At 71.6% G+C, this 56,329-nt stretch carries 53 protein-coding genes and 1 tRNA gene (1 of these 54 cut by a window edge); 32 read left to right on the forward strand and 22 right to left on the reverse strand.

The window, feature by feature from the left end; genetic code table 11:
- Positions 1–512 precede the first annotated feature (512 nt).
- Together ACGF4C_RS33895 and ACGF4C_RS33900 are read left to right on the forward strand one after the other, a co-directional pair.
- Positions 513–1,667: a DUF2330 domain-containing protein gene (locus ACGF4C_RS33895; protein ID WP_393571612.1), complete on the forward strand. Its 1,155-nt coding sequence runs from the start codon at positions 513–515 to the stop codon at positions 1,665–1,667.
- Positions 1,668–1,734: 67 nt separating this feature from the next.
- A complete protein-coding gene (locus tag ACGF4C_RS33900) occupies positions 1,735–2,064 on the forward strand; it encodes an antibiotic biosynthesis monooxygenase (protein ID WP_030415283.1) in 330 nt (109 codons plus the stop codon).
- Between the two features lie 146 nt (positions 2,065–2,210).
- On the opposite strand, the gene ACGF4C_RS33905 is transcribed toward ACGF4C_RS33900, so the two are convergent.
- The gene (locus ACGF4C_RS33905; protein WP_393571614.1) at positions 2,211–2,570 is read right to left on the reverse strand and encodes a DUF4190 domain-containing protein; all 360 of its coding nucleotides are present in this window, start codon (positions 2,568–2,570) and stop codon (positions 2,211–2,213) included.
- Positions 2,571–2,778: 208 nt separating this feature from the next.
- Here ACGF4C_RS33905 and ACGF4C_RS33910 point away from each other — a divergent pair, with 208 nt between their 5' ends.
- Positions 2,779–3,435: a GNAT family N-acetyltransferase gene (locus ACGF4C_RS33910; protein ID WP_393571616.1), complete on the forward strand. Its 657-nt coding sequence runs from the start codon at positions 2,779–2,781 to the stop codon at positions 3,433–3,435.
- Between the two features lie 4 nt (positions 3,436–3,439).
- Here ACGF4C_RS33910 and ACGF4C_RS33915 read toward each other — a convergent pair whose 3' ends face one another.
- Entirely contained in the window at positions 3,440–5,524 is a 2,085-nt protein-coding gene (locus ACGF4C_RS33915) for a DHA2 family efflux MFS transporter permease subunit (RefSeq protein WP_393571618.1), read from the reverse strand.
- A 248-nt stretch (positions 5,525–5,772) separates the two neighbouring features.
- Here ACGF4C_RS33915 and ACGF4C_RS33920 point away from each other — a divergent pair, with 248 nt between their 5' ends.
- Complete coding sequence (locus ACGF4C_RS33920) at positions 5,773–6,837, forward strand: peptidoglycan-binding protein (protein WP_393571620.1); 1,065 nt, start codon at positions 5,773–5,775, stop codon at positions 6,835–6,837.
- Positions 6,838–7,024: 187 nt separating this feature from the next.
- On the forward strand, positions 7,025–7,687 hold the full coding sequence (locus tag ACGF4C_RS33925) for an HAD-IA family hydrolase (RefSeq protein ID WP_393571622.1): 663 nt from the start codon (positions 7,025–7,027) through the stop codon (positions 7,685–7,687).
- 67 nt (positions 7,688–7,754) lie between these two features.
- Here the strand turns inward: ACGF4C_RS33925 and ACGF4C_RS33930 are convergent, their stop codons facing one another.
- Together ACGF4C_RS33930 and ACGF4C_RS33935 are read right to left on the reverse strand one after the other, a co-directional pair.
- The gene (locus tag ACGF4C_RS33930; protein ID WP_393571624.1) at positions 7,755–8,336 is read right to left on the reverse strand and encodes a TMEM165/GDT1 family protein; all 582 of its coding nucleotides are present in this window, start codon (positions 8,334–8,336) and stop codon (positions 7,755–7,757) included.
- 193 nt (positions 8,337–8,529) lie between these two features.
- A complete protein-coding gene (locus tag ACGF4C_RS33935) occupies positions 8,530–9,288 on the reverse strand; it encodes an ABC transporter permease (RefSeq protein ID WP_393571626.1) in 759 nt (252 codons plus the stop codon).
- A 284-nt stretch (positions 9,289–9,572) separates the two neighbouring features.
- Between ACGF4C_RS33935 and ACGF4C_RS33940 the strand changes: the two genes are divergently transcribed.
- The 6 genes from ACGF4C_RS33940 (at position 9,573) to ACGF4C_RS33965 (ending at position 16,027) form a co-directional block, all read left to right on the forward strand.
- Positions 9,573–10,217, forward strand: coding sequence for an HNH endonuclease family protein (locus ACGF4C_RS33940; protein WP_393571714.1), 645 nt, complete (start codon positions 9,573–9,575; stop codon positions 10,215–10,217).
- 261 nt (positions 10,218–10,478) lie between these two features.
- Positions 10,479–12,506, forward strand: coding sequence for an FAD/NAD(P)-binding protein (locus tag ACGF4C_RS33945; RefSeq protein WP_393571628.1), 2,028 nt, complete (start codon positions 10,479–10,481; stop codon positions 12,504–12,506).
- 79 nt (positions 12,507–12,585) lie between these two features.
- On the forward strand, positions 12,586–13,050 hold the full coding sequence (locus tag ACGF4C_RS33950) for a DoxX family protein (RefSeq protein WP_393571630.1): 465 nt from the start codon (positions 12,586–12,588) through the stop codon (positions 13,048–13,050).
- A gap of 244 nt (positions 13,051–13,294) precedes the next feature.
- The gene (locus ACGF4C_RS33955) at positions 13,295–13,969 is read left to right on the forward strand and encodes a DedA family protein (RefSeq protein WP_393571632.1); all 675 of its coding nucleotides are present in this window, start codon (positions 13,295–13,297) and stop codon (positions 13,967–13,969) included.
- Positions 13,970–14,112: 143 nt separating this feature from the next.
- A complete protein-coding gene (locus ACGF4C_RS33960; protein ID WP_393571634.1) occupies positions 14,113–14,706 on the forward strand; it encodes a GNAT family N-acetyltransferase in 594 nt (197 codons plus the stop codon).
- A gap of 163 nt (positions 14,707–14,869) precedes the next feature.
- Positions 14,870–16,027, forward strand: coding sequence for a methyltransferase (locus ACGF4C_RS33965; RefSeq protein ID WP_393571636.1), 1,158 nt, complete (start codon positions 14,870–14,872; stop codon positions 16,025–16,027).
- A 97-nt stretch (positions 16,028–16,124) separates the two neighbouring features.
- Here the strand turns inward: ACGF4C_RS33965 and ACGF4C_RS33970 are convergent, their stop codons facing one another.
- Positions 16,125–16,679, reverse strand: a complete 555-nt coding sequence (locus ACGF4C_RS33970) for a TetR/AcrR family transcriptional regulator (protein WP_393571638.1) — start codon at positions 16,677–16,679, stop codon at positions 16,125–16,127.
- A gap of 168 nt (positions 16,680–16,847) precedes the next feature.
- Between ACGF4C_RS33970 and ACGF4C_RS33975 the strand changes: the two genes are divergently transcribed.
- Both ACGF4C_RS33975 and ACGF4C_RS33980 read left to right on the forward strand, forming a co-directional pair.
- Positions 16,848–17,375 (forward strand): cupin domain-containing protein, encoded by a 528-nt coding sequence (locus tag ACGF4C_RS33975; RefSeq protein ID WP_393571640.1) that lies wholly within the window; start codon positions 16,848–16,850, stop codon positions 17,373–17,375.
- A gap of 58 nt (positions 17,376–17,433) precedes the next feature.
- Entirely contained in the window at positions 17,434–18,090 is a 657-nt protein-coding gene (locus ACGF4C_RS33980) for a nucleoside/nucleotide kinase family protein (protein WP_393571642.1), read from the forward strand.
- Here ACGF4C_RS33980 and ACGF4C_RS33985 read toward each other — a convergent pair.
- On the reverse strand, positions 18,053–18,490 hold the full coding sequence (locus tag ACGF4C_RS33985; RefSeq protein ID WP_393571644.1) for a hypothetical protein: 438 nt from the start codon (positions 18,488–18,490) through the stop codon (positions 18,053–18,055). The two genes, ACGF4C_RS33980 and ACGF4C_RS33985, sit on opposite strands and share 38 nt — an antisense overlap.
- Positions 18,491–18,613: 123 nt before the next feature.
- On the opposite strand from ACGF4C_RS33985, the gene ACGF4C_RS33990 reads away from it, so the two are divergent.
- Positions 18,614–19,288 carry a MarR family winged helix-turn-helix transcriptional regulator gene (locus ACGF4C_RS33990; RefSeq protein WP_393571646.1) on the forward strand — a complete coding sequence of 225 codons (675 nt, stop codon included), beginning with the start codon at positions 18,614–18,616 and terminating at the stop codon, positions 19,286–19,288.
- Position 19,289: 1 nt separating this feature from the next.
- Positions 19,290–20,153 (forward strand): alpha/beta fold hydrolase, encoded by an 864-nt coding sequence (locus ACGF4C_RS33995; RefSeq protein ID WP_393571648.1) that lies wholly within the window; start codon positions 19,290–19,292, stop codon positions 20,151–20,153.
- Between the two features lie 63 nt (positions 20,154–20,216).
- Here ACGF4C_RS33995 and ACGF4C_RS34000 read toward each other — a convergent pair whose 3' ends face one another.
- Both ACGF4C_RS34000 and ACGF4C_RS34005 read right to left on the reverse strand, forming a co-directional pair.
- A complete protein-coding gene (locus ACGF4C_RS34000; protein WP_393571650.1) occupies positions 20,217–20,717 on the reverse strand; it encodes a VOC family protein in 501 nt (166 codons plus the stop codon).
- A 181-nt stretch (positions 20,718–20,898) separates the two neighbouring features.
- A tRNA-Val gene (locus ACGF4C_RS34005) sits at positions 20,899–20,973 on the reverse strand.
- A 142-nt stretch (positions 20,974–21,115) separates the two neighbouring features.
- Here ACGF4C_RS34005 and ACGF4C_RS34010 point away from each other — a divergent pair.
- From ACGF4C_RS34010 to ACGF4C_RS34040, 7 genes are all read left to right on the forward strand, one after another.
- Positions 21,116–22,516 carry a hypothetical protein gene (locus ACGF4C_RS34010; protein ID WP_393571652.1) on the forward strand — a complete coding sequence of 467 codons (1,401 nt, stop codon included), beginning with the start codon at positions 21,116–21,118 and terminating at the stop codon, positions 22,514–22,516.
- Between the two features lie 405 nt (positions 22,517–22,921).
- Positions 22,922–23,704 carry a DUF4383 domain-containing protein gene (locus tag ACGF4C_RS34015; RefSeq protein ID WP_393571654.1) on the forward strand — a complete coding sequence of 261 codons (783 nt, stop codon included), beginning with the start codon at positions 22,922–22,924 and terminating at the stop codon, positions 23,702–23,704.
- A gap of 350 nt (positions 23,705–24,054) precedes the next feature.
- Positions 24,055–24,759 (forward strand): FadR/GntR family transcriptional regulator, encoded by a 705-nt coding sequence (locus ACGF4C_RS34020; RefSeq protein WP_393571656.1) that lies wholly within the window; start codon positions 24,055–24,057, stop codon positions 24,757–24,759.
- 260 nt (positions 24,760–25,019) lie between these two features.
- The gene (dgoD, locus tag ACGF4C_RS34025; RefSeq protein ID WP_393571658.1) at positions 25,020–26,165 is read left to right on the forward strand and encodes a galactonate dehydratase; all 1,146 of its coding nucleotides are present in this window, start codon (positions 25,020–25,022) and stop codon (positions 26,163–26,165) included.
- 197 nt (positions 26,166–26,362) lie between these two features.
- On the forward strand, positions 26,363–26,983 hold the full coding sequence (locus tag ACGF4C_RS34030) for a bifunctional 4-hydroxy-2-oxoglutarate aldolase/2-dehydro-3-deoxy-phosphogluconate aldolase (protein WP_393571660.1): 621 nt from the start codon (positions 26,363–26,365) through the stop codon (positions 26,981–26,983).
- An 86-nt stretch (positions 26,984–27,069) separates the two neighbouring features.
- The gene (locus ACGF4C_RS34035; protein WP_393571716.1) at positions 27,070–28,173 is read left to right on the forward strand and encodes a sugar kinase; all 1,104 of its coding nucleotides are present in this window, start codon (positions 27,070–27,072) and stop codon (positions 28,171–28,173) included.
- Positions 28,174–28,198: 25 nt separating this feature from the next.
- Positions 28,199–28,417: a zinc ribbon domain-containing protein gene (locus ACGF4C_RS34040; protein WP_030415254.1), complete on the forward strand. Its 219-nt coding sequence runs from the start codon at positions 28,199–28,201 to the stop codon at positions 28,415–28,417.
- 149 nt (positions 28,418–28,566) lie between these two features.
- Here ACGF4C_RS34040 and ACGF4C_RS34045 read toward each other — a convergent pair whose 3' ends face one another.
- The 4 genes from ACGF4C_RS34045 to ACGF4C_RS34060 all read right to left on the reverse strand — a co-directional run bounded on the left by ACGF4C_RS34045 (position 28,567) and on the right by ACGF4C_RS34060 (position 33,806).
- Complete coding sequence (locus tag ACGF4C_RS34045; RefSeq protein ID WP_393571718.1) at positions 28,567–29,190, reverse strand: O-methyltransferase; 624 nt, start codon at positions 29,188–29,190, stop codon at positions 28,567–28,569.
- 106 nt (positions 29,191–29,296) lie between these two features.
- A complete protein-coding gene (locus tag ACGF4C_RS34050) occupies positions 29,297–30,127 on the reverse strand; it encodes an HAD family hydrolase (RefSeq protein WP_393571663.1) in 831 nt (276 codons plus the stop codon).
- Entirely contained in the window at positions 30,124–32,607 is a 2,484-nt protein-coding gene (locus ACGF4C_RS34055; RefSeq protein WP_393571665.1) for a phosphoribosyltransferase, read from the reverse strand. The genes ACGF4C_RS34050 and ACGF4C_RS34055 overlap by 4 nt, the downstream gene beginning before the upstream one ends.
- Before the next feature lie 26 nt (positions 32,608–32,633).
- Positions 32,634–33,806 carry an HpcH/HpaI aldolase/citrate lyase family protein gene (locus ACGF4C_RS34060; RefSeq protein ID WP_393571667.1) on the reverse strand — a complete coding sequence of 391 codons (1,173 nt, stop codon included), beginning with the start codon at positions 33,804–33,806 and terminating at the stop codon, positions 32,634–32,636.
- 218 nt (positions 33,807–34,024) lie between these two features.
- On the opposite strand from ACGF4C_RS34060, the gene ACGF4C_RS34065 reads away from it, so the two are divergent.
- The gene (locus tag ACGF4C_RS34065; RefSeq protein WP_393571669.1) at positions 34,025–35,137 is read left to right on the forward strand and encodes a TerD family protein; all 1,113 of its coding nucleotides are present in this window, start codon (positions 34,025–34,027) and stop codon (positions 35,135–35,137) included.
- Between the two features lie 32 nt (positions 35,138–35,169).
- On the opposite strand, the gene ACGF4C_RS34070 is transcribed toward ACGF4C_RS34065, so the two are convergent.
- The 6 genes from ACGF4C_RS34070 to ACGF4C_RS34095 all read right to left on the reverse strand — a co-directional run bounded on the left by ACGF4C_RS34070 (position 35,170) and on the right by ACGF4C_RS34095 (position 39,743).
- Entirely contained in the window at positions 35,170–35,913 is a 744-nt protein-coding gene (locus ACGF4C_RS34070) for a Tellurium resistance (RefSeq protein ID WP_393571671.1), read from the reverse strand.
- Between the two features lie 97 nt (positions 35,914–36,010).
- Positions 36,011–37,150 carry a DUF475 domain-containing protein gene (locus ACGF4C_RS34075; RefSeq protein WP_393571673.1) on the reverse strand — a complete coding sequence of 380 codons (1,140 nt, stop codon included), beginning with the start codon at positions 37,148–37,150 and terminating at the stop codon, positions 36,011–36,013.
- Between the two features lie 52 nt (positions 37,151–37,202).
- On the reverse strand, positions 37,203–37,778 hold the full coding sequence (locus ACGF4C_RS34080; protein ID WP_201808044.1) for a TerD family protein: 576 nt from the start codon (positions 37,776–37,778) through the stop codon (positions 37,203–37,205).
- 182 nt (positions 37,779–37,960) lie between these two features.
- A complete protein-coding gene (locus tag ACGF4C_RS34085; protein WP_393571675.1) occupies positions 37,961–38,536 on the reverse strand; it encodes a TerD family protein in 576 nt (191 codons plus the stop codon).
- 169 nt (positions 38,537–38,705) lie between these two features.
- Complete coding sequence (locus ACGF4C_RS34090) at positions 38,706–39,164, reverse strand: peroxiredoxin (protein WP_030414570.1); 459 nt, start codon at positions 39,162–39,164, stop codon at positions 38,706–38,708.
- 147 nt (positions 39,165–39,311) lie between these two features.
- Complete coding sequence (locus tag ACGF4C_RS34095) at positions 39,312–39,743, reverse strand: DUF3052 domain-containing protein (RefSeq protein ID WP_030414571.1); 432 nt, start codon at positions 39,741–39,743, stop codon at positions 39,312–39,314.
- 519 nt (positions 39,744–40,262) lie between these two features.
- On the opposite strand from ACGF4C_RS34095, the gene aceE reads away from it, so the two are divergent.
- The gene (gene aceE / locus ACGF4C_RS34100) at positions 40,263–42,995 is read left to right on the forward strand and encodes a pyruvate dehydrogenase (acetyl-transferring), homodimeric type (RefSeq protein ID WP_393571678.1); all 2,733 of its coding nucleotides are present in this window, start codon (positions 40,263–40,265) and stop codon (positions 42,993–42,995) included.
- Positions 42,996–43,123: 128 nt separating this feature from the next.
- On the opposite strand, the gene ACGF4C_RS34105 is transcribed toward aceE, so the two are convergent.
- Positions 43,124–43,552 carry a peptidase inhibitor family I36 protein gene (locus ACGF4C_RS34105; protein ID WP_393571681.1) on the reverse strand — a complete coding sequence of 143 codons (429 nt, stop codon included), beginning with the start codon at positions 43,550–43,552 and terminating at the stop codon, positions 43,124–43,126.
- Between the two features lie 552 nt (positions 43,553–44,104).
- Positions 44,105–45,706 carry an MFS transporter gene (locus ACGF4C_RS34110; protein ID WP_393571683.1) on the reverse strand — a complete coding sequence of 534 codons (1,602 nt, stop codon included), beginning with the start codon at positions 45,704–45,706 and terminating at the stop codon, positions 44,105–44,107.
- 115 nt (positions 45,707–45,821) lie between these two features.
- On the opposite strand from ACGF4C_RS34110, the gene ACGF4C_RS34115 reads away from it, so the two are divergent.
- From ACGF4C_RS34115 to ACGF4C_RS34145, 7 genes are all read left to right on the forward strand, one after another.
- Positions 45,822–46,481, forward strand: coding sequence for a TetR/AcrR family transcriptional regulator (locus ACGF4C_RS34115; protein ID WP_393571685.1), 660 nt, complete (start codon positions 45,822–45,824; stop codon positions 46,479–46,481).
- 198 nt (positions 46,482–46,679) lie between these two features.
- Positions 46,680–47,894 carry an alpha/beta hydrolase gene (locus ACGF4C_RS34120; protein ID WP_393571687.1) on the forward strand — a complete coding sequence of 405 codons (1,215 nt, stop codon included), beginning with the start codon at positions 46,680–46,682 and terminating at the stop codon, positions 47,892–47,894.
- A gap of 213 nt (positions 47,895–48,107) precedes the next feature.
- Positions 48,108–48,989, forward strand: a complete 882-nt coding sequence (locus ACGF4C_RS34125; RefSeq protein ID WP_393571689.1) for a DUF4429 domain-containing protein — start codon at positions 48,108–48,110, stop codon at positions 48,987–48,989.
- 197 nt (positions 48,990–49,186) lie between these two features.
- Positions 49,187–50,650 carry a sensor histidine kinase gene (locus ACGF4C_RS34130; RefSeq protein ID WP_393571691.1) on the forward strand — a complete coding sequence of 488 codons (1,464 nt, stop codon included), beginning with the start codon at positions 49,187–49,189 and terminating at the stop codon, positions 50,648–50,650.
- Complete coding sequence (locus tag ACGF4C_RS34135) at positions 50,647–51,333, forward strand: response regulator transcription factor (protein ID WP_030414579.1); 687 nt, start codon at positions 50,647–50,649, stop codon at positions 51,331–51,333. The genes ACGF4C_RS34130 and ACGF4C_RS34135 overlap by 4 nt, the downstream gene beginning before the upstream one ends.
- Positions 51,334–51,881: 548 nt before the next feature.
- A complete protein-coding gene (locus ACGF4C_RS34140) occupies positions 51,882–53,051 on the forward strand; it encodes an alpha/beta hydrolase (protein WP_393571694.1) in 1,170 nt (389 codons plus the stop codon).
- Between the two features lie 182 nt (positions 53,052–53,233).
- On the forward strand, positions 53,234–54,454 hold the full coding sequence (locus ACGF4C_RS34145; protein WP_393571696.1) for an acyltransferase: 1,221 nt from the start codon (positions 53,234–53,236) through the stop codon (positions 54,452–54,454).
- Positions 54,455–54,600: 146 nt separating this feature from the next.
- Here the strand turns inward: ACGF4C_RS34145 and ACGF4C_RS34150 are convergent, their stop codons facing one another.
- On the reverse strand, positions 54,601–55,626 hold the full coding sequence (locus ACGF4C_RS34150; protein WP_393571698.1) for an aldo/keto reductase: 1,026 nt from the start codon (positions 55,624–55,626) through the stop codon (positions 54,601–54,603).
- 6 nt (positions 55,627–55,632) lie between these two features.
- Positions 55,633–56,124, reverse strand: coding sequence for a MerR family transcriptional regulator (locus tag ACGF4C_RS34155; protein WP_393571700.1), 492 nt, complete (start codon positions 56,122–56,124; stop codon positions 55,633–55,635).
- 168 nt (positions 56,125–56,292) lie between these two features.
- On the opposite strand from ACGF4C_RS34155, the gene ACGF4C_RS34160 reads away from it, so the two are divergent.
- Positions 56,293–56,329: the 5' end (the start) of a serine hydrolase domain-containing protein gene (locus tag ACGF4C_RS34160; protein WP_393571703.1), read on the forward strand. It continues 785 nt past the right edge of the window; 37 of the gene's 822 nt are visible here — the first part of the coding sequence; its start codon is at positions 56,293–56,295; the stop codon falls past the right edge of the window.

The following is a 56,329-nucleotide window of genomic DNA, read 5'->3' on the forward strand; positions in this document are numbered from 1 at the left end:
CTTCACGACCACAACCAGGTCGTGAAGGCCGACGTCACGCTCGGGCCCGAATTAACCAACAGCGTCGGAAACCTCCGGCCGGGCCCTCGCTGCGTCCTCGGGCCGGGGGCGGCCGAGGCACGGCGCGGGGCCCAGGACTGGGTGCGGCAAGGGCGGGAACCCGCCACCCCCACCCCCCCCGCCCCCCCCCCCCCCCCCCCCCCGCCGCCCCCCCCCCCCCCCCCGCGGGGTCCCCCCCCCACGTCACGCTCGGGCCCGAATTAACCAACAGCGTCGGAAACCTCCGGCCGGGCCCTCGCTGCGTCCTCGGGCCGGGGGCGGCCGAGGCACGGCGCGGGGCCCAGGACTGGGTGCGGCAAGGGCGGGAACCGGCCACCCCCTCCCCGCCGTCTGTGTCGACGCTGCCGACTGCGGCTGCCGGGGGAAGCAAGCAGCCTGCCGGGTGCGGCGAGCAGCCTGCCGGGCGAGAAGCCCAGGTCAGACATGGTGCAGGAAATGGGGCGGGGAACGACATGGCTCTGGCGACGGTCCGGCCACGAGTGCGACGGGCGGCGGCACGGGCCGGTGGACGGCGGCGGGCACACCGGCAGGCGCTACTGGTGGTCCTGATGCTGCTGGCCGTCCAGCTGGTGTCGCTGGCCCGCCCGGCGTACGCCTGTGGGTGCGGCGCGATGGTGCACGACCCGAAGACCACCATGGCCGTGGGCCGGGAGACCTCGGTCGTGCGCTGGGACGGCAGGACCGAGCAGATCGTGATGAGCCTGCAGGTGAACGGCACCGCCCCCGACGCCGCGTGGATCATGCCCGTACCGCACCGGGCCACGGTGAAACTGGGCGATCCGGCGCTCTTCGACCGCCTCGCCACGCTGACCGAACCGGCCGTCGCGCAGCGCCACTACTTCTGGCCGCACGGAGGCGACTGGCCCTTCGGGCACAACGGGGACGCCGCCGAGGCCCCGCCGCCGTCGGCGGGCAGCCCCGGCGTCGGGGTCGTCGGCCGCGAGCGGCTGGGCCCGTTCGACGTCGCCCGGCTCACCGCCACCGACCCCGGCGCACTGCGCAACTGGCTGAAAACACATGGTTTCCACCTCCCCGCCCCCCTGGCGAGCGCCCTCCGCCCCTACGTCTCCCAACACTGGGAGTACGTCGCGATCCGCCTGGCCCCTGCCGAACGGGACCGCACGCTCTCCGGCACCCTCGATCCGCTGCGGCTGACCTTCGCCAGCGCCCGGCTCGTCTACCCGATGCGGCTCTCCGCCCTGGCCACGACCCCGCAATCCCTGGGCCTCTACGTCCTCGCAGCGCACCGGATGGAGCCGCGCGGCACGATCGGCGGCTCCCGCCCCGAGGTCTTCTTCGCAGGCCGCGTCCGCCCCGAGGGATCCCTCAAGGACCTCGCCGGCAGCCACCCGGCCTTCCTCACCGCGATCGACCAGAGCTTCCCGCAACCGCACCGCATCACCGGCGACCACGAACTGCGCCGCACCGCCCACGACACCCCCTTCCGGCGGGTCCGGTACGAGTACGCGCTGCTGACGGTGGCCGGCGTCCCGGCCTGGATCGTGACGGTCGCCGGGACCCTGCTGCTCCTCCAGGCAGCAGCGGCAGCCCTGGCCCTGTCGGTCGCCGCCCGCAGGCGCCGCCGCATGCCCGCCGCCACCGGGTGAGCGCACCGAGCAGCCGCCCGGCCGCCCCTTACGCCGCCTTGTCCGCCCCGTACGGCACGATGGGGCCATGAGCATCGTGAAGATCAACGTCCTGACCGTCCCCACCGAACAGCGCGAGGTCCTGGAAAAGCGCTTCGCCTCCCGCGCGGGCACGGTGGACTCCTCGGACGGCTTCGAGTGGTTCGAGCTGCTGCGCCCGGTGGAGGGCACCGACAACTACCTGGTGTACACGCGGTGGCGTGACGAGGAGTCATTCCAGGCGTGGATGGAAGGGCCCATGAAGGCAGCGCACCAGGGCGGCGACCAGGCCGGCGGCGAGCGGCCGAAGCCCGCCGCCAGCGGATCCACCCTGTGGTCGTTCGAGGTCGTTCAGCAGGCAGCTCCTAAGAAGGCGTGACCGAACCGACCGCCGGAGTGGGGCGGCAACCGGTGAAGTGACGCGAACGACGCGCATGAAGTGACGCGAACGACCAGGACCTCTTGGCAGCACTGCGGTGTCGAAAGCCCGCTGCGCCAAGAGGTCCTGTCATGCATGTCCCGTCGTCACGATCCGGTTGCCGCGCCGATGATGAGGAGGACCAAGAAGATCGCGTAGCCGACGCAGCCGATGATGCCGGTCACCAGCCCCGCTATGGCCAGACCGTCGCCCTTTTGCCCGGTGCGCTGTATCTCGCCGCGCGCTCTGGTGCCCAGGACGATGGCAAGCGGCCCCGTGACGATGCCTATGAAAGGGATGACCAGCGACGCGATTCCGGTAACCATGGAAGCCACGGCTTTACCGCTCGTCGGCTGTGGTTGTGGTGGGTATTGCGGATACGGAGCAAACTGCCCCGGCGGGTACTGCTGCGGGTACTGCTGCTGGGTAGGTCGGTTCCGAGGATCCTGGGGCTGCTCGGTGCTCATGGCGCTCTTTCCTACTTCCGTGAGGCCTTTTCCGCCCTTCCCCCCTGCCGAAAACAGATAGGTATGCGCTCTTACGACCGTCTCTCGGGGATACCGGTCGTGCAACTTGATCGCGTGACCGGTTTTCGCAACCGGTCGTCCCACCCTCAACCGGTCCGGTCCGCAATTCCGTTGCGGCCGACCCGGTCCCGGCCGCAACAATGACGCCATGAGCGACGCCGCCACCCTCCGGCCCCCCACCCCCACCCCCACTCCCACTCCGGCTTCCACTTCCACTCCCTGGACCATCTCCACCGAGCCGGTCGATTCGCCGGACGCGCGGGCGCTGCTGCGGGAGTACTACGCCGAAGTGGCGGACCGGTACTTCACGCTGCACGAGGACCGTCTCTCGACACCGCAGGAGATCGACGAGGGGGTGGCGGAGTATCCCGTGGCAGATCTCGCGCCGCCGCACGGCGTGCTGTTGGTGGCCCGCCGCGGCGGTGAGACGGCGGGCTGCGCCGGCGTACGGCTGCTGGACGCGTGCACGGCCGAGCTCAAGCAGATGTTCGTGCGGCCCGCCGCGCGCGGCCTGGGGGGCGGCGGCGGGCTGCTCATGGCCGCCGAGGCGGCCGCGGCCCGGCTGGGTGCAAGGCGGATCCGGCTGGACACCCGCCTGGACCTGACGGAGGCCATCGCGCTCTACCGGCGGCACGGTTTCGTCGAGATCGCTCCGTACCACGACGACATCTACGCGGAGATCTTCTTCGAGAAGCACCTCGGCAGCGGCGATGGCAGCCACAGCGGCCACGACGGCCCCAGCAACGGCACAAGCGCCAGCAGCGACAGCAACGGCGCCCCGTCCGGGGGCCGTCACTCCGCCTAGCGGCTCACCGCGCGAGGCCCGGTGGCCGGGGCGGCCGGGGGGAGGCGGCGGGGCGCGGCACCGGCTGCCGGACCTGGCCGACGTACGGCTCCTCCGCGTCCGAGCCGCACAGCTCCGCCGTCAATTCCCTTACCAGCTCGGTGAGGTCGGTGGGCCGGTCCTTGGTCCACCAGTCCCCCAGCATCTCGGCCAGCGACTCCTGGCGGGCCGCCGACAGCCGCTCCGTGACCTCCCGCCCCCGGTCGGTCAGCAGCATCAACAGCCCGTCGCGGGTGGCCAGTCCGCGCTCCTCGACCTGGCGGACGCTCTCGGCGAGCACGCCGAGCGGGACGGTGGTGCGTTCGGCGAGCAGTCCCGGTTCGACCGATCCGTAGCGGTGGATGCGCAGGAGCAGCCAGCTGGCGGCCGGTTTGAGGTCGAGGCCGGCCCGCTCGGTGATCTTCTCGTAGATGTGCTTGCGCCCCTCCATGCTGCCGAGTTTGGACAGCGCACGGGCGCACTCGTCGCGGGACGACCGCTCGACGGGGTTGGACGACAGCACCTCGGTGGTGTCGGGGGCGGTCACGCTGCTGCGCAGCGGCTCCTCCTTGAGGAACCAGGCCAGCACGAACGCCACGAAGACGACCGGCACGGCGTAGAGGAAGACGTCGGTGATCGAGTTCGCGTAGGCGTGCAGCACGCCGGCCGCCTGCCGGGCCGGCAGCCGGGCGACGGTACGTGGGTCCTGGGCGATCTTCGCCGGGTCGACGCCGGGCGGCAGTTGCTGTCCGGCCAGTGCGGCCGCGATCCGCGGTCCGAGCTTGTTGGCGAAGACCGTGCCGAAGAGGGAGACGCCGAACGAGGCGCCGATGGAACGGAAGAACGTCGCGCCGGACGTGGCAACGCCGAGGTCCTGATAGGCGACGGCGTTCTGCACGATGAGCACCAGCACCTGCATGACCAGGCCGAGTCCGAAGCCGAAGACGAAGAAGTAGCCGCTCATCTCGGCGACGCCGCTGGACGGGTCGAGCCGGTGCAGGAGCAGCAGTCCGAGCATCACCACCGCGGTGCCGGCGATCGGGAAGACCTTGTAGTGGCCGGTGCGGCTGACGATCTGGCCGGACGCGGTGGACGAGAGCAGCATGCCGAACACCATCGGCAGCATGTGCACACCGGACAGCGTCGGTGAAACGCCCTGGACGATCTGCAGGAACGTCGGCAGGTACGTCATCGATCCGAACATCGCAAAGCCGATGACGAAGCCGATGACGGCGGTGAGCGAGAAGGTGCGCAGCCGGAACAGACGCAGCGGAATGACGGGTTCGGCGGCCCGGCGCTCGATGAGGACGAAGGCCCCCAGGAGGACGACGCCCAGCGCGCCGAAGCCGATGATCTGCCAGGAGAACCACGGGTAGCTGACGCCGCCGAGCGAGGTCATCAGGACGAAGCAGGCGGCGACCGCGGCGATGGTGACGGTGCCGAGGTAGTCGATCCGGTGCGGGGTGCGGTCGCTCGGGATGTGCAGGACGGCGGCGATCACGGCGAGCGCGACGATGCCGATGGGGACGTTGATGTAGAACACCCAGCGCCAGCTGAGGTGGTCCACGAACACCCCGCCGAGCAGCGGTCCGAGGACGCTCGTGGCACCGAAGACCGCGCCGAACAGCCCTTGGTACTTACCGCGTTCGCGGGGCGGCACGATGTCGCCGACGATCGCCATCGACAGCACGATCAGACCGCCGCCGCCCAGTCCCTGGACGGCCCGGAACGCGATCAGCTCGCCCATGTTCTGCGCGATGCCGCACAGCACCGAGCCGATCAGGAAGATCACGATGGCGGCCTGGAACAGCTTCTTGCGTCCGTATTGGTCACCGAGCTTGCCCCAGAGGGGCGTCGCTGCCGTAGAGGCCAGCAGGTAGGCGGTGACCACCCAGGAGAGGTGGTCGAGGCCGCCGAGTTCGCTGACGATCGTGGGCAGCGCGGTGGCGACGATGGTCTGGTCGAGCGCCGCGATGAGCAGGCCGAGCAGCAGCGCGCCGATCGCGACGAGAACCGTCCGCTGCGACCGGCGCTCTCCCGGGACGGCAGGAGCGCTGGTGTCCGGCGCCATGTGCGTCTCCTTCGTTGCGGGTACGGCGGTTCGGGTCCGGGTGCCCGCCTTCCGGGCTTCCAGACGTCTTCCGTCGCGTTCCATGGTGGGCGGTTCCGGCCGATATGGCCCGCCGAGCGGTGATCGGCACCCGTCGTCGGACGGCGGACACCTCGGGTATGCCGGGCGGATGTCCGCGAGCACCTGCGCGGGCGCGGCAGCGTCTGGATAATCGCTGCCTGTTCGGGCCTCCAGGGAGGAGCGCACTCGTGACGGCATTACGGACCTGCCCGCACTGCTTGGCCCCCGTACGGAGCAACGGCTGGCCCACGTGCCTGTGTGCGGCGGCCGATGCGGACGACTTCGATCCGCTGCGCGTACGGCCGTACGTGTCCCTGCCGGAGGAGGCACCGCCCGACGGGACGCGGACCGCCGACGGGCCGACCGACTCACCGCCGGGGACCGGCTCCCGGCCGGAGACCGGCTACGGGAGGGAGTCCGACCCCGGTGCGGGCCCGCCGGCCGGGGGGACGGCGGACGCATGGGAGGACTTACCCGGGGTCGACGCCGCCGTGCACATAGCGAACGGCCCGCCGCCCCTCCCTGCCGCCGCCTCGGAGCCCTTGGTGCCCCGAGCGCGCCGCCCGGCCGGACCGACCTCGCGGACGTACCGCTCCGCCCCCGAGGCTCCGCCCCCGCCCGCCCCCCCGTCCCCCGCTCTTCCGCCGCCTGCTCGCCCGCCCCACCGCCGGCGCGCACTGCCCGCCGTACTGGTCGCGGCCGGCGCGGCGGTGGCCGCCACCGCGGTCCTGATCAGCACCGATGCGCTGTCGGACGGCAAACAGGACCGCGCCGCCCCGCCCGACCGCGGCAGCGTCGCCCCCACCGCCGCCTTCCCCACCGGCGGCGCCCCTTCCGCCACCCGGAACGGCACCCCGGCTCCCCCGTCCCCCCACCGCTCGCCCTCCTCCGGCGCCACCGGCATCGCCACCCCCAAGGCCACCGTCAGGCTCTCCCGTACGGCCGCGCCGCCGCCCGCGCCCACCAGGGCCTCCGGCAGCGTCACCGACTCCCCCGGTGGCGACGACCCGAGCACCGCTCCCACCGGGCCGATCGTGCTGCGCGAGGGTTCCAGCGGCCCGGAGGTGACCGAGCTCCAGGGGCGGCTGCGCCAGCTCGCCCTCTACCCGGGCGCCGGGGACGGCCGGTACGACGCGGACGTCCGGGACGCCGTCTCGCGCTACCAGCGGGCCTACCGCGTCACCGGCGACCCGGACGGCGTCTACGGCCCGCGAACCCGGCAATCACTGGAGGCCCGCACCCGGGAGCCGTAGGGAGCCGGGTGGTCGGCCGGGCCGGGCCGGCCACCCCCGGTTGTCGCACCGCTCCGCATTTTGTATCGTGAGAAAACAAAGTGGTTCCGCCCGCACTCCCTGACCGGCGGGCGGAGCCGCTTGTCCTCCCTGCGCCCGTACGGTTCCGCGCCGCCCGAGCGCACGTAGCGCCCAGGAGCTCCCGCCGATGACGGCCACCACCACGCTCACCGCCCGCGCCCTGCTGCTCGACATGGACAGCACGCTCGTGAACTCCGAGGCCGTCGTGGAGCGCTGCTGGCGCCGCTGGGCGGCCGAGCAGGGGCTGGGCGCGGACGAGGTCCTCGCGGTCGTCCACGGCCGCCAGGGATGGGCCACGATGGCCGCGCTGCTCCCGGACCGCCCGATGGAACGCAACCTGGCGGACAACCGGCGGATGCTGGCGCAGGAGACCGCCGACATGGACGGCGTGGTGCCGGTCCCCGGCGCGCCCGCCTTCCTGGCCGCCCTCGCGGACCTGCCGCACGCCCTGGTGACCTCCGCGGACGTCCCGCTCTCGGACGCGCGGATGGCGGCGGCCGGGCTGCCGATGCCCGCCGTACGGATCACCGCCGAGAGCGTGAGCGCCAGCAAGCCGGACCCGGAAGGCTTCCTCAAGGGCGCCGCCGAACTGGGCTTCGCCCCCGAGGACTGCCTGGTCTTCGAGGACTCCGAGGCGGGCATAGCGGCGGGCCGCGCGGCCGGCATGCGGGTGGTCGGCGTCGGCGACCGCGCCGCGGCGTACGCCCCCACCGCCCACGTCCGCGACCTCACTCACCTCCGCGTCGAGGCCCTGCCGGACGGGCGCATCGCGGTCCACGTCGAGGACTGAGGCCCCCGCCTCCGGGCGGAGGGCTCTGGCCACGCTCGGCCACGCCCCCCACCCCGGCCCGCAGGCCTCAGCCCGCCAGTGCCTCGTAAAGGCTGAACGCCGCCAGCAGGGCCATCACGCCCGCCGCGATCTTGGTGATGAGCCTGAGCGGGACGTGCTTCATGAGCGTGCGGCCGCCCAGGATGCCGAGCCCGGCCACCGCCCACAGGCCCAGCACCGCGCCCACGCCGACCGACACCGGGTCGTCGTAACGGGCCGCGAGATTGGCCGTCATGATCTGGGTGAGATCGCCGAACTCGGCCACCAGGATCATCATGAAGCCCGCCCCGGCGACCTTCCAGAAGCTCTGGTCGGCGGGCGTGGCCACGTCTTCCTCGTCGTCGTCCTTCTTGAAGAGCAGCACCGCCGCGCCCACCAGGAAGAGCACCCCGACCACGCCCTGGACGACGCGGTGCGGGAGCAGGGTGAGCACGCTGCCCGCCACGATCGCGAGCGCGACGTGCACCAGGAAGGCGGCGGCGACCCCCACGAAGACGTACGAGGCGCGGTAACGGGTGCCGAGCATCAGCCCGGCGAGGGCGGTCTTGTCGGGCAGTTCGGCGAGGAAGATGACGCCGAAGACGACGGCGGCGACGGTCAGGCTGAACACGGGGCGGAATACCTCGATCGGTTGGGCCGCACCAAAAGGGGCCCGGGAAAGGGGTCGCTTCGGCACGGCAGCGTCGGACACTGCGGCCGAAGGTCTCGCTGGCGCGCTGCGTACCGCCCGGCGGTATCCGCATCGCGCTCCGGGCGCCGGCCCCCCACGAGGGAGGGCAGTATGTCGACGGTCCGGCGGAGAGCTACTCCCCTTCTGCTGTCCTCAAGGGTACGCGGTGCAGCAGTCCGCGCGCGACCAGCTCCAGCACCACCGCACAGGCCGCCACCTGCACCGCCAGCAGGGCGATGAGCACGAACAGCTGCACCGCGCCCGCCTGTACGGGCGAGGCGCCGCCCAGCAGCATGCCGACGAACGCCCCGGGAAGTGTGACCAGCCCCACGGTCCGGGTCTGGTCGAGCCCCGGCAGCAGCGCGTCCGACGCGGCCCGGCGGGCGACCTCCATCCGCGCGTCGCGGTCCAGCAGCCCCAGCGCGAGCCCCGCCTCGAACTCGCCCCGCCGGGTCTCGAGCTCGTCCAGCGCCCGCCGCCCGCCCAATACGGTCGCGGTCAGCGCACCGCCGATGAGGATGCCGGCGACGGGGATGAGACTGAGGCCCCGCGGCGGCACCAGACCGGTCGCCAGCAGCAGCCCGACGACCGGGACCACCCCGGTGGCGATCGGCACGGCGGCCCACCACCAGGTGCGGTTCTGGGTGATCCGCCGGCCCGCGGTCCGTACCGCGACCGCAAACATCAGCACCAGGAAGCACAGCAGCCACGGAAGTGCGCGCACCACCCAGCCGATGAGGTAGGAGACCGCGGCGAGTTGCGCGGCCGCCCGTAGTCCGGCGACCGCAATGGCCCGGCCGTGGCCGAGATGCGTCAGGCCGGCGACGGCCACGGCGGCGACCAGGAGGACGGCGAGAACGACCCCGAGGGTGGTATTGACCGGCAGCAGCACGCGCTCACTGTAGGGCGGGCGGGAGCGGACGCAGGCACCTCGGCCGACGCGGACACCTCAGCGGGCCAACCGGAGTGCCGTCGTGCACACCACCGGAGCGCCGCCTTCCACGCCAACCGGAGTGCGGCCACCTACTTATGGCGACCCGTCAGCTCTTGATCTGTCGTGAGCATGTCGTCACTCTGTTACCTGGTGCCCACCCCGTGGCAACCCCACCTCACCACCATGGGCCCGCACCGCAGTCAACTTCCCCCCACTCCAAGGGAGTTCCGATGGCAAAGACCGTGTCGAAGGTCTACGCGCGTCGAGTGTCCATCGCCGCGGGTTCGGCCGCGGCGCTGTTCGGCACGCTGGTGCTGAGCGGACAGTCCGCCCAGGCCGCACCGCCCAGCCCGCCGAGCGCGGCCACCGCCCGTACGTACCTCGCCCAGATCAAGCAGCAGCCCGAGGGGCCGCAGGACGGCTACAGCCGCGCCAAGTTCCCGCACTGGATCGACCAGGGCAAGAGCTGCAACACCCGTGAGGTGGTGCTCAAGCGCGACGGCAAGAACGTGCACCAGGACGGCAGCTGTGCGGCCGTGAGCGGCACCTGGGTCTCGCCCTACGACGGTGCGACCTGGACCAAGGCGTCCGACATCGACATCGACCACGTCGTCCCGCTGTCGGAGGCCTGGAAGTCGGGCGCCGCGAAGTGGACCACCGCCCGCCGCCAGGCACTCGCCAACGACCTGACGCACTCCCAGCTGATCGCGGTCACCGACAACGTCAATCAGGAGAAGGGCGACAAGGACCCGGCGAAGTGGCTGCCGCCGAAGACGTCGTACCGCTGCCAGTACGCCCGGATGTGGGTCTGGGTGAAGCACGAGTACGGCATGACCGCGGACTCCGCGGAGAAGGCCGCCCTGAAGAAGATCCTGGACCGCTGCTGAGGGTCCCCGGGAACCCTGGAGGGCCGTCGCCGCCCGCCGACCGGACACCCGGTCGGCGGGCGCGCCCGGTGGGCGTTCCCGGCGAACCAGGGCGACCTGCCCGGCCGCCGGTCACCGCCCTGTGGAACCGGTGTGATTCTCGGCGCACCCGGGTGCCGCGGCGGCGCTGCGGGCGGTGATGATGGGGCGCATCTCGCCGCCCGCACTCTCGGACGGCGGCGCCCGCGCGCCGGCCGTCCACCGCCCCAGGGAGACCCCCTCTTGGCCGCCGACCACATCGCCGACCGCCACCCCCGCCCCGTCGCCGCCCTCGCCGTCGTCGGTGCGGGGCCGCGCGGGACGAGCGTGCTGGAGCGGATCTGCGCCTCGGCCGCCGAACTGGCCCCGGGTGCCCGGCTGACCGTTCACCTCGTCGATCCCGCCCCGCCCGGCGCCGGCCAGGTATGGCGCACCGCCCAGCCGCCCGAGCTCCTGATGAACACCGTCGCGTCCCAGGTCACGCTCTTCACCGATGACAGCGTCGAGTGCGCCGGCCCGATACGCACCGGTCCGAGCCTGTACGCCTGGGAGGGGTGCGAGCTCGGACCGGACGACTATCCGGGGCGCGCGCTGTACGGGCGCTATCTGGAGTGGGTCTTCCGCCGTACGGTGCGCACCGCCCCGGAGGAGGTGACCGTCGAGGTCCACCGGGCCCGCGCGGTACGGCTGGCCGAGGCTCCCGACGGATCGCAGTCGCTCACCCTGGACGACGGCCGGACCCTGCACGGCCTGGGCGGCGTGATCCTCGCCCAGGGCCATCTGCCCACCCGCGCCGGGCCCGAGGAGCAGCGGCTGGCCACGTACGCCGCCGGACACGGCCTGCGCTATCTGCCGCCCGCCAACCCGGCCGACCTCTCCGCCGACCTGGAGGCGCTGGCCCCCGGCCGCCCGGTGATCCTGCGCGGTCTCGGCCTCAACTTCTTCGACCACATGGCGCTGCTGACGACGGCCCGCGGCGGCAGGTTCGTCCCCGGCGCGGACGGCCGGCTGCGGTATCTGCCGTCCGGACGCGAGCCGCGGCTGTACGCAGGCTCCCGGCGCGGCATTCCGTACCACGCGCGCGGTGACAACGCGAAGGGCGCGCACGGCCGCCATCTGCCGCTGCTCCTGACGCCGGACGTGATCGCCGCCTTCCGCAAGCGCGCGGACTCCGGCGATCTGCCCGACTTCCTGACGGAGGTCTGGCCCCTGGTGGCGAAGGAAGTGGAGACCGTCTACTACGAGGCGCTGCTGGCCCGACGCGAGGCGACGGCCCCGCACCCGGCCACGCGTTCCGGCGAGTCGCATGCCTCCGACGACTCCGCCCCCGCCCGGAAGCACCCTGAGGACCCCACCCCCTCCCGATACCGCTTCCGTGAGCGCTTCCTCGGTACCGCGCACCGCGGCGCCGAAGAGGCCGCCGTATTGGACGCGTTCGGCATCGCGCCCGCCGACCGCTGGGACTGGCACCGGATTTCCCGGCCGCACACGGAGCACGGTTTCGCCGACCGCGGCGCCTTCCGGGAGTGGCTACTGGAGCATTTGCGGAAGGACATCGCGCACGCCCGGCAGAACAACGTCTCCGGGCCCGTCAAGGCGGCCCTCGACGTCCTGCGGGACCTGCGGAACGAACTGCGGCAGATCGTCGACCACGGCGGACTGGCCGGCGCCTCCCGGCGCGATCACCTGGACCGCTGGTACACCCCGCTCAACGCCTTCCTGTCCATCGGGCCGCCGCGCCGCCGGATAGCGGAGATGGCGGCCCTCGTCGAGGCGGGCGTGCTGGAGGTGGTCGGCCCCAGGATGGCGGTCCGAACGGGCGCCGCGGACGGCAACGGCCCCGGTTTCACGGCCACTTCGCCGGACGTACCCGGGTCGGAAGTGACGGCGACGGCGCTGATCGAGGCCCGGCTGCCGGAGCCCGACCTGCGGCGCACCGGGGACGCGCTGCTGTCCCGGCTGCTGGCCGACGGCGGTTGCCGGCCGCACACGGTGGACGGCTACGAGACCGGCGGTCTGGACGTGACGCCGAGCCCGTACCACCTCATCGAGGCGGACGGGCGGCCGCATCCGCGGCGGTTCGCGGTCGGGGTGCCGACGGAGGGCGTGCACTGGGTGACCGCCGCGGGGGCCCGCCCGGGGGTGGGTTCGGTGACGCTGGCCGATACGGACGCGGTGGCCCGGGCCGCGCTGAGGGCCGCGCTCAGGGCCGCGCCGACCGGCCCGGAGACGGCTGGCGCGGGCCAAAGATCACGTTTAACCAAAGGTTGAACTTGCAAGTACTGGTTAGGTACCCCTAACCTATGCTCCGCGGTTCCCATCGTCCCCAGAAACCGTAGGAGCTCCCCACATGTCAGCACCGCTGAACTCGTTCACCCAGAGAGCGACGCCGCACGTGCTCGCACTCTTCCGCGTCGTCGTCGGCCTGCTCTTCGCCTGCCACGGTGCCTCCTCGCTCTTCGGCGTCCTGGGCGGCGCGATGGGCCAGGGCGGCACCGTCCCCACCGGCGCCTGGCCCGGCTGGTACGCCGCCGTCATCCAGCTGGCCGGCGGCATCCTGGTGCTGTTCGGCCTGGGCACCCGCGCCGCGGCGCTGATCAGCTCCGGTTCGATGGCGTACGCGTACTTCTCCGTCCACCAGGGCAGCGCGCTGTGGCCGATCCAGAACGGCGGTGAGGCGTCGGCGATGTTCTGCTGGGCCTTCCTGCTGATCTTCTTCACCGGCCCCGGCGCCTGGGCGCTCGACCGGGTCTTCTTCGGCGACCGCAACCAGGAGCCGGCCCCGGCCGCCCAGGGGGAGCCCTCCGCCATCTGATGCCCCCGGGGCAACAGCTGCGCCTACTTCCGCGGCCCGTACGGCACCTCCGCCGTACGGGCCGCGGCCTCTGCACACGTACGGGTCGTGGCGTAGGTACGCGTACGGGCGGCGGCGTGTGCACGCCCCGCGGGCGGGGGCCGGACATCCCGGCCGAAATGGCCAGGCGTACGCTGTATGGCCGTAAAGCCGCCCCTGCCGCACCGAGCGACGTCGCGGCGGGGTTCGGACCGGGAGAAGGACGTTGTTGGAAAGCCTGGGGTCCCTCAGCGGCACCCCTTGGTTGTATGTGATCGTCAGTCTTTCGATCCTGCTCGATGTGTTCGTCCCGATCCTGCCGAGTGGCGTCCTGGTGATCGCCGCGGCCACCACGGCCGCCGGCACCGCGGCCACGGGCACCACGGCCGCGAGGACCACCACCGCCGGCGACGCGGTCGAGATGGCCTCGTCCGTCCACGGGGGCACCCACCTCGCCGAGATCATCTCCCTGGTGGTCTGCGCGGCCACCGCGTCGGTACTGGGCGACATGGTCGCCTACCGGCTCGCCTGGCGCGGCGGCGACCGCTTCGACCGGGCCATCAGCCGCTCCCGGCGCCTCACCGCCGCGCAGGAACGCCTCGGCGCGGCGCTGACCCGCGGCGGTGGCGGCCTCGTCGTACTGGCCCGCTTCGCCCCGGCCGGACGGTCCGTGGTCAGCCTCGGTGCCGGCGTCGCGCACCGTACGGTCCGCGAGTTCCTCCCCTGGTCCGCACTGGCCGGCCTGGCCTGGGCCGCGTACAGCGTGAGCCTCGGCTACTTCGGCGGCCACTGGCTCGGCACGTCCTGGATGAGCACCGCGCTCTCGGTCGTCGCCCTCTTCGCCGCCGGATCGGCCGCCGCCTATCTGGTGCGCCGCCCACAACGCCACACCGCCCACTGAGGCGGGGGCGAGGCGGGGGCGGGGTCGCGCGGCAAGGGCGGAGGCCCGGGCCCCGGGCAGCGGCCGGCCGGTCGAGGCCCGTCCGCCCGCACGGGCGGAAATCTCCTGGCACGTTGTCAGACCCTGCTGCGACGATGAAGGACATGACCAGCAGCACCGACGACGCACCCGAGCCGGCCCCCGCAGCAAGCCCGTCCGCCGCAGCGAGCCCGGCCACCATGGCTCGGCCCGCCCGGCACGTCCGCCCGGAAACCGCCGAGGACATACCGGGCGTCCGCCGGATCAACCTCGCGGCCTTCGAGACGGCCGAAGAGGCGGACCTCGTCGATGCCCTGCGCCGCGACCGGTCGGCCTGGCTGCCCGGCCTCTCGTACGTCGCCGACGCCCCGGACGGCACCCTGGTCGCCCATGCCCTGCTGACCCGCTGCCATGTCGACGACGTACCCGCCGTCGCGCTCGCCCCCTGCGCGGTGCTTCCCGCGCACCAGAAGTCCGGTGCGGGCAGTGCCGTGATCCGGGCGCTCCTCGATGCGGCGCGCGCGGCCGGCGAGCGCACCGCGATCGTGCTCGGCCACCCGCCGTATTACCCACGCTTCGGCTTCACCCCGGCCGCGAGCCGGTTCGGCATCCTTCCCCCACAGCCCTGGCCGGACGAGGCCTTCCTCGCGCTCTCCCTCGACGGCTCCGTACCCCCGCGCGGCACGGTCCGCTATGCCGCCCCCTTCGGCATCGACTGACCGAGGCGGCACCGATACGGAGTAGAGTCGAGCGTCACAGCCCGCCCACCGCCCAGCCGCGCATGCGGCGACGCCACCACCACAGTCGCCCACCGCGGGCGGGGCAGGCACCGCCCGTCGGCGCCCCGGGCCGGGTCCGAACCACACACGCGAGGCACATTCGGTGAACCAACCGCCGGTCGTCCATTGGACCGAGGCCGACCAGCCCCGTTCCGCCCGTTGGCACTCCGAGAACGGCTCCCCGCCACCCCGCCGCATCGTCATCGCCGACGACCGGACCCGGGCCAACGACGCCTACAAGCTCGCCTGTGAGGGCACCGCCCTGCTGTGGCGCGGCGACTTCCACAACGCCCGCCAGCTCCTGACGGCAATGGCCCGCCGCATCGACCGCCGCCCCCGCAAACCGCTGCCCGCCGACGCCACCCAGGCATTCCATGTGCACCGCGCCGCGCAGAACCACCGCGCCCGCATCCTGGGCATGCTGCTGATCCCCCTCGACGCGTCGTACGCCGTCCCCCTGCACCGCGCCCCCGACGTCCGCGAGGCCTGCACCAGGGCCTACGGGGCCCCTGCGCAGGAGCTTTCCCTCCTCTCCCTCCGTGAACTCCTCGCCCTGATCGGCGCCAACGAATGGCGCAAGAAGGGCGTGGAGATCCCGGCACTCGGCGGCGACCGCATCCATCCCCACTACGGCGTCTTCTCCCCCGCCCGCGGCGAATACGTCGACCTGGTCGCCGAGGCCCCCCTCCCCTCCCAGGACCTGGCGTTCGACATCGGTACCGGCACCGGCGTACTGGCCTCGGTCCTCGCCCGGCGCGGCGTACGCCGGGTCGTGGCCACGGACCAGGACCCCCGTGCGCTGGCCTGCGCCCGCGAGAACACCGAACGGCTGGGCGTCGCCGACCGGGTGGAGGTGGTCGAGGCCGACCTGTTCCCGTCCGGCCGTGCCCCACTGATCGTCTGCAACCCCCCATGGGTGCCCGCGAAACCGACCTCCCCCGTGGAGCACGCGGTCTACGACCCCGGCAACCGCATGCTGCACGGCTTCCTCAACGGCCTCGCCGACCACCTCACCGAGACCGGCGAAGGCTGGCTGATCCTCTCCGACCTCGCGGAACACCTCGGCCTGCGCCCGCGCGCCGAACTCCTCGACACCATCGCCCAAGCGGGCCTCACGGTCCTCGGCCGCCTCGACATCGCCCCGCGGCACCCCCGCGCCCGAGACGCCTCGGACCCGCTCCACGTGGCCCGCATGGCCGAAGTGACGTCCCTTTGGCGCCTGGGCCTTGCCCACCGCGCGACGCCCTCAGGCACGCCGTAACCCGTAGCGCTCCGGCAGCAGGAGCGGCACTCGCACCGCACGCGCGGCGCAGCGCGGCTCCCGCCCCTGCTGCTCCTGCCGCCCCTGCTGCCGCGCCCTACGACTCCCGCAGCCCCGCACACGCGGTCCGCACATAACGGCGCCAGTCCCCCGCGTCGTGACGGATCACCGCCGCCAGCCCGCACACGATCATCACCACATCGCCGACCTCGGCGTCCGCGCGCACCGTGCCCTCTTCCTTCCCCCGGGCGAGCAGCTGGCCGGCGACCGCCTCGGCCTGCACCCGCCCCTCCCCCGTCGGCTCGGTGGATCCGAACGCCGCCTCGATGGACGCGGACAGCCCTCGTTCCGCGTCGAGCACCTCCCCGATGTGCTCGACGAACGCGACCAGCCCCTCCGCCGCCGTCGCACTCGCCAGACAGCGGCCGCGCCCGAACTCCACGATCTCCGCCTGCCGTTGTTCCCCCACGGCGGCGATCAGGGCGGCCCGGCTGGGGAAGTGCCGGTAGACCGTGCCGATGCCCACCCCTGCCGCCCGCGCGACCTCCGGCATCTGCGCCTCGTCACCGCGCGCACGGAACACCTCCCGCGCGGCTTCGAGGACCCGGGCGCGGTTGCGTTCGGCATCCGCGCGCGGCCTGCGCTGAGGCACCGAAGGGCCTGAAGAGGAATGGGAGGAGTGGGGGGACGACGGGGACGAGGAAGCCGAGGAGGACGAAGAGGGTGCCACACGCCGATGCTACTGCTAGGGTCGCAATACGGAATCGGATTCCACTTCCGATTCCGTATTGCACTTCCTGCCGCGAAAGGACCAGCCCCCATGCCCCACTCCGCGAATCACTCCACGACTCACCCCACGCCCCATCCCGCACCCTCCACCTCAGCCACTCCCTCCCCAGCCCGCTTCTTCACCCTCCGGCCCGGTGAGCGACGGCCAGGACGCGTCCCCCTGCCGCCCGGCCTCGCCGTCAAGGCCCGCACCAGCGACACCGAGGGCCGGCTCGCCATCCTGGAGAACGAGCTCCACGTGGACATCCCGCTCCACGTCCACCACCAGGCCGATGAGTTCGTCTACGTACTGGAGGGCGAGATGGAGGTCGACTTCGACGGGGCCACCCACCGCCTGACCCCCGGCATGTGCGTGCTGCTGCCGCATGGCGTACCGCACGCGCTGCGCAACGCCTCCCAGCCGCCCGCCCGCTGCCTGCAGATCTCCTCGCCGGGCGGCTGGGACACGTTCATGGAGGACATGTTCGAGGCCGGCCCGGTCGCCATGAAGGACGGCCGCCCCGACCTCGACCGCCTCAACACCATCGGCGCGAAACACGGCATGGAGTACCGGACCTGACGGCCACGACCAGGGGGGGCGCCCCCCGGGCCCTCCCATCAGGCACCATGGGCGCACCATGGACCTCCAGCAGCTCCTGTCCCGCGCCCACCGACTCGCCGGTTCCGCGCGCCCCACCGAGCGCCGGCTGCTCGGCATCACCGGCCCACCCGGTGCCGGTAAGTCCACCCTCGCCGCCCACTTGGTGGCCGGGCTGGCCGGCCGGGCGGCGCTGGTCCCGATGGACGGTTTCCATCTCGCCGAGGCGGAGTTGCACCGCCTCGGCCGTACGGAACGCAAGGGCGCACCCGACACCTTCGACCCGGCCGGATACGCGGCACTGCTGAGCCGCCTGCGCTCCCCCGAGCCGGACACCGCCGTCTACGCCCCCGCCTTCGACCGCCGCATCGAGGAACCGGTCGCGGGCAGCATTCCCGTAGCGCCTCACATCCCCCTCATCGTCACCGAGGGCAACTACCTCCTCCTCGACTCGGGCCCCTGGTCGCGGGTGCACGCCCTGCTCGACGAGGTCTGGTACGTGGAACTGGACACCCAGGAGCGGGTCCGCCGGCTGATCGCCCGTCACGAGCGCTTCGGTCGCCCCCGCGACGACGCCGAACGCTTCGTCCACGCCTCGGACGAGGCCAACGCCCGCGTAGTGGCGGCGACCCGGCACCGCGCCGACCTGGTCATCACCTTCACCCCCGAGGAAGCCCCACCCCCACAGACCGACTGACGTCCCTCCCCGCCCTGCCCGCCATCCCGCCTCGTCCTGCCCCACCCAGCAGGCCGAGCACCGACAACGCGCCCCACCCCACGGACACCGCCACCGCCTTCCGCCTCCGCTCGCGGTCCGGCAGCGTCAGACCGAGCAGGACGGCGTCCCCGAGGTCCGCCGCAATCCGGACGTACGCGGCGGTACGCAGCGCCGGGCCCTCGGGCGCCAGCGCCAGTGCCAGCCCACTCGCCGCATCCCGCCAGGCCAGCGGACGCAACGAGATCCGGGTCGCCGGCGCGACCCGCCCCTCCTCGTCGACCAGCCCCGAAGGCCGGGCCAACAGATCAGGGACAACCGACACCGCCACCCCGTACACAGAGGTGGCCACGCCCACCACCCTCAACAACCTCACCCTCACACCCAACTCCTTCCTGTCCCAAGCCCCTTCAAGCCCCTCCAAGCCCCTTCGCGCTCCCCCAAGCCCAGCCTCTCCGCATTCACGCCCCTCCCCAAACGACATCACCGATGTCATCATGACATCATGAGTGTCATTAAGAGAGATCGACGCGAAACCAACACCAATGCCAACACCAACGCCAATGCCAACACCGACAACGCCGACTCCGGACGGGCGACCTCCACCGAAGAATTGCTGTACGGCGTCATCCGCCGCCTGTGGCCACTGCACCGCACGGTCGTCCGCGCGGTGGAGCGCAAGCTCGCCGGCACGGGCCTGACCGCAGGCGAACACGCGCTGCTGGACGCCCTACGCACCGACGGCCCGCGCACGGTGCCGCAGTTGGCGCGCACCATGGGGCTCGACAGACAGCCGGTTCAGCGCTGGGTGAATCACGCCGCCGAACTGGGCCTGGTCGTCACGGCCCCCAACCCCGCACACCGCCGCTCGCCCCTGATCGAGCTCACCACCGAGGGCACTGAAGTAATACGCGGCATCCAGGACTTCGAAGCCACGGAATTGCGGCACCGCCTGGCCGACCTGCCCGCCGCGGACGTACGCACCGCGCTGCACGTACTCGACCGGATCGGCGAGGAATTCCACCACCTGACGTCCGCGACCTCCACCCCCACAACGGCCTCCGATATCCCCCGCACCTCAGCTCGTCGCGACAGTCCGGGCATTCGCGAGACAGGTGATATCAAGGATGATCCGGACACCCTCGGCGGCCGCCGTGCCCCACGTAAAGGACGGTCGTGACATGACCCAACCCCTCACCGACTGGTCCGAGATCGACAACGGGATCGTGCCGGTCGAGGACGGCGAGCTGTTCTACGAGACGGCCGGCTCGGGGCCCGCCGTGGTGCTGCTGCACGGCGGCATGCTCGACCAGCACATGTGGGACGAGCAGTTCAGCTGGCTGGTGAACTCCGGCGTGCGCGCGATCCGCTACGACTCGCGGGGCCACGGCTTGTCGTCCACAGTCACCGGCGACTACGCCAACCACGACGACCTGATCGCCCTGCTCGACGCCCTCGACGTCCCCCGTGCCGTACTCGTCGGCCTCTCCCACGGCTCACGGGTCGCGCTGGACACCGCCATTGCCCACCCCGACCGGGTCGCGGCCCTCGCACTCGCCTCCCCGGGGATCAGCGGCCGCGCCTTCACCGACCCCTTCATCCTGGAGCACATCAAGGAGCAGGTGGCCGCGATCGACGCACCGGACGGCGCGGAGCACTATGTCGAGCACTTCCTCCGGATGTGGGTGGACGGCCCCCATCGGCAACCCTCCGCCGTCCACCCGGGGTTCCGCGAACGGATGCGCGCCTCGGCCGAGTCCAACGTCATGGTCCACGCCGACGGCGCAGGCGCCGGCATCCCCCTCGAAGTCGGGGCCATCGACCGCTTGGACGAGATCCAGGTCCCCACCATCGTCCTCGACGGCGACCTCGACAGCACGGACATCTCCTCCAACGCCCATGCCATAGCACTGACCGTCCCCGGCGCCCGAAGAATCCGCATACCGGCCGCCGGCCACATGGTGAACCTGGAGAACACCCCCCTCTTCGACCAGGAACTCCACACCTTCCTGTCGACCTTGAGCCACTCCCGCTTGGGTTACTAGCCGGGCACCCCCCAGAAACAGAGCCCCCAAGCAACCCCGGGGCCCTCCCCTACCGACGCCTCACTACGTCGCCGAGCCGGCCGCCGCCCCCGTCACCAGGTCCGGCCCCCAACGCTTCAACGCCCCCGCCAGATCGAGCGGACGCAGCCGGTCAGACTCGTCCGGCCCCGGCCAGTCCTCCCGCGGCACCCGCCACATCACCTCGAACTCGTTGCCGTCCGGATCCTTGCCGTACAGCGACTTGGAGACGAGATGATCGCTGGCCCCGACCAGTGCGCCCCTCTCCACCAGCCGCGACTCAGCCGCCGCGAGCTCCCCCAGCGTGCCGACCTCCCACGCCAGGTGGTACAGCCCGACCCGCCCGCCCTCCGGCCCCGGCGCCCCCGCCCCCACGGCGAACAACCCCAAGTCATGATCGTTGAGCGACCCAGGAGCACTGAGAAACGCCGCCCGCCCCGGCACCTCAACATCCACCACAAGCCCCAGCGCCTCGGCGTAAAAGGCCACCGACCTCGCCACATCCCGCACATACAACACCGCATGATTGAGCCGCCGCACAGCCATAAACCCCTCCTCGACCCAAGCCCAATTACTACATTTACTTGAAACTTCAATTCTTCCGTAGCCTCACGATACCCAACGCCCCCACCCGCACAACAGCGCCCGGCCCCACCGCCCAGCACCCCCAGCACGCAAAAACCCCCGACTCGAACGAGTCGGGGGCTTGCTGACCTCAAGGTCGTCATGGTGGGCACAACAGGATTCGAACCTGTGACATCTGCTTTGTAAGAGCAGCGCTCTACCGCTGAGCTATGCGCCCTGGCCGAGCCGACAGACTACCTTGCCGTCGGGGTTGGTCTGCAAACCAGTGGGCGAGCTGCGAACTTACCGGCCGGTGTGTTCGTTTCCGGTGGGTGCGAGAATGACATTCGGTCCTGGGGCGATCCGGTCGGGAGAGGGAAGTGACGGCGACACATACGCAGCCGCTTGAGCAGCGAGAACGTCGTCGTGCGCGGGGTGGCCCGGTCCGTGACGTGGTGGGGCTGATGTTGTTGCCGTTGCCGCTGGTGGCGGCGGTGGCGACGATGTCGTTCGCGGGTGGCGGCACACGTCGGTGGTTCGGGCGCGGGGAGAGCCAGCGGGCCGACGCGCAGGCCGCGAAGGATGCCGCGGCCGCGGCGTTCTACGAGCTGGACACCGCGCAGCGGGATCTGCGGATCACCATAGAGACGATCACCGCGGTCGACAGTTCGCCGCGGGCGCGCCAGGCCGCGCAGGACTACGAGGACTTCGGGCGGCGGATCGACGAGGTCAGCCAGGCGTACATCACCGCGGTCGACTCCCATGACCTGGACCGGGACGATCTGGACGGCGGTGCGGTGGCGCGGGCGCGGGCCGATCTGACCCGTGCCAAGGACGAGCTGAACCGGGTGAAGGGCGAGCTCGACCGGTTCGCGCAGGGACTGGCGCCGCTGCTGCAGTCGGCCGAGACCCAGCTGGCGCAGCTCGCCCCCGCCGTCGAGCGGGCTCGGCAGGCGCTGATGGCGGCGAGCGATGCGCTGGACACCGTCCGCGCCCAGGGGCTGCGGGCGGACGAGCTCGCCGCTCGGCTGGCGGCGCTCGGACCCGAGCTGACCAAGCTCAATCAGGGCGCCGGGCAGCATGGTGTCCAGGAGACTATCCGGCGCGCGGACGACGTACAGCGCAAGGCCGGGGAGATCCGCGCCGAGGCCGAGCGGCTGCCGGCACGAGCGGCGGAGATCGACAAGCGGCTGGTGTCGTTGCGGACCCGGGCGCAGGCGATCACGACGCGGGCCGGGAAGGTCGAGCCGATCCTCAGCGAGCTGCGCCGGCGCTACAGCGCGGCGTGCTGGCAGGACCTGCAGCACGTTCCGGAGCGGGCCGCACAGTCCGTCGAGCAGGCCGAGGTCAAGCTGCGGGAGGCGCAGCAGGCTCGGGACGAGCAGCGCTGGGCGGACGCGACGAGCCGGCTGGCGACCGTACGGGCGCTGCTGGACACCACCGACGAGGTGGTGTCGGCGGCCGGTGACCGGCTGCAGCGGCTCGATGCGGTCTCGTTCGACCGGCAGAAGGAGGTCGACCGGACGCGTTTCGCGATCCGGGACGCCCAGCGGCTGGCGATGGCCGGGCGCAGCACGCCGGATCCCCGGCACGCGCAGCCGCTGGACGACGCGGTGTCGCGGCTGGACCGTGCGGTTGCGGGACTGGAGGGGCGGCATCCGGACTGGTGGCACTTCCTGACGGAGACCGAGGCGGTACGGCAGACGGCCGCCCGGGTGGTGCAGGAGATTCGTGAGGGCCGGGGCGGCAGCACGGGGACGGGGCCGGGGACGGGCGGCTGACGTCGGGCCTGTCGGCTTGGGGTTGGGGCTGTGGCCGATGGTGGGGATGCGGCTGGCGTTGGGCCTGTGGCTGACGTTGGGCCTGTGGCTGACGTTGGGCCTGTGGCTGACGCCAGCCCGTCGACTGGCGTCCCGCCGGCGGCTGGCACCAGCCCCTCGGCTGGCGTCGCGCCGGCGGCTGGGCGGCTGGCAGCTGGGGGCCGTATCGCTACGGCCCAGTAGCGCTGCCATGGCGCTCCCACGGCGCTCCCACGGCGCTCCCTCGGCGGTCCCATGTGTCGTCCCCGGGCGGGAGTCCCCGGCCGGGACCGCACGGGAGCGATGGCGTGATGCGGCGGGTGGGCGGATCCTGGAGATTGGATTGAGTACGGCCCAGACGGCACCTCTGTGCAAAGGAGGCCGGACATGGCTACTGGGGCTCCTGGCCAGGCTCTGCCCGGGGGGCGGTTCCACCGGGCGAAGCGACACACCCGTCTCGATGAGCATCTGCCCGTGGACCACGGGCTGAGCAAGGTCTACCGCATCGGCGCCGGGGTGATGGGCCTGGTGCTGCTCGCATTCGGCATCCTCGGACTGACCCACAACATCGGCTTCTTCGACACCGGCGGCGACACCGTGGCCGGGCTGCAAACCAACGGCGCCCTGAGCGTGCTCTCGATCGTCGTCGGCGTGATCCTCTTCGTCGGCATGGTGATCGGCGGGAACTTCGCCTCGAACCTCAACCTCACCTTCGGCATCCTCTTCCTCCTCAGCGGTTTCGTGAACCTGGCGCTGTTGCAGACCGACGCGAACTTCCTGGCCTTCAAGATCCAGAACGTCCTGTTCAGCTTCGTGGTGGGCCTGATGCTGATGGTCTTCGGCATGTACGGACGGGTCAGCGGCGGCCTCCCGTCCGACAACCCGTACTGGCGCGCCCGGCACCCCGAGGAAGCGGAGCGCTTCGACCGCGGCGAGTGGCGTCCCGTACCCGGTATGACGGCCGGACGGCAGGCGATGCTCGTCAAGATCCAGGGCGCGTCGCACGCCGGGCGCGGTTCGTTCGGGCCCGGGACCAGTGGGAGCGGCATCCGGCGCAGCACCAGTGGCAGCGGAAGTGGCGGTGGGATGACCAGTGGCGGTAGTGGCGGTGGCGGTAGTGGCGGCGAATCGGGGCCGTCCGGCCGGTCGAGCGGAACGAGTGGATCCTGAGTGGATCCGGTAAGGCGGGCGGCGCGAGTGGTTACGGCGGCAACGAGCCGTGAGCCGACCGTGATCCGGCGTCGCGTGGAGGCGTCAGGGCGTGCCGAGGAGGGATCGGGGTTCGGCACGCCCTGACGTCGCATACGTCAGACGTCAGCCGTTGCGTGCATCAGCCGCCTTACGCATCGGATGTCGGGCGCGTCGGGCGTGCGTCGGGAGCTTCGGCGTCGGGCGTAGCGGTGACGTCAGGTGTGGAGATCGGTGACGTCGCGCATATCGGTGACGTCGTATGCGTCGGACCTGGGGCCGGGAGCAGGAGCCAAGGAAGCAGGGAAGCAAGGAAGCAGGGAGTGGCAAGCATGAACCGGTCGGGGCAGCCCGCCCCCGCCGCGGGGAGCAGTGTGCAGCACGCGGCGGTCGAAGCGCTCGCCAAGCGGATCCTCACGGGTACCCACGGTGAGGGTGAATCCCTTGTCATGCCGGAGCTGATGGCGGAGCTGGACGTCAGCCAGACCGTGCTGCGGGAGACGGTCAAGGTGCTGACCACCAAGGGGCTGCTCGGCACCGACCAGCAGCGCGGGACGTTCGTCCTTCCCCGGGCGGAGTGGAACCTGCTGGACACGGACGTACTGCGCTGGAAGCTCGCGGCCGGGGTGTCCTCCGACTTCTTCGCGGACGTGCTCGAACTGCGGCGGTCCATCGAGCCGGCCGCGGCCGCACTCGCCGCGGAACGCCGTACCGAAGGGGATCTGGCGGCCCTCGACGCGGCGCTGAACACCATGGCCGCGACCGACGACGACCCGGAGCTGCTTGTCCGAGCCGATGCGGACTTCCACACGGCGCTGCTGATCGCGTCGAACAACCGGTTCTATGCGCAGATGCACCGGGTGATCGTGCCGGTGCTGGTCCAGCGTGACCGGGCGGTGCTCGGTGCCGACGGCGCCTTCGAGCACCCCCACGCGATGCACGCCACCGTCCGCGACGCGGTGCGGGACCGGGACGTGGACGGCGCGTACATGGCGATGCTCGAACTGCTCGACAAGTCCGCGCGCGAGCATCCCTGAGTGCCTCTGTGGTGGCGGGATTGCGGGGCGAACGGGGAGCTGCACGAGGCTACGCGGCCACGCGGCTCCCCCTCCCTTTGTCCCACCACCGCCTGTCACCGTCCCGGCGCCCCGTTACGACGCCCCGTTACGACGCCCGCCACACGGGGCAGAAGCCCCCGTCGCAGAAACCACCGCCACAGAACCACCCGACAGCACAGCGCCCCCACCCCGCCCCCACCCCGCTGCCCCAGGCCGGCCCAAAGATCCGGAGGTCCCCCATGAAGATCAGCCGTATCGAGACCTTCCTCGCCCCGCCGCGCTGGATGTTCGTGCGGGTCGAGACCGACGAGGGTCTGGTCGGCTGGGGTGAGCCGGTGGTCGAGGGGCGGGCGGAGCCGGTACGGGCGGCCGTGGAGGTGCTGGCCGAGTACCTCCTGGGACAGGAACCGGAGCGGATCGAGGACCACTGGCAGGTCATGACCAAGGGCGGCTTCTACCGCGGCGGGCCCGTCCTGTCGTCCGCCGTCGCCGGGCTGGACCAGGCACTGTGGGACATCAAGGGCAAGCGGCACGGCCTGCCCGTCCACCAGCTGCTGGGCGGACCCGTCCGGGAGAAGATCCGCACCTACGCATGGGTCGGCGGCGACGAGCCGGAAGCCATCCGCGACGCCGTCACCGCGCAGACCGAGGCCGGCTTCACGGCCGTCAAGATGAACGGCTGCGGCCGGATGAGCCCGGTGGCGACCCGCGCCGAGGTACGGGCATGCCTGCGGCGCGCCGAGACCGCACGGGAAGTCCTCGGCGACGACCGGGACTTCGGTCTCGACTTCCACGGCCGGGTCTCCCCCGCCAACGCCCGCAGGCTCCTCCCCCTGCTGGCCGAGCACGCACCGATGTTCGTCGAGGAGCCGGTGCTGTCCGACTACATGCAAGCCCTCCCTGATCTCGTCAACGCCTCCAACATCCCCCTCGCACTCGGTGAACGGCTCTTCACCCGACGGGAGTTCCTGGCTCCGCTTCAGGCCGGGGTGGCGATCCTCCAACCCGACATCTCGCACGCCGGGGGCGTCTCCGAGCTGCGCCGGATCGCCGCGCTCGCGGAGACCTACGGGGCGCAGCTCGCCCCGCACTGCCCCCTCGGGCCGGTCGCCCTGGCCGCCAGCCTCCAAGTCGCCTTCAGCACCCCGAACTTCCTCATCCAGGAGCAGTCCCTCGGCATCCACTACAACCGGGGCGCCGAGCTGCTCGACTACGTCGTGGCCCCGGAGCCGTTCCGCTTCCACGGCGGCGCACTGCTGCGGACCGAGCGTCCCGGCCTCGGCGTGGACGTCGACGAGGCCGCCGTACGGGCCGCCGACGCGCGCGGACACGCCTGGCGGAACCCGGTGTGGCGCCACGAGGACGGGTCGTTCGCGGAATGGTGAGCCGAATGCTCCCCTTACCGATGAGCCAAACGGTGCCCCGCCCAGTGGGCCGCCCGGTGACCCGACCGGGCGCCGCAGGTCCGGCGCGGCTGTCAGTCCGGACCGGAATAATCGGAGGCGGAGGCAGCACCCGCGCGACCGGACGACCCACCCGCCTGGCATCTGCCGGGCGGGAACGGGAGAAAGTAGGAAACGCCATGGACTTCAGCACAGCGCTCCGCACCGAGCGGCTGGTCGCCATCATCCGGGGCAGTGACGCGGAGGCGTCCTTCCGTACGGTCATGGCGCTCGCGGAGGCGGGGCTGCCGCTGGTCGAGATCTCGCTCAGCGGCAAGGACGCGCTGGGCGTCATCCGGCGGGCGCGCGCCGAGCTCGGCGACGCCGCCTGGATCGGTGCGGGCACCGTCCTGACCGGCAGCGACGCCCGACGCGCCGCGGAGGCGGGAGCGAACCTCATCGTCACGCCCGGTCTGGGCGCGGGGCTGGAGGAATCCGTCCGGCAGGGGCTGTCGACGCTCGCCGGGGTGCTGACGCCGTCCGAGGTGATCACGGCGGAGGCGCTGGGCGTCTCGGCACTGAAGCTGTTTCCGGCGTCGGCGGGCGGTCCGGCGTATTTGCAGGCGCTCCGCGCGCCCTTCCCCGAGCTTCCGTTCGTGCCGGTCGGCGGGGTGGACGCGGCGATCGCGCAGGCGTACTTCGACGCCGGGGCGGTGGCCGTGGGGGTGGGCTCACCGCTGGTCGGGGACGCGGCGGACGGCGGTGATCTGGACGAGCTGCGCAAGCGCGCGGCGGAGTTCCGGGCGGTATGCGCCCGATGACGGGAGAAGTCCCGAGGACGGGAGAGGCCCCGGTGACGGGAGAAGGCCCGGTGACGGGAGAGGCCCCGAGGGCAGGCGAGGGCCCGGTGGCCGGGCAGGCGGGGACGGAAGCACCGGGCCCGGGGCCAGGGCCGGAAGAAGAGGCAACAGGCCCGCGTCCCCTTCCCCCGCCCCGGCCCGGCCGGCCCGATGTCCTCACCTTCGGCGAGACCATGGTCGCGCTGCGCGGCAGCGGCCCGCTGAAGCTCGGCGGCACGATGCAGGTGTCCGTGGCCGGGGCGGAGAGCAACGTCGCGATCGGCCTGGCCCGGCTCGGGCACGCCGTGAGCTGGGCGGGAGCGGTCGGCGACGACGAGGCCGGGCAGTTGGTGCTCCGTACGCTGCGGGCAGAGGGCGTCGGAGTGTCCGGCGCCACCGTCGACCCCGGTGCGCCCACCGGACTGCTGATGTTCGAGCCACGGCTGCCCGACGTCACCCGGGTGCACTACTACCGCGCGGGGTCGGCCGGCTCCCGGCTCACGGCGCACGCGGTCGAGGCCGCCTTCGAAGCCGCTCCGCCGCGCATCCTCCATCTGACGGGCATCACCCCGGCCCTCGGCCCCGCGGCCCTCGCGGCGTCCCGGCACGGTCTCGAACTGGCCCACCGGGACGGCTCGTTGATCTGCCTCGACGTCAACTTCCGGGGCCGCCTGTGGACCGCCGAGGACGCTGCCGCCGTGCTCCGGCAGTGGATCCCGTTCGTGGACGTGCTGATCGCCTCGGACGACGAGCTCCCGCTCTGTCTGCCGGAGGGGGCGCACGGCGTGGAGGGGCCCGGGGCGCGCACAGCAGACGGGGCCGGCGCCGGGCGGGTCGCCGCGCTCGCCGAGCGGGCCGCGCCGCTGCTGGAGCAGGGCGTCGCCGAAGTGGTGGCGAAACTGGGCACGGACGGGGCGGCGGTCTTCACCGGCGAGGAGCCCCTGCACCGGCCCGCCACACCGGTCCGCGCCGTGGACGCCGTGGGCGCCGGGGACGCGTTCGTGGCGGGATATCTCTCGGCGCTGCTGGACGGTGCGGGGCCCGCGGAGCGGCTGGAACGGGCCGTCACCACCGGGGCGTTCGCGGTCGCCTCGCACGGCGACTGGGAGGGCGCCCCGACCCGCGCGGAGCTGGGCCTGCTGGGCGCGCCGCCCGGCACCGTCGTGCGCTGACCGGCGCCGCGGTTAATCTGTGGCCATGCCTCGTTACGAATACCGGTGCCGCCCCTGCGGCTCCATCTTCGAGCTGAACCGGCCGATGGCCGAGTCCTCCGCCCCGGCCGTCTGCCCGGAAGGTCACGAGGACACCGTCAAGCTGCTCTCCACGGTCGCCGTCGGCGGCTCGGCGGCCGCCCCGGCCCGGAGCGCGCCCAGCGGCGGGGGCGGCGGCTGCTGCGGAGGCGGCTGCTGCGGCTGACCCACCACGGCCCGCCCCGCGGCGGGCCGTACGTCATGCCGTCACCGGGCAGCCGATCAGCCGCCCGCCGCTCCCCCTCCCCCCGCTTCCCCCTCCCCTCCCCTCCCCTCCCCCTCTCCCTCCCTCGCCGCCCCCGCCCCGTCGTCCCGCTACCGCTTGCGGGCCAGCGTCACCCCGTCCGCCACGGTGAGCATCACCGCCTCCATCCGGGCGTCCGCCCGCACATGGTCGTTGAAGGCCCGGATCGCCAGCGCGTTTCCGGTGGCCGCCGGGTCGACGACCTCACCGCGGTAGAGGACGTTGTCCGCGACGATCAGGCCGCCCGGCCGCAGCCGCGGTACCAGCTCTTCCCAGTAGGCGATGTAGCCGCCCTTGTCGGCGTCGAGGTACGCAAGGTCGATGTGCGGTTCGGCCGGCATCGCCCGCAGCGTCTCCAGGGCGGGCGCGATCCGCAGGTCGATGCGGTCCGCGACGCCGGCGCCGGCCCACGCCTCCCGGCCGTACGCCGTCCACTCCTCGGAGATGTCGCAGGCGATCAGCGTGCCGTCCGCGGGCAGCGCCTGGGCCATGGACAGCGCCGAGAAGCCGGTGAACGTGCCGACCTCGACCACGTGCCGGGCCCCGATCAGGCGCACCAGGAACGCCAGCAGCGCCCCCTGCTCCTCGGCGGACTGCATCCCCGCCGCCTCGGGGAACTTCTGGTGGGTGAGGTCCACGATCTCGCGCTGTGCCTGGTTCAGCGGCGGGTTGTGGGCGAGGACGTAGTCGTACATCTCCGCCGTGATCGGTGTGCTCTTGGACTCGGCCACTGGCTCTCCTCCGGGTCAACGATCGGGTGTCGGCCGATCACCGGAAGTGCGGCCGACCGCCATCGCGAGACTAGCCGAGGTCCGGGGCCGCCCACCGGTTATCCACAGCCCCGAGGAAGGCCCGGACGATCTCTTCGCCCGCGGCGGCGCCCCGGGCGTCGAGCGCGGTGACGTGGTCGGCCCGCCAGCCGGAGTCGGCCAGTTCGCCGTGGCCCGGCCGCCAGCCGCGGTCCGCGGCCAGCAGCAGGTCCGCGTCGAGCAGGGAGTCACCGGCGGCGAGCACCTGGGACGCCCCGGTCCGCCGGGCCACCTCCGCCACGGCCGCGCTCTTGGTCAGCGGCCGGGGCACCGCGTAGATCTTGCGGCCCTGCAGGGAGACGGTCCAGCCGCGCTCCTCCGCCCAGCGGGCCAGCTCCTTGACCCAGGTGTCGGGCAGCAGCGCCCGCTCCACGACGAGGTAGGCGAAGAGGTCCTCGGCGACCCGTTCCTTGAGCAGCCAGGCGGGGTCGGCGGTGCGGACCAGGTGTTCCCGGACCTCCTCCAGCGGCGCGCACTGCGCGGCGATCCGCTCGGCGACGGTGCGCCGCCAGTCCGGGTCGGACTCGCCCCGGACGAGCAGCTGGCCGCCGTTGGCACAGATCGCGAACTCCGGTGGCGGGCCGGGGAGGTGGATGCGGCCGTACTGCTCGCGGGTGCGGGTGGTGGTCGGTACGAAGGTGGTGCCGGCGGCGAGTTCGGCGAGCAGCCCGGCGGCCGTCTCCGTCATGTAGGAGAGCGGTGCGCCCTGGTAGACCTCGACGCACAGCAGCCGTGGGGCCTCGGCGTCGGGCACGGCGAGGCCGAGGGCCGCGGCCGAGTAGATCAGGGTGCGGTCGAGATCGCTGGCGACGACCGTGTTCATGCGGAGACCACCGCCTTGCCGTCGGTGCCGGTGGCGCCGCGGGTGAAGCGCGGGTGGATCAAACCCACGCAGCTGTAGGGGAGTTCGTCGACCTCTTCGACGGGCACGCCCCGTTGTTCCGCCAGGAGCCGGACGTGGTCGAGGTCGGTCCCGGCACCGCGGCGGGCCAGGATCTTCCAGGGGACCCGGCGCAGCAGTACCCGGGTGGTCTCACCGACGCCGGGCTTGACGAGGTTGACGTCGTGGATGCCGTACTCCTCGCTGATCCGCTCGACGGCCGCCCAGCCCTCCCAGGTGGGGGCCCGGTCGGCGCCGGCCAGCTCCTTCACCTCCGCGGTGACGTCCTCGGCGACCTCGTCGAAGCAGGCGCTGACGGTGTCCAGGAACGCCCGCGAGACATCGGCGCCGGCCAGTTCGCGGTAGAACTTGGCGCCGTGGAAGTCGTCCGGGCCGACCAGGTCGTCGCGCAGGACCGTGCGCGATATGAGGCCGGAGACGGTGGAGTTGAGGCAGGCGGACGGGATGAGGAAGTCGTCGCGGGTGCCGTAGGTCTCGACGCAGCCGCCGGGGTCGGCGAGCACGGCGATCCGCGGGTCGAAGCCGGGGAAGTCCGTCAGCGCCTGGGCGAGTTCGCGGGTGATGGCGCCCTTGCCCGTCCAGCCGTCGACGAAGACGACGTCCGCGGGGTCGTGGTGGGCGGCCAGCCAGCGCAGTGCGGTGGTGTCGATGCCCCGGCCGCGGACGATCGAGACGGCGTAGTGCGGCAGGTCGAGGCCGTGTGCGTGCCGGGCCCAGCGGCGCATCAGCACGCCGACGGGGGTGCCGGCCCGGGCCAGGGACACCAGTACGGGGCGGGGGCTGCGCTCGGCGAGCACGGTCTCGGTGACGGTACCGACGGCGCGCGCGATCCGGCGCGCGGAGCTCTGCAGTGCGCTGTGGAACAGCGCCTGGTAGCGCTCGCTCGGCTGGTATTCGACCGGCAGCGACTCGGCGTAGTGGGCGCCGCCGCGCTGGATCGCCTCCTCGCGTTCCTCGGTGGGCGCTTCCAGGGTGATGTCGGAGAGGTCCTGCAGCAGCCAGCCGACCTCATCGGCGTCGTAGGAGGAGAAGGCGGGGCCGCGCAGCGGCTCGGGGAGGGACATGGGGGCCGCCTGGGATTGCGGGATGTACGAGGGGAGGACGGCGAGCAGCAGCCGGTCGGTGTGGGCGGCGAGCCGGTCCAGCAGCCCGCCGGGTGCGTGGAGTTCGGGGCGGTCGCCGTGCGAGTCCACCACGGCGACGACGGCGTCGAAGCGACGTGCCGGGTCGCTGCCGGCCGCGACGTTGTAGGTGTACCGCTCCCCCGGGCCGTCGGCGGGCCGGTCGTGGGCGGGGAAGGACAGCCGGGTGCGTATCGCGTAGCCGGGGTCGTCCACGGCGAGGACGGGTGAGCGGGTGGTGGTCGAGAAGCGGACCTCCGCGTCCGCGCCGAGGTGGGAGTCGAGCGCCCCGGCCAGCCGCAGCGGCGCGTACATCAGCTCCTCGTTGCCGAGGACGAGGATGCGGCGGGCGCCGTCCAGATGCGGGGCGAGACGGGCCGCCAGGCCGGGGAGCACGGCTTCCAGGCGGGCGCGGTGCGCCGGGGTGAAGCCGTGCCGCCCGCCGTCCGGCAGCCCGGCGGGCCAGCCGAGGTCGACGCGTACGGCGGCCGCGCGGCCGTCGTCCCCGGATCCGGGCGGGCTTTGTGGAGCCGCCGGTTCCAGCGGCGTGCGGGCCTCGTGCTCCGCGACGAGCGCCTGCCCGCGGGCCAGGACGTCCTCGGGAAGGCGGACGCCGCCCGCGGCGAGCGTCACGAGGTCGACCCGGGCGCCCAGTTCCGCCGCGAACTCCTCCAGCCGGGCGCGGTCGGCCTCGGAGCGCATGTCGACCAGGGCGACGACGACGTAGTGGTCGCGCGGGAAGCGGGCGTGCAGCGCGCTGATGGTGTTCAGGACCGTCCGGCCGGTGGAGAACTCGTCGTCGACGAGCACCAGCGGCCCGTCCCCCGCGAGGAGTTGCCGGTCCTCGGGGAGCAGCAGGTGCGAGGTGGCGTGGCTGTGCTCCTCCTCGAAGCCCGCCTGGTGGTCCACCCCTTCGACCGGCCGGCGGGTGGAGTGCAGGTACGGCGCGAGCCCCAGGCCGTCGGCGACCGAGTGCCCGAGGCCGGTGGCGGTCTCGGCGTAGCCCAGGACGACGGCGCGGGCGGCCGCCTCGTCACCCAGCAGCGTGCGCACCCGGCGCCCCAGGCCCACGCCCGAGCCGTGCACCACGTCCGGCCGCTGCGGCACGTGCTTGCCCAGCACGTTCGACACGAGCAGATGGGCCCGCTTGGGGTTGCGCCGCAGCGCCAGTCCCAGCAGGCCGGTCAGCTCGTCCCCGCCGCTCAGCGAGACGCCGAGCCGGCCGGCGACCCATTCTCCCGTCCAGACCACGCGTTCCGTCTCCTCCGTCGTACCGTTCATGTCGTGCGCCGTGTCCCAGGTGGTGCTCAGGTCTGCGGCAGGCTCGCCGTCAGCATTTCCACGAACCCGATGCCCTCCCGCGCGACGCCGAACGCCTCGGCGCGCAGCAGGGTGCGCTCGGCCCAGGCGCGGTGCGGCTTCACCTCGTTCATCTTGTTCGTGTACGCCGAGCGCAGGACCCCGCCGTCGCCGCGTTCCGGCCGCAGGATGTCGACCGCGTCGGTGAACTCCTCGTGGCTGACGACCGAGAGGGCGTGCACCGGCGCGACGTGCGAGGGGTGGATGCAGGTCTTGCCCTGCAGGCCGTTGGCGCGGTCGAGCTCGATCTCGCGCAGCAGGCCGTCCATGTCGTGCTCGATCAGCGCGGTGCGCAGTTCCTCGGCGCGTCCGAGGAACGGCGAGCGGCGCAGCTGGGGCTTGAACATCCGCTCGTGCAGCCGGAAGTACTCCCAGACCGGGCCGGTGACGGTGAAGCCGGTGCCGTCCGCCCGGCCCAGCACGTTGACCACGTCGGCGATCACGGAGGCCACGATCTGGACGTCGTACGCGGTCATGTCGGGCGCCCTGCGCAGCCCGTAGGCGGAGCAGAAGTCCGTGACGCCCAGGCGGAGGGCGAGGACGCGGTCCCGGTATTTGTCGACGGTGCGGGCGATGCCCTGGAGGGTCTCGGGGCGGCTCTCCAGGTGGAGCAGTTCCGGGGACTCCAGTACCGGCATCGCGAACAGCCGCCGGTCGGCCGCGGACTCGGCCGCGGTCAGCGCTTCGAGGAACGGCACACCACGTTCTTCGGTGAATTTCGGAAGTACAAATCCGGACAGCCGGCGCGCGGCCGGTCCGATACGGCGGATCAGATCGGGTATCTGCCCGGGCGCTCGTACCCGGATGAACAGCAGCGGGAGGTCCGTGCCCGCCTCGGCCGCCTCGTCGAGCAGTCCGAGCTGCCGGACGAGGTTCTCCTCGCCGGCCGCGACGTCCGCGTCGCCTATGGAATCCTCCAGACACAGCACCATGGACAGCACGCCGCGCCCGGCCTGTTTGAGGATGTCGGCGGCGAGTCGGGGCCGGGTGGCGGGGCTGTAGAGGGTGGCGCCGAGGGCGACCGCGAGGGTGCGGGCGGGGGAATCGGCGGTGAACTCCACCGGCTCTTGGTGGAACAGTGTCTTCCGGATAGCGGGCGGAAGATGCCCAAAATGCCGCATATAACTCCCCGATTACCTGCGGGACCCGGGCACCCCCGCTGTGTCTCGCTGTCTGGATCCAGCCGGTAATCGTACGTCCGGCGGGGTGGGGTTGGTTCCCGCGTGCGTGAAAATCACGTAACCCTCGCGAGGCGCCCGGATGTCGGGACGGACGCCCGACGCACCGGGTCGCGTGCCCCGCGTTGTCCCTGCCACCTCCGGGAAGGCAGGATTGCGGCATGACGCACGCGATGTTGAAAGGGTCGAACGTACCCCTCGACGCCACGGCCGTCCGGGCCGTCCTGCGCTGGACGCCCGGCGCCGACGTCCCCGACGTCGATGCCTCGGCGCTGCTGGTGGGGCCCGAGGGGCGCGTGCGTTCCGACGAGGACTTCGTCTTCTACAACCAGCCGCGGCATCCCAGCGGTCTGGTGCGGCATCTGCCCAAGGCCCGGCTCGACGAAAGTCTGGCCGAAACCATCGAGGCGGATCTGTCCGGCCTGGATCCGTCGATCGAACGGGTCGTACTGGCCGCATCGTCCGACGGCGGCGCCTTCGCGGGCGTAGCCGACCTGCGGGTTCTGCTGTATGACGCGGCGGCCGGCGACGGTGAGCCGATCGCGGTCTTCGACGTGGTGCCCGAGACCGGCGACGAGACCGCGCTGATCTGCGGGGAGTTGTACCGCCGTGCCGAGTCCTGGAAGTTCCGCGCCCTCGGGCAGGGGTACGAGAGCGGCCTGACGGGCTTGGCCAACGAGTTCGGCATCTCGGTGGAGGAGAACGACGAAGCGGCCGGCGACGCCGCGGATGCCGGGGCACCGGCCCCCGCAGCCGCACCGGAAGCAGCGGCGTCCGCCTCGGCCGCCACGACGGCGGTCACCCCGCCCACGCCGAGCGGTCCGACCGGTACCGGCGCCGTCACCCCGCCGCCGAGCACCTGGCCCGAAGGGGCGTCCGGCCCGGCAGCCGCGGGCGACCCGGAGAGCTACCCGCTGGCGGACCCGGAGGCCGTCACCCAGCACGTGGCGGACGCGATGCCCGAGCCGTTCTCGGCCGCCCCGCTCCCCCCGGCCGGCGCCCCGCCCCAGGCGCCCGCGGCCGCGCCGACGACCGGCGGCGGTTACGGCTACCCGGCGCACGTCCCGCCGCCGCCCACCCAGCCCCCGGGCCGGCCCGGCTACGGCTACCCGGGCCCGCCGCCGCAGTACGCACCGCAGCAGCCGCCCGCGTACGGCTATCCGCAGCAACCGCTGGCCCCGGCCCCGGCGTACGGCTACCCGACCCAGCAGTACCCCGCGCCGGACCCGTCCTTCGTGCTGCCGCCGCAGGGCCCCCAGTTCCAGCGCCGCTAGCCGACGGCCGGCCCGGGCGGGCGGGGTGCGGGTCAGACCTTGGACTTGTACCCGCGCCCCCACTGGAGGCCCCAGCCGTACAGCCGGTCGAGCTCCGCCTGGAAGCCGTAGACGTACTTGACCTCGCGGCGCACCGTGAGCTCACCCTTGGCGTTCTCCAGCGTGAAGATCGCGCAGGACCGGGCCTGTGGCGCCCGTTCGTCCAGCTTGACCTCCACCCGCGGTCCACTGCTGGGGTAGAGCGTCACGACCGCATGTGTGCGGTCGAACGCCGGTGTGCCGTCGTAGATGTAGACGAAGATCAGTAAGCGCTTGATCTCGTCGCGGTGGTCCAGGTTGATGTACAGCGTCTCGCCGGAGCCCGAGCCGAACCGGTCGTCCCCGCTGAGCTGGACGAACGGCGGGCCGTTGAGGTCCCCGAGGAAGTTGCCCAGCGGCTGCACCACGCCCTTGGTGCCGTCCTTCAGCTCGTACAGGCAGGCCAGGTCCAGGTCGACGTTGACCACGGCCGGTCCCTGCGCCTGGACGATCTCGGGCTTGAACAGCTTGCCCGGATGCCGCAGCAGCCCGCCCCTGCCCTGCCCGCCCCGCTCGTGGAAGTCGGAGGTCCGCATCTGCCAGTGCAGATTGACCCGCAGATGACCGGCCGCCGCGCCCTGCTTGGTCAGCGAGATGACCGGACTGCGTTTCGTCAGCTCGACGACGTACGACGCCCCGCCGCTGTCGAAGTCGAATTTCTGGGCGCCACCGCGCCACAGGTTCCCCAGGAACGACACCTTGCCCACCCCATTGCTCGGCCCCAATTACCGCGGGGCGGCCCGGGGTCCGTACCCCGGGCCGCCCCGCAGAGAGCGTTCCTCATTCAGCGACGCGTCACACTCCGGACACGACTTCCGGTTTTGCTCCGGAGCTGTCGCCCGGCTTGCCCTCGCGCCGGTTGCGGACCACCGACGAGGCGAACGAGAGGCCGATCAGCACCACGCCGATCAGACCGGTGATGACCTCGCTGATCTCGTACTTGATCGTGATGAGCAGGATGACGGCGAGCGCGCCGATGGCGTAGTGCGCGCCGTGCTCCAGGTAGACGTAGTCCTCCAGGGCGCCCCTGCGGACCAGGAAGACGGTCAGCGAGCGGATGTACATCGCCCCGATGCCCAGGCCCAGCGCCATCATGAAGATGTCGTTGGTGATGGCGAACGCGCCGATGACGCCGTCGAAGGAGAACGACGCGTCGATGACCTCGAGGTAGAGGAAGAGGAAGAACGCGGCCTTGCCGGCCAGGCCGACCGCCGAGCCGGCGCCCTTCGTCGCGGCGGCCGCGGTGGCCTCCTCGCCGTCCTCGTCCTCGCCTTCCTCGTCCTCCTCCAGCTTGTCCTCGAAGTAGCCCGAGATGCCGCCGACGACGAGGTAGGTGATCAGGCCCGCGACGCCGGCCAGCAGGACCGTGGCGGTCTTGTCACCGCCGCCGTGCGCGACGTTCGTCGCCACTGTCATCGCGGTCACCAGCAGGACCACCAGCGCGATGATGACGGAGAGCATGTCGAGCTTGCCCATCTTGGCCATCGGCTTCTCGATCCAGGAGAGCCACTTGTAGTCGCGCTCCTCGAAGATGAAGTCGAGGAAGATCATCAGCAGGAACATCCCGCCGAAGGCCGCGATGGCCGGGTGGGCGCTGGTGACCAGCTCCTGGTAGTGCGCCTTGTCATTGAGGGCGAGCTTGACCGCCTCGATCGGCCCCAGTTTCGCGGTGATCGCGACGATGACGACCGGAAAGACCAGCCGCATGCCGAACACCGCGATGAGAATGCCGACGGTGAGGAAGATCTTCTGCCAGAAGGCATTCATCTTGCGCAGGATGCCTGCGTTGATGACGGCGTTGTCGAACGAGACCGAGATCTCCAGAACGGACAGGATCCCGACGATCGCGAGCCCCTGCCACCCCCAGAGCACGCCGGCCAAGGCGAGACCGACCACCGTGATGGCGAACGACCAGCCAAAGGTTTTCAGGAGCACTGCCTACCCAATCCCTCGCTGTGTGGGCCCCCCGCGCGCAGCGCGCGGCGCTTTACGAAACGTTGACCCCGAAGTCTAGAGCGATGCCCCTCAGGCCTGACGCGTACCCCTGTCCTACCGCCCGGAACTTCCATTCGCCGTTGTAGCGGTACACCTCACCGAAGATCATTGCGGTTTCGCTCGAAGCGTCCTCGCTCAGGTCATAACGGGCGAGTTCACTGCCGTCGGCCTGATTGACGATCCGGATGAAGGCATTGCTGACCTGGCCGAAACTTTGTCCGCGCAGATCCGCCTCATGGATCGAGACCGGAAAGACGATCTTGTCGACCTGCTCGGGCACCTGCGAGAGGTCCACCAGGATCGATTCGTCGTCGCCCTCGCCCTCACCGGTGAGGTTGTCACCGGTGTGCTCGACGGAGCCCTCGGGGCTTTTGAGGTTGTTGTAGAAGACGAAGTACTCGTCGCCCAGCACCCGGCCCGACTGGCACAGCAGCGCGCTGGCGTCGAGGTCGAAGGGCGCGCCGGTCGTGGACCGTGCGTCCCAGCCGAGGCCGACCGTGATCTGGGTGAGATTCGGCGCGGCCTTGGACAGGGAAACGTTGCCCCCCTTGGCGAGCGTGACACTCATCGTTCGCTTCCTCCCCGGTGTCGTACGGGCCCGCCCTGGCGCGGCCCGGCTCCTTCACGCGCGCCCGGCGCCGCACTCCCCGGACAGGGGCGTACGGCGCCGGGCGCGGTCACTCTCCTGGCCGGGCGGCCACCGTGGTGACTGCCCGGCCTGACGTCGGCGATCGGCTCGGGGCCGGTCGGTCAGACGTTGACGCCGAAGTCCTGGGCGATGCCGCGCAGGCCGGAGGCGTAGCCCTGGCCGATGGCGCGGAACTTCCACTCCGCGCCGTTGCGGTACAGCTCGCCGAAGACCATGGCGGTCTCGGTCGAGGCGTCCTCGCTCAGGTCGTAGCGCGCCAGCTCCTTGTCGTCGGCCTGGTTGACCACGCGGATGAAGGCGTTGCGGACCTGGCCGAAGCTCTGCTGGCGGGTCTCGGCGTCGTAGATCGACACCGGGAAGACGATCTTGGCGACGTCGGCCGGCACGGCGGCGAGGTTCACCTTGATCTGCTCGTCGTCGCCCTCGCCCTCGCCGGTGATGTTGTCACCGGTGTGTTCGACCGAACCGTCCGGGCTCTTCAGGTTGTTGAAGAACACGAAGTTCTGGTCGTTGGCCACCTTGCCCTGGTCGTTCGTCAGCAGGGCGCTGGCGTCCAGGTCGAAGTCCGTACCGGTGGTGGTACGCGCGTCCCAGCCCAGACCGACGATGACCGCGGTCAGATTGGGGGCTTCCTTCGTCAGCGAGACGTTGCCGCCCTTGCTGAGGCTGACTCCCACGAGTCCTCCCGTAGATTCGAGGGGTACGTAGAGATCTGCGCCCCCATCGTGCATGGCATCGGATCAACGAATTGATCCTAGTGACCGGTTCCCACCGATTGCAGATATCGCACCTGGATCGCCGCGGATGTCGGCGCGGCGGGCACCGGCGGGTGGGAGCGCGCCCGGCTCAGAGGGTTTCGAGGGCCTTGACGTAGTCGTTCAGGTCGCGGGCGTCGGGCAGGCCGTTGACGACCGTCCAGCGGACCACGCCCTCCTTGTCGATGACGAAGGTGCCGCGCACCGCGCAGCCCTTCTCCTCGTCGAAGACGCCGTAGGCGCGGGAGGCCTCGCCGTGCGGCCAGAAGTCCGACAGCAGCGGGTACTCCAGGCCCTCCTGCTCGGCGAAGACGCGCAGCGAGAACGGGGAGTCGTTGGAGACGGCCAGCAGCTGGACGTCGTCGTTGACGAACTTCGGCAGCTCGTCGCGCAGGGCGCACAGCTCGCCGGTGCACACGCCGGTGAAGGCGAACGGGTAGAAGAGGAGGACGACGGCCTTCTCACCGCGGAAGTCGGAGAGCTTGACCAGCTCGCCGTGCTGGTTCTTCAGCTCGAAATCCGGAGCCTTCGTGCCGACCTCGATCGCCATGGGGGTGCATCCCTTCCGCTCACGCTCAACAGAACGCGACCACCCTACGCGCCGGGGAGCCTCGTCGGGGATTCGGTACGAGCGGGGCCGAGCCCCCTCCGGAACAGGGCGGAGGGGGCTCGGTGGCGAGTGAGGGGGCCTTAAGGCTCAGCGCTTGCCGGACTTGGGCGTGACCAGCCGGCTGCCCGTCCAGTCCTTGCCCGCGTTGATGCTCCGGGTCTGCGACAGGCCCGCGGTCTGCGCGGCTTCGTTGATGTCGCTGGGCTCGATGTAGCCGTCACGGCCGGTCTTGGGCGTCATCAGCCAGATCTGGCCGCCCTCGTCGATCAGACCGATGGCATCCACCAGCGCGTCCGTGAGGTCGCCGTCTTCATCGCGGAACCACAGCAGAACGACGTCGGCCACATCGTCGTAGTCCTCGTCGACGAGATCCTGGCCGATCACGGTCTCAATGGCTTCGCGGAGATCCTGATCGACGTCATCGTCGTAGCCGATCTCCTGGACCACCTGTCCGGGCTCGAACCCCAGCCTGGCGGCAGGGTTGGTCCGCTCCTCCGCGTGGTCCGCGGTCGCGCTCACGGATTGCCTCCTGTCATGTTTCGGAAAATGCTCGGGGACCCCGCGCGTGCGCGGAGCATTGGGCGTAGTCCACACGGGCCGGGCGGATCGCGCAAGTACCCGGCGGTCCAGACCGCCGAAACGGTGACGTTTCGCGGCGTCTCGCCGCAACCGCGACCCCCGGGAGACAGGGTGAAGTGATTCACACCACAGCGTTCTGCGGGGTTTATCGGGTAGTCGCGCGCGACTGGTCCCTTCGGGGGGTGGCCGGGCCCGGTACCGGATCTCATTTCGGAGGGCGTACGTCCGTACGCGAAGCACTTTCGACGTGGGCGTATGGTTGCGATTTGGCCGACCTGAGAAATCGGCCTTTTCAGCGCCATCTCTCAGCGGATGGTTACCCATCGGTAGAGGTGACGTATCGCTGTGGCTCGGTACACGATGGAAGACGGCGCGACACCAAGGCAGAGACAGCATTCGTCCCGTGCACGGCATGAATAACGTGCGGAGCACGACACGACCCGAACACGAAGGAACAGCGTGGCTTCCGGATCCGATCGAAACCCGATCATCATTGGCGGCCTTCCCAGCCAGGTCCCGGACTTCGATCCCGAAGAGACCCAGGAATGGCTCGACTCGCTCGACGCTGCCGTCGACGAGCGAGGCCGGGAACGTGCCCGCTATCTCATGCTCCGGCTGATCGAGCGGGCCCGCGAGAAGCGCGTGGCCGTGCCGGAGATGCGCAGCACGGACTACGTCAACACCATCGCGACCAAGGACGAGCCGTTCTTCCCCGGCAACGAGGAGATCGAGCGCAAGGTCCTCAACGCGACCCGGTGGAACGCCGCCGTCATGGTGTCCCGCGCCCAGCGCCCCGGCATCGGCGTCGGCGGTCACATCGCCACCTTCGCGTCCTCCGCCTCCCTCTACGACGTGGGCTTCAACCACTTCTTCCGGGGCAAGGACGAGGGTGACGGCGGCGACCAGATCTTCTTCCAGGGCCACGCCTCCCCCGGTGTCTACGCCCGCGCGTTCCTCCTCGACCGGCTCACCGAGGCCCAGCTGGACGCCTTCCGCCAGGAGAAGTCCAAGGCCCCCAACGGCCTGTCCAGCTACCCGCACCCGCGGCTGATGCCGGACTTCTGGGAGTTCCCGACCGTCTCGATGGGCCTCGGCCCGCTCGGCGCGATCTACCAGGCCCGGATGAACCGCTACATGGAGGCCCGCGGCATCGCCGACACCTCCAAGTCGCACGTGTGGGCCTACCTCGGCGACGGCGAGATGGACGAGCCCGAGTCGCTCGGCCAGCTGTCCATCGCCGCCCGCGAGGGCCTGGACAACCTGACCTTCGTCGTGAACTGCAACCTGCAGCGCCTGGACGGCCCGGTCCGCGGCAACGGCAAGATCATGCAGGAGCTGGAGTCGCAGTTCCGCGGCGCCGGCTGGAACGTCATCAAGCTGGTCTGGGACCGCAGCTGGGACCCGCTGCTCGCGCAGGACCGCGACGGCATCCTGGTCAACAAGCTGAACACCACCCCCGACGGCCAGTTCCAGACGTACGCGACCGAGACCGGCGCGTACATCCGTGAGCACTTCTTCGGCGACGACCACCGCCTGCGGGCGATGGTCGAGAACATGAGCGACGACCAGATCCTGCACCTGGGCCGCGGCGGTCACGACCACAAGAAGATCTACGCGGCCTATGCGGCGGCCAAGGCGCACAAGGGCCAGCCGACCGTGATCCTCGCGCAGACCGTCAAGGGCTGGACGCTCGGCCCGAACTTCGAGGGCCGCAACGCGACCCACCAGATGAAGAAGCTGACGGTCGACGACCTCAAGGGCTTCCGTGACCGGCTGCACCTGCCGATCCCGGACAAGGACCTCGAGGACGGCCTGCCGCCGTACTACCACCCGGGCCGCGACTCCGAAGAGATCCAGTACATGCACGACCGGCGCAAGTCGCTGGGCGGGTACGTACCCACCCGTGTCGTGCGCGCCGAGCCGCTGCAGCTGCCGGACGACAAGGCCTACGCGGGCGCCAAGAAGGGCTCGGGCCAGCAGAAGATCGCCACCACCATGGCGTTCGTCCGCATCCTGAAGGACCTCATGCGGGACAAGGAGATCGGCAAGCGCTTCGTGCCGATCGCGCCCGACGAGTACCGCACCTTCGGCATGGACGCGTTCTTCCCGTCGGCCAAGATCTACAACCCGCTGGGCCAGCAGTACGAGTCGGTGGACCGCGAACTGCTCCTGGCCTACAAGGAGTCGCCGACCGGCCAGATGCTGCACGACGGCATCACCGAGGCGGGCTGCACGGCCTCGCTGATCGCGGCCGGCTCCGCCTATGCCACGCACGGCGAGCCGCTGATCCCGGTCTACGTCTTCTACTCGATGTTCGGGTTCCAGCGCACCGGTGACCAGTTCTGGCAGATGGCCGACCAGCTCGCGCGCGGTTTCGTGCTCGGCGCGACCGCGGGTCGTACCACGCTGACCGGCGAGGGCCTCCAGCACGCCGACGGCCACTCCCAGCTGCTGGCCTCGACGAACCCGGCCTGTGTCGCCTACGACCCGGCCTACGGTTACGAGATCGCGCACATCGTCAAGGACGGTCTGCGGCGGATGTACGGCGAGAACGCCGAGGACGTCTTCTACTACCTGACCGTCTACAACGAGCCGATCCAGCACCCCGCGGAGCCGGCCGACGTCGACGTCGAGGGCATCCTCAAGGGTCTGCACCGCATCAAGCCCGGCGAGAAGGGCGAGCACGCGGCCCAGATCCTCGCCTCCGGCGTCGCGGTGCCGTGGGCGGTCGAGGCCCAGCAGATCCTCGCGGACGAGTGGAACGTCAAGGCCGATGTGTGGTCGGCGACCTCCTGGAACGAGCTGCGCCGCGAGGCGGTGGACGTCGAGGAGCACAACCTGCTGCACCCGGAGGAGGAGCAGCGCGTCCCGTACGTGACGCAGAAGCTCCAGGGCGCCGAGGGTCCGAAGGTCGCGGTGTCGGACTGGATGCGTTCCGTCCCGGACCAGATCTCCCGCTGGGTGCCGGGGACGTACCAGTCGCTGGGCGCCGACGGTTTCGGCTTCGCGGACACCCGTGGTGCGGCCCGTCGCTTCTTCCACATCGACGCGCAGTCCATCGTCCTGAGCGTGCTCACCGAGCTCGCCAAGGAGGGCAAGGTCGACCGTTCCCTGCTGAAGCAGGCCATCGACCGCTACCAGCTCCTGGACGTCGCGGCCGCCGACGCGGGTGAGGCCGGCGGCGACGCCTGATCCCCCCGCGGCCTGCCGCCGCACCGCTTCCCTCGCGCCCCCCGGCCGGTGCCCTCCACCGGCCGGGGGGCGCGGTGGTGTGCGGCCCGGCGGGCCGGCACCTCGCGGTGGGGCCGCCGCTGCGCGGATCATCGCTCCCACACCTTGAACGCCCTTACCTGGTAAGGGGATCGGGGCACCCAGGTGCCGCCGCCGGGGTAGGTGTTGTACTCGGCGGTCTCGGCGCACTCCGCGCTCTGGTACGTGGTGACCGGCCGGCCCATCCGGTTGGCGAACGAGGCGGCGCTGACGCCCTTGGGCAACGTGATGCAGCTCTCGATGTCCGTGTCGGACAGTTCGAAGGTCCGCCGCTTGCCGGCGAAGTCCGCCCTCGGCCAGAGGCACAGCTGTCCCGCCGCGCACTCGCCCGAGGCCGCGGCGGCGCGGCCCGTGGTGGCCGCGTGCGCGGGGGCGGTGCCGAGGGCGGTCGGGAGGGTGAGCGCGGCGGCCAGGGTGGCGAGGCCGGTGAACAGGGCGGTGGCGGTGGTGGTGGCGGACGTGTGCAGACGCAGACGCATAGGAATCTCTCCCCCGTGAGGTACGTGACGTGCCGCGGCGGGCGGGCTGCCCGCGGCGGGTTCGTCATCGACCTTCGCCGGGCCGCGGTGCGATTGCCAAGGCCCGGCCGGGTCCACCACCCGGATCAGGTATGTGGACAAGCGGACCGGCCGGAAGTGGGGCTGCGGCGCACGAGGTTGACGTGGCGCGGGGCGGCCGGAGGGGCCGCGGAAACCGTTCTTCGCGGCCCCCTGGCGGGGACGGGGGCAGGGTCGTCACCTGTAATGCGCGCAGGGGCCGGGCCGGTTCCCGGCACGGCTCACCAGGATGAGGGATTCAGCGTTTCGGAAAGGGTCAACTGCCGCTTGGTGCCTGGGCGGTGGGCCGTGCGGCGGCCCGGAATGCATGGTTGACGCGGCCGGACCCGCGGCTGCGCACCGCGGTCAGGCGACGGCGGGGCAAGGGACGGTGGCGTACGCGACGGCGCGCGGCCGGCCGAGGAGTGCCTCGGCCGGCCGCGCGCCGGGTGCTGCGGGTGGGCCCGGGGCGCTCATCGGCCCCGGCGGCCCGGATCAGATGTGGCCGACGCCGGCACCCGCCTCGGCGTTCGCTCCGCGCTTGGTGAAGAGCGCGACGATCGCCGCGACGACCGCGACACCGCAGGCGACGGTGAAGGCCAGGCCCATGCCGGACACGAAGGTGTCGTGCGCGACCGAGGTGATCTTCTGCGCGAACTCCGGCGGGGTGTGCTTCGGGACCGGCGCGATACCGGCCGAGACGGCGTCGGAGACCTTCGACATCTGGGCGGGCGGGATCGGCGGGAGGCCGGCCGAGTGCCAGTTGCCCGGCAGCTCGTTCTCCACGCGGGAGGCCATCACCGCACCGAGCACGGCCGTTCCGAGGCTGCCGCCGACCTGCATGGCGGCCTGCTGGAGGCCGCCGGCGACGCCGGAGAGCTCCAGGGGGGCGTTGCCGACGATGACCTCGGTGGCGCCGACCATGACGGGCGCGAGCCCGAGGCCGAGCAGCGCGAACCACACGGACATCGGCCCGGTGCCGGTGTTGGTGTCGAGGCCGGACATGCCGTACGTCGCGATTGCGGTGAAGACCATGCCGCCGACCAGCGGGATACGCGGGCCGAACTTGGTGATCAGGGCACCTGCCACCGGCGACGCGACGATCATCATGCCGGTGAGCGGGAGGAGGTGCAGGCCGCTGTCCACGGGGCTCATGCCGTGGACGTTCTGCAGGTAGAACGTCACGAAGAACAGGCCGCCCATGAAGGCGAAGGCCATCAGCACCATCAGGATCGTGCCGGCGGTCAGCGGCACGGAGCGGAACATCCGCAGTGGGATGAGCGGTTCGCGGACCCTGGTCTCCAGGAGCGCGAACAGCGCGAACAGGACCACGGCCCCGATCAGGAAGCCCCAGGTCTTCATGTCGCCCCAGCCCCAGTCGGTCGCCTTGATCAGCGGCCAGATGAGGCAGAACATCGCGGCCGAGAGCAGCACGATGCCGGGGATGTCGAACGAGCGGGGGGCGTTCTCCGCGCGGTGGTCCTTGAGGATCACCAGGCCGAGGATCAGGGCCAGCACGCCGACCGGGACGTTGATGAAGAACACGGACTGCCAGTTGACGTGCTCGACCAGCAGTCCGCCGACTATGGGGCCGCCGGCGGTGGAGGCGCCGATGACCATGCCCCAGATGCCGATCGCCATGTTGAGCTTCTCGGCCGGGAAGGTGGCGCGCAGCAGTCCGAGGGCGGCGGGCATCAGCAGCGCGCCGAACAGGCCCTGGAACACGCGGAAGACGATGACCAGCGTGACCTGGCTGGAGAAGCCGATGGCTCCGGAGGCGGCGGCGAAGCCGACGATGCCTATGAGGAAGGTCTGGCGGTGGCCGAAGCGGTCACCGAGCTTTCCGGCCGTGATCAGCGAGACGGCCAGCGCGAGCATGTAGCCGTTGGTGATCCACTGCACGTCGCCGAACGAGGCGTCGAGGTCATCTTTGATCGCCGGGTTGGCGATGGCGACGATCGTGCCGTCCAGGGCCACCATCATGACGCCGATGGCGACGGAGAAGAGGGTCAGCCACGGATGGCCTCGCAGCCCCTTCGGGGGCTCCGGTACGGGAAGTTCCGGCGCGGCGTGGGCGACCGGGGTCTGGGAACTCATACCCAGAGGCTAATGACAGCGACTGACAATTGACAAAGCAAATCATGAGTCGGTAACTGTCATCTCCCTCACAGGTAATCTGAGCAGCGAGAACACCACGGAAAGGCGGCGCAGGATGGCCACCTCGACGCCGCAGACGGCCCCCGGAGGCGGACTGCGCGAACGCAAGAAGCAGCGCACCCGTGACGCCCTGATCCGCGCCGCGCTCGAACTGTTCACGGAGCAGGGCTACGAAGAGACGACCGTCGACGAGATCGCCGAGGCGGTGGACGTCTCCCAGAGGACGTACTTCCGGTACTTCGCCAACAAGGAGGACGTCGCCTTCGCGGTCCAGGAAATGGTCGAGGCCCGCTTCCTCGACGAGCTGACCGCACGCCCCGCCTCCGAGGATCCGCTGACGGCGCTGCGCAGCGCGGTGATGGTGGCGTGGGACGACATCGGCGGCGCCATCGAGTCGGTGGTCCCGGTGGAGCTGCACATGCGGACGTACCGGATGATCGAGTCCACGCCCACGCTGGTGGCCTCCCATCTGCGGCGCTCGTCCGAGCTGGAGGAGCGGATCGCGGGGCTGATCGCCCGGCGCGAGGGGCTGGACGTCGATGCCGATCCGCGGCCGCGGGTGCTGGTCGCCGCGTTCTGCGGGGTGATGCGGGTGGCCGGCAAGGTGTGGGGCGAGGGTCCGGAGTGCAGCGTGGCGTCCATCCGTGAGCTGACCCAGTCCTATCTCGACCACATCCAGCCGGCGATCGGCGGCGACTGGCGTTCGGCACGCTGAGGTCGAATCCCCCGCAACTGCCCGTAACGGACAGCCGCCGTTGAGCAACCCATTAACCGCATGATGAGACCGCTCCTGCACGACTGAGCGCAGGAAATCGGCAATTCATGTCCGGTTTGGTCGAAATACCCGCCGCGAAACGTGATATCACTCACGGGCCCGCCAGCGGGCCTTCCCCGTCTCCTAGGGTGGCCCGCGGTGACTTCCTTCCCGGGCCTGGGCCCCTCCTCCGGTTTTCTGCAGTCCACCGCCTGGCGTGCGGCGCTCGCCTTGGCGGTGGTGTTCGTGATGCTCGCCATGACCGGCTGGACGGCCGTCAGAGGCACCAAGGACGACGCAAACCCCCTGGCCACGGCCAGAACCGCCTGGAAGCACGCCACCTTCCTCGGGCGTCCGCTGCCCGACCCCAACGGCTCCCCGGCCACCCTGCGGACCTTCTTCGCCGCGCTCACCGGCGCCCAGCAGCAGCAGCTCGCCAACCGTTATCCGCTGGTCGTCGGCAACATGGGCGGCGCGCCCGCCGCACTGCGTTACCGGGCCAACCGGATGGCGATCGACGACGCCCGCGCCGTGGAGAAGCGGCGGATGGGCGACCGCCGGCTCACGCCCGTGGGCCGCCAGGAAGCCGGCCGGCTGATGCACCGCTTCGAGTCGATGATGAGCCCCGGGCGACAGATCCTCGCCTTCGATCCGGCCGGTGGCGGGCGGGCGGCGGAGGTCTTCGGCAGCCTCCCGGCGGCGAAGCGGGTCTCCGTAGTGGTGCCCGGCGTCGACACCAACCTCTCGACCTTCGAACGGACCGTACGGGCCACCGCGGCGCCCGTCGGCATGGCGCGCTCCCTCTACGCCGCCGAGCGCACCGCCAAACCGGGTGTGCGGACGGCCGTGATCGCCTGGGCCGACTACACCACGCCGTCCGGCCTCGGTGTCCAGGCCGTCACCGGGAACCTCGCCGAGGCCGGCGCGGTCCGGCTGCGCGCCCTGGTGAAGTCACTGCCGTCCTCCGACACCGTCTCGCTGTTCTGCCACAGCTATGGCTCCGTGGTGTGCGGCGTCGCCGCCCGGCACCTGCCGGCGAACGTCGAGGACATCGCGGTCGCCGGCAGCCCCGGCATGCGGGCGGAAAGCCTCTCCGGGCTCGGCACCCACGCCCGGGTCTGGGCGATGCGGGACTCCGACGACTGGATCCAGGACGTGCCGTACCTGGAGGTCGGCGGGCTCGGCCACGGCGCCGACCCGGTCGATCCGTCCTTCGGCTCCCGGATCCTGTCCGCCGACGGCGCCGTCGGACACGCCGGCTACTTCGCACCCGGCACCCGCAGCCTGCGCAACTTCGCTCTGGTCGGGGTCGGGGCGCTCGACTCGGTGGACTGCGCGACCGACGATCCGCACTGCAGCACGGGCCTCGCCTGAACTCCCGTGCAAATACGGCCGGTTCCCGCCGGCACGGCCCGGCGCCCGGGGACGGGCCGTGCCGACGGGAACCGTCCCCGGTGGCCGGCGCGTCAATGGGGCAAGGGCCGGAAGCGGCCGGGCCGAAGGCGCGTGACGCGCGTAGTCCTGGCAGCGCCTTCGAGGTGTCCGGAAGGGGGACGGGCGGGCAACCGCCCGCATACGATGAGCCGCATGGGTGATGTGCTGGCCGGTTTTCATGCCGTCTGGGAGTTCGACACGGACTCCGTACTCATCCGCTTCGAACGGGGGATCCGCAGGCCGAAGCTCTTCCAGGCGCTCGGCGAGCGACGCATTCCGTACGAGGCGCTGAGCTCCGTCGAGCTGTCCGAGGGCAGACGCGGCACGGTGGTGCTGCACGCCGTGCCCCGGCCGGGTGCCGACCCCCTGATGGAGGCGGCGAACGGGCAGCTGAAGGAGGAAGCCGACCCGTACCGGCTGGTGCTGCCGGCCGAACGCGAGACCCTGGCGGACTTCTACGCGGACGAGCTGCGCACCGCGCTGGGCCCCGACGCCAAGGAACCGGCCGAGCGTCATCTGGTGACCGCACCGGAACCTCCGCTCCACTTCAAGGCGTACGACGGCAAGGCGTCCTTCGACGGCCGTTCGGTCGCCTTCCGGTGGTTCTGGACGGGGGCGTCGTCGGCGAAGTGGAAGTGCGGCGACCAGACCTTCACGGTGGGCGAGTTGGCCGGTGTCGAGTGGCGCTCGCCGGAGGTCTTCAACGGCTACCTGCGGCTGTTGGAACGCGGGGCGGCCGAGCCGGGGAAGGGCGAGGCCGATCAGGACCCGGCAGCGGTGGTGTTCGGGCTGGGGTACGGCCCGGTCCACGAGTCGCTGCCGTTCGCCGCCGCGGTACTGCAGGCCGTGCGCGCCGCCGAGCCGGAGCAGGAGAGCGCGGAGCGCGAACCGGTGTGCCGCCGGGCCGGGGACGCCCGCCGGGACCCCGCGGACATCGCGGACCGGATACGGCACTTGGGCGAGCTGCACGACGCCGGGCTGCTGACGGACGACGAGTTCAGTACGAAGAAGGCCGAACTGCTGGCCGAGCTGTAGGGCCCCGGCTTCACGCGGGCCGGCTGCCTACCGGCGGTCTCGCGCGGCGGGCTCGTGCCGCGGTGTCGTGCCGCAGTGTCGTGCCACTGTCTCGTCGGCGGTCTCGCGCGGCGGTGGGTCATACCGTGGTACGGGGCCGAAGGCCGACCCGTGGTATGACGCCCGGGCCCCGACCGTCCGCTTACATTGACTCCGCGATGAACGGACGATCCCCCACCCCAGCCCCCGAGGCGGCCCGCGGCGCCGAGCGCGAGCCGGCCCGGTCGAGAGCGCTGCGCGCCGCACGGCAGGCGCTGCGCATCCTCGCCGTCGAGCTCGGTACCCCGACCGAACCCGGCATCCCGCTGTTCGCCGGTGTCCAGAACCGCTGGCTGCGCCGGGTGCCGTATCTCGTCGCCTTCACGTTCGCGGTGTCGTTGCTGCCGACGACCATCAACGTCCTCGGCAACGACTACGGCATGAACGGCGGCCTGGCCGGCGCGCTCGCCACCGCTCAGACCGTGCCCCTGATGCTGGCCGTGACCCGGCCGCTGCAGGCCTGGTGGGTGATATTCGCCGCGGATTTCGTCTGCGCCCTGGGGCTGACGGTGGTCGACGGCGTGGCGAACCGCGCCTGGCCCTGGACGCCCCCGGCGATCGTCGGCTATCTCGCGCTGATGCTGGCGCTGTCCCTGCGCGAGCGCCGGCGCACCCTGATAGCCGTCTGGCTGACGACCGGCTTCGCCGGAATACTCTCCGAGACGATGACCCCGGAGCGCAGCCAGAGCACCTGGGTGCTGACGTTCGTGCTCGCCGGCGTGATGCTGCTGATGGGCGCGAGCCTGCGCGAACGGGGCGACGCGCAGCGGAAGTTGATCGAGCAGGAGACCATCAGCGAGGCCGAACGCGCCCGCCGTACGCTCCTGGAGGAACGCACCCGGATCGCCCGCGAACTGCACGATGTGGTCGCCCACCACATGTCGGTGATCACGGTCCAGGCGGACAGCGCCCCGTACCGCATCAGCGGGATACCCAAGGAGGCGGAGGAGGAGTTCGGGTCGATCGCCGCGACCGCGCGCGAGTCCCTGGCGGAGATGCGCCGGCTGCTCGGCGTGCTGCGCAGTGAGGAGACGGAACGGCAGGGCGGCGGTCCGGAGAAGACCCCGCAGCCCGGGGTGGCGATGCTGCCGAAGCTGGTCGAGGGGACCGTACGGGCCGGTGTGCCGGTGGAGTTGGTGCTGCCGGAGGAGCCCGTGGCGCTCGAACCGGCGGTGGACCTGTCGGCGTACCGCATCGTTCAGGAGGCGCTGGCCAATGTGGTGCGGCACGCCCCCGGCGCACAGACCCGGGTGTCGGTCATCCCGACCGCGGACCGCACCCGGCTGACGGTGCTGATCGTCAACTCCGCCCCGCCCGTGGCGTCCGCGCCCTCCACGCCGCTGGAAACCACCGGGACCGGCCACGGCCTGGTCGGGATGCGGGAGCGGGTGCGGCTGGTGGAAGGTTCGCTCGACACCGGTCCGCTGCCCGACGGCGGCTTCCGGGTCGCCGCCCAGCTGCCGCTCACGCCCACGCCGGGCTCCGCAGCCGCCGGCTCTCCAGCACCCGGCTCCCCCGCGTCCGGCTCCGCCGCTTCCCCCTCGATATCTCCCCTCTCAGCGAAGGATTCCGGCTCTTCATGACCACGCGCGTGATCATCGTCGACGACCAGGCCATGGTGCGCGCGGGGTTCGCCGCGCTGCTCGCCGCACAGAGCGACATCGATGTGGTGGGCGACGCTCCCGACGGTGTGCAAGGGGTGGAGCTGAGCCGTCGGACACACCCCGACGTGGTGCTGATGGATGTCCGGATGCCGGAGATGGACGGGCTGGAGGCGGCCCGGCAACTGCTCACGCCGCCGCCCGGCGTCACCCACCGCCCCAAGGTGCTCATGCTGACCACCTTCGACGTCGACGACTACGTGTACGAGGCGCTGCGCGCAGGGGCCTCGGGGTTCCTGCTCAAGGACGCCCCGCCGGCCGATCTGATCTCCGCGGTGCGCGTGGTGGCGGCGGGGGAGGCACTGCTCGCGCCGTCGGTGACCCGTCGGCTGATCGCCGATTTCGCCCGCCAGCGGCCGGCGCCCCGCAAAAAGGACCGTGCCTCGCTGCGGCTGAACGGCCTGACCCCGCGGGAGACCGAGGTGCTGGAGCTGATCGCCCGCGGTCTGTCGAACCAGGAGATCGCCGAGGCACTGATCCTCGCCGAGCAGACCGTGAAGACCCACATCGGGCGGGTGCTGGCCAAGCTGGAGCTGCGGGACCGCGCGCAGGCCGTGATCTTCGCGTACGAGTCGGGGCTGGTGGCGCCGGGGAGTGGCAGCTAGGGCAGTTAGAGCAGTAGAGGGAGCTGTGGTTGCAGCTGTGGTGGGTGCTGTCGTTGAAGCTGCGGTGGGTCTGTAGGTGAAGCCGCGGTGGGAGCTGTGGTTGCAGCTGTAGTTGAAGCTGTGGCGGGAGCTGCAGTTGAAGCTCTCCTTGGGGCGGGAGCTGGAACGGGAGCGGGAGCTGGGGCTCCAGTGGGAACGGTGGGGCGATAGCCCTCGATAGACGCGACCCCGGTTGCCGGTCCTCTTGGGGCCGGTGGTTGGGGCCGTGGCCCTTCGCCCGCCCCCTGACGCGATTCGCGACTCGCGTACCCCGCCCACCCGCGCAACCCCTACGCGCCCTGTATGCCACCGACGCCCCCTACGTTCCCTCTACGGCCCCCTCTACGTTCCCCCTACGCCCTCCCCGCGCGCGCTCCTTCCTGAGGACGAGTGCGGTGCCGGACCCCCTACCCCGGTATCACCCCGGAGTTGGCTCCGCGGTGTGACGCCGTGTCATACACCGTCTCCCTACCTTTCCTCCGCACACCAACGGGAGAGGGAGACACACCATGTCCGTGCTGCGCACCGTCGCACGACGCAGCAAGCGCACGCTGATCGCCGCCGCGCTCGCGGTGACCGTGGTCGCCGGAACCGGCGGCTGGGCGGCGGGTACCGCGCAGACCGCCGTCACCGGCCCGCCGCCCGGCGCCGCCGCCTGGCGCGCCGACCACTCCCTCGGCATGCGGTTGCCGGACCCCGCGACCGCCCAACCCTCCGCCGTAGCACGCTTCTTCGCCTCGCTGACCGACGCCCAGCAGCAGGCTCTCGCCGTACGGCACCCGCTCACCGTGGGCAATCTCGACGGTGCCCCGATCGCCCTGCGGTACACGGCCAACTCCCGTGCTCTGAAGGCAGAACGGTCCCGCCAGCTGGCCCGTGCGGCGGATCCGGCCGGCACCCTTCAGGACCACCAGCAGGCCAGGAAGGCGGCCGACCGGTGTGCCGCACTGCTCAAGCCCGGTCGCCGGATCCTCGCCTTCGACCCGCGGGGGCGTGGTCAAGTGGCCGAGGTGTACGGCGACTTGGCCACAGCCCGGCACACCGCCGTGATCGTGCCGGGCTCGGACATCGACCTGGCGTCGTTCGACCGCGCCAAGGACCCGTACGGCACGCCGACCGGGATGGCCAGGTCGCTGCGTACCGAGATGACTGCCGACGCGCCCGGGACCCGTACCGCCGTCATCGCCTGGGTCGGGTACACCACCCCGGTCGGCATCGGCCCGGACGCCGCCACCGGCCGGCTCGCCGAGGCCGGTGCGCCCCGGCTGGCCCGCTTCCTGTCCGGGCTGGCGGCCACCGGCGTGCCGGCACCGGCCGTGCTGTGCCACAGCTACGGTTCGGTGGTCTGCGGACTGGCGGTGCCGCGGCTGGGTGGTCAGGGTCGCATCGCCGATCTGATCGTTTTCGGCTCCCCCGGTATGCGCCGTGACGGCGTGGCGGAGCTGCACACCTCCGCCCGGGTCTGGGCGGCCCGGGACGCGTCCGACTGGATCGGCGACGTCCCGAACGTGGAGCTGCTGGGCCTCGGCCACGGCGAGGACCCCACCGACCCCGCCTTCGGCGCCCGGCAGGTCTCCGCGAAGCGGGCCGAGGGTCACACCGGCTACCTCGCCCCCGGTACGGACTCGCTCCAGAACTTCGCGGCCATCGTGCTGGGCCGGTACGGCCGGGTCAGCTGACGCGCACAAAAGGGGGCGCGGGGGCGCGGGATGTCACCGCATGGCACCGCATGGCGTGGCAGGTCTCCGCCCGGCACGGCACGGCACGGCACGGCACGGCACCGAGGCTCCCGCCCCGTACCCCGCACCGCCCTTCACCTCCCTGCACCACCCACCTACAGGACGCAGAGGCCAAGGACCCCATGAAAACCACCTCCACAGTTCGCTCAGCCGCCCGCGCGATCGAGGCGCGTACCCCCGCGGAGCGGGACCGGGCGATCGACGGGCTGCGGGCGCTCGCGCTGCTCGCGGTGCCTACCGGCCACTGGCTGCTCGGCGGGTTCACCCTGGACGCCGACGGTGCGCTGCACAACGCCAGCCCGCTGACCGCCTTCGGCTTACTCGCGCCCGTCAGTTGGGTGCTGCAGATGCTCGGCATCTTCTTCCTGGTCGGCGGCTATGCCTCGGTGCTGTCCTACCGGCGCGCCGTCAGGCGTGGCGAGTCGGTGGGCAGTTGGCTGCGCGGACGGCTCATCAGACTTGGCCGACCGGTGCTCGGCGTCACGGCCGTATGGGCGGCGCTGCTGCCGCTGCTCTACAGCGTGGGCGTACCGGAGGCGACCCTGCGGACGGGCGCGACGCTGGTGATCCAGCCGCTGTGGTTCGTCGGCGTGTACGCGGCAATCACCGCGCTGACGCCGTACTGCGTCCGCGCGGCGGGCCGGATGGGGGCCTGGGCCGCCGCGCCGCTGCTGGTGGCCGTGGCGGCGGTGGACTTCCTGCGCTACGGGCCGTTCGCCGAGGCCATGCCGTCCTGGCTGAGCCTGCTGAATCTGCTCCCCGGCTGGATGTTCGCCTATCAGCTGGGCGTCTCCTGGGGTGAGCGGCGGCTCGGCCGGCGGGCCGCGTGGACGCTCCTGTTCGGCGGCGCGGCGTTGTTCGCGGCGCTGCTGCTGTTCTTCCACTACCCGGCGAGCATGGTGGGTGTCCCCGGCCAGGACCGTACGAACTCGCATCCGCCGTCGCTGCTGGTCCTGGCGCTGGCGGCGGCCCAGTCCGGTGCCGCGATCCTGCTCCGGGACCGGATTGCCCGCCTCCTGCGCCGGCCCGCCCTGTGGGCGCCGGTCGTGGTCATCAACCTGTCGGCGATGACGATCCTGTGCTGGCACCAGACGGCGATGCTGTCCGCGGCGGTGCCCGCGTCCTTCCTCGGAGCGGTGCCCGGCCTGACCGTCGCGCCCGTCACGCCGGGGTGGATCTTCGTCCGGCTCGCCTGGCTGCCGGTCTTCGCCGTCGCCCTGCTGCTGATCGCCCGCAGCACCCGCCGTTTCGAGGCGCCTTGGACGGATGTCACCCGTGCCCGTCGCGCCCTCGCCGCGGTCCTGGCCACCGCGTTCGCGGCGTTCGCGCTGGGGCTGGCGTAGGGCAGGGGCGCGGCAGCCCGGGCGCAGCGACGCTGCCCGGGCTGCCCGAACCGACGCCCAAGCAGGACCCCCATGAGCGACCCACCCCGTGAGCGACCCACCCGGTAAACGGCCCACCCCGCGAGAAACCCACCCCCTCCCGCGACCTACTCCCGCCCCGCCGACGTGTGCGTCATGTCCGCGTAGCGCTCGCCCGCCACCTTGTCGGCGATCGGCTCCAGGAGGGCCAGTTCCTCGTGGGTGAGCCGGATGCGGGTGGCGGCGGTGTTCTCCTCGACGCGGTGGCGCTTGCGGGTGCCGGGGATCGGGACGACGGCCAGGCCGTGGACGGCGGCCTGCTGCTGCACCCAGGCCAGGGCGATCTGGCCGAGCGTGGCGTCGTGGGCGTCGGCGACCGCCCGGACCGGTTCCAGCAGTGCCGCGTTGGCGGCCGCGTTGTCGCCGGTGAAGCGCGGCTGCGTACGACGGAAGTCGTCCGTGCTGAGCTCCTGGTCGGCGTGCACGAACGCGCCGGTCAGGAAGCCGCGGCCGAGCGGCGAGTAGGGCACCAGGCCGACGCCGAGCTCGGCCGCGGCGGGCACCACGCCGGCCTCGATGTCCCGGCTGAAGAGGGACCACTCGGACTGGACGGCCGCGATCGGGTGGATGGCGTGCGCCGCGCGCAGTTCGCTGCCGGTGACCTCACTCAGCCCCAGGTGCTTGACCTTGCCCTCGGTGACCAGTTCGGCCATCGCCCCGATCGACTCCTCCAGAGGGACGTCAGGGTTGCGGCGGTGCATGTAGTAGAGGTCGATCTCGTCGACGCCCAGCCGCTTGAGGCTGCCTTCGACGGCCTGGCGGATGTAGGCGCGGTCGTTGCGGATGATGCGCCGGTACGGGTCGTCCGGGGCGTCCGGGTCGGGGGAGATGGCGAACTTGGTGGCCAGGACGACCTCGTCGCGGTGCGCCTGGATGAAGGGGGCGATGAACTTCTCGTTCTCCCCGCGGCCGTACATGTCGGCGGTGTCGTAGAGCGTCACGCCCAGCTCCAGCGCGCGCTCCAGGGTGGCCCGCGCCTCGTCGGCGTCCGTGGGCCCGTAGGCGAAACTCATGCCCATACAGCCGAGGCCCTGCAGCCCGACGCGGGGGCCGCCGGTGCCCAGCTCGACCGTCTCGATCTTCTCGCTACCCATGAAACCTCAGAACCTCTCGGATGCCCGCCGGGCATCGGCGTAGATGTCGATCTTGTAGTCGAGTACGTCCAGCGTGCTCTGCAGCTCCGTTATGCGCTGCCGCACGTCCTCGCGGTGCGCGGTCAGCAGCTGCTCACGCTCGGCGAAGGTGCTCTCGCCCTGCCGGACAAGTTCGGCGTAGCGGACCATGTCGGCGACCGGCATGCCGGTCAGCCGCAGCTTGGTGACCAGGCTCAGCCAGTCCAGGTCGCGGTTGCTGAAGCGGCGCTGCCCGGTGTGCGTACGGCTCACGTGCGGCATCAGGCCTATCCGCTCGTACCAGCGGAGGGTGTGGGCGCTGAGCCCGGTGTGCTCCGAGACCTCGCTGATCGTGTACCGGTCCTGACCGGTGGGCTTGGGGTGCGGGGGCGGCGGGGTGCCGCAGTTGCGGACCCTCACCGGCCGCTCGGCGGTCGCCGCCAGGCCGCTCGTGACCGGTTCGCTCTGCGTGACCGTCATGCCCCGTCTCCCCTGATTCGCCGGATTGCTCTCGACTTCGCCGCGGACCTCGCGGCTGCACGCCGGATGCCTTGCGACGTCTTCAACGCTAGAGAGTTCGAGCGCACTCCAAGCAAGCGCGGATCGGGCGCAGACTTGACCTGAATTTGGGGAGGTTAGGCTCGGAGCATGCAGAGCCTGCGGATGATCGAGAACTGGCCGGTGC

Origin of the sequence: Streptomyces sp. NPDC048197, assembly GCF_043202395.1 — a bacterium.
In the GTDB taxonomy this organism is placed as follows: Bacteria; Actinomycetota; Actinomycetes; order Streptomycetales; family Streptomycetaceae; genus Streptomyces; species Streptomyces siderophoricus.

Excerpts from the sequence above, each read along its gene's own strand:
- ACGF4C_RS34145 (WP_393571696.1), top strand. The coding sequence starts at position 53,234 with ATGAAAACCACCTCCACAGTTCGCTCAGCCGCCCGCGCGATCGAGGCG.
- ACGF4C_RS33895 (WP_393571612.1), top strand. The coding sequence starts at position 513 with ATGGCTCTGGCGACGGTCCGGCCACGAGTGCGACGGGCGGCGGCACGG.
- ACGF4C_RS33990 (WP_393571646.1), top strand. The coding sequence starts at position 18,614 with ATGAGTGTCATTAAGAGAGATCGACGCGAAACCAACACCAATGCCAAC.
- ACGF4C_RS34060 (WP_393571667.1), bottom strand. The coding sequence starts at position 33,806 with ATGCGGCATTTTGGGCATCTTCCGCCCGCTATCCGGAAGACACTGTTC.
- ACGF4C_RS34150 (WP_393571698.1), bottom strand. The coding sequence starts at position 55,626 with ATGGGTAGCGAGAAGATCGAGACGGTCGAGCTGGGCACCGGCGGCCCC.
- ACGF4C_RS33925 (WP_393571622.1), top strand. The coding sequence starts at position 7,025 with ATGACGGCCACCACCACGCTCACCGCCCGCGCCCTGCTGCTCGACATG.
- ACGF4C_RS33995 (WP_393571648.1), top strand. The coding sequence starts at position 19,290 with ATGACCCAACCCCTCACCGACTGGTCCGAGATCGACAACGGGATCGTG.
- ACGF4C_RS34055 (WP_393571665.1), bottom strand. The coding sequence starts at position 32,607 with ATGAACGGTACGACGGAGGAGACGGAACGCGTGGTCTGGACGGGAGAA.
- ACGF4C_RS34110 (WP_393571683.1), bottom strand. The coding sequence starts at position 45,706 with ATGAGTTCCCAGACCCCGGTCGCCCACGCCGCGCCGGAACTTCCCGTA.
- ACGF4C_RS34050 (WP_393571663.1), bottom strand. The coding sequence starts at position 30,127 with ATGAACACGGTCGTCGCCAGCGATCTCGACCGCACCCTGATCTACTCG.
- ACGF4C_RS33905 (WP_393571614.1), bottom strand. The coding sequence starts at position 2,570 with ATGAGCACCGAGCAGCCCCAGGATCCTCGGAACCGACCTACCCAGCAG.
- ACGF4C_RS34000 (WP_393571650.1), bottom strand. The coding sequence starts at position 20,717 with ATGGCTGTGCGGCGGCTCAATCATGCGGTGTTGTATGTGCGGGATGTG.
- ACGF4C_RS34015 (WP_393571654.1), top strand. The coding sequence starts at position 22,922 with ATGGCTACTGGGGCTCCTGGCCAGGCTCTGCCCGGGGGGCGGTTCCAC.
- ACGF4C_RS33910 (WP_393571616.1), top strand. The coding sequence starts at position 2,779 with ATGAGCGACGCCGCCACCCTCCGGCCCCCCACCCCCACCCCCACTCCC.
- ACGF4C_RS34140 (WP_393571694.1), top strand. The coding sequence starts at position 51,882 with ATGTCCGTGCTGCGCACCGTCGCACGACGCAGCAAGCGCACGCTGATC.
- ACGF4C_RS34030 (WP_393571660.1), top strand. The coding sequence starts at position 26,363 with ATGGACTTCAGCACAGCGCTCCGCACCGAGCGGCTGGTCGCCATCATC.
- ACGF4C_RS34105 (WP_393571681.1), bottom strand. The coding sequence starts at position 43,552 with ATGCGTCTGCGTCTGCACACGTCCGCCACCACCACCGCCACCGCCCTG.
- ACGF4C_RS33915 (WP_393571618.1), bottom strand. The coding sequence starts at position 5,524 with ATGGCGCCGGACACCAGCGCTCCTGCCGTCCCGGGAGAGCGCCGGTCG.
- ACGF4C_RS34125 (WP_393571689.1), top strand. The coding sequence starts at position 48,108 with ATGGGTGATGTGCTGGCCGGTTTTCATGCCGTCTGGGAGTTCGACACG.
- ACGF4C_RS34040 (WP_030415254.1), top strand. The coding sequence starts at position 28,199 with ATGCCTCGTTACGAATACCGGTGCCGCCCCTGCGGCTCCATCTTCGAG.
- ACGF4C_RS34135 (WP_030414579.1), top strand. The coding sequence starts at position 50,647 with ATGACCACGCGCGTGATCATCGTCGACGACCAGGCCATGGTGCGCGCG.
- ACGF4C_RS34045 (WP_393571718.1), bottom strand. The coding sequence starts at position 29,190 with ATGTACGACTACGTCCTCGCCCACAACCCGCCGCTGAACCAGGCACAG.
- ACGF4C_RS33950 (WP_393571630.1), top strand. The coding sequence starts at position 12,586 with ATGTCAGCACCGCTGAACTCGTTCACCCAGAGAGCGACGCCGCACGTG.
- ACGF4C_RS34090 (WP_030414570.1), bottom strand. The coding sequence starts at position 39,164 with ATGGCGATCGAGGTCGGCACGAAGGCTCCGGATTTCGAGCTGAAGAAC.
- ACGF4C_RS34080 (WP_201808044.1), bottom strand. The coding sequence starts at position 37,778 with ATGAGTGTCACGCTCGCCAAGGGGGGCAACGTTTCCCTGTCCAAGGCC.
- ACGF4C_RS33960 (WP_393571634.1), top strand. The coding sequence starts at position 14,113 with ATGACCAGCAGCACCGACGACGCACCCGAGCCGGCCCCCGCAGCAAGC.
- ACGF4C_RS34155 (WP_393571700.1), bottom strand. The coding sequence starts at position 56,124 with ATGACGGTCACGCAGAGCGAACCGGTCACGAGCGGCCTGGCGGCGACC.
- ACGF4C_RS34065 (WP_393571669.1), top strand. The coding sequence starts at position 34,025 with ATGACGCACGCGATGTTGAAAGGGTCGAACGTACCCCTCGACGCCACG.
- ACGF4C_RS34115 (WP_393571685.1), top strand. The coding sequence starts at position 45,822 with ATGGCCACCTCGACGCCGCAGACGGCCCCCGGAGGCGGACTGCGCGAA.
- dgoD (WP_393571658.1), top strand. The coding sequence starts at position 25,020 with ATGAAGATCAGCCGTATCGAGACCTTCCTCGCCCCGCCGCGCTGGATG.
- ACGF4C_RS33975 (WP_393571640.1), top strand. The coding sequence starts at position 16,848 with ATGCCCCACTCCGCGAATCACTCCACGACTCACCCCACGCCCCATCCC.
- ACGF4C_RS33900 (WP_030415283.1), top strand. The coding sequence starts at position 1,735 with ATGAGCATCGTGAAGATCAACGTCCTGACCGTCCCCACCGAACAGCGC.
- ACGF4C_RS34130 (WP_393571691.1), top strand. The coding sequence starts at position 49,187 with ATGAACGGACGATCCCCCACCCCAGCCCCCGAGGCGGCCCGCGGCGCC.
- ACGF4C_RS34020 (WP_393571656.1), top strand. The coding sequence starts at position 24,055 with ATGAACCGGTCGGGGCAGCCCGCCCCCGCCGCGGGGAGCAGTGTGCAG.
- ACGF4C_RS33980 (WP_393571642.1), top strand. The coding sequence starts at position 17,434 with ATGGACCTCCAGCAGCTCCTGTCCCGCGCCCACCGACTCGCCGGTTCC.